Origin of the sequence: Paraferrimonas sp. SM1919 (assembly GCF_010993985.1) — a bacterium.
Classification (GTDB): domain Bacteria; phylum Pseudomonadota; class Gammaproteobacteria; order Enterobacterales; family Shewanellaceae; genus SM1919.
Genome location: NZ_WINH01000005.1, coordinates 1 through 57671 on the forward strand (window position 1 = coordinate 1; position 57671 = coordinate 57671).

The window sequence follows — 57671 nt, forward strand, 5'->3', positions numbered from 1 at the left end:
CAAGTAAACGCTCTAACAAGCGCAGGCACATGGACAAAATTTCCGCTGCGCTCCAATTTTTCCTGTGCTGCGAGCGTAAGGAAAGTCTTATTATTTATAAGGGTAGGGAATCTTAATGGAGCTTAAGAACCAACAGCATAGTCATTTATTGAAAGAAAGCGCTTTTGAGGGCTCAATCTTAAAAGCTTTCTATGTGCTATTTCTATTCATTATGTCTGGTTTGGTTTATTTTTTTGGATTCTTTAAATATGAATTTGAGGAAGTAACTGAATCGTTACTGCAGCAAAAGTCTTCTGAAGTATTCATCTGTGATAGGAAAATTGACAAAGACACGTTCTTTGTGGCTTTTGAACAAAGGACAAAGTTTAAGACTTCAGGTAGTCATCCAACTAGCGCTTATCAGGCAAGGTTAGAAACTAATTCAGAAGAGTTTATATTCTATTTACATCAAGATTCACGCAAAACTGAACTATTCTGGGTGTATCAACATGATAATAATTACCAGAGTTCAGCACATTATTATATTAAATCTAAAGCCCTTGCAGCTTTGGCAGAAGCTTTCTGCAGCTAAAGGTCACCCCCCTCCAGTTTATTTTCCCTTCGAATGAGATAGGTCTGTTGAGCCTAAAAAGCAGCGTACCTCTTTACGGAAATTTAACTAGTTTTATAGAGAAAAATTTAAACCTTTCTCTGAAATAAATTTATACTTTATTTCAACAGTTTAAAATGACATATTATTTGTAAGTTAAATTTTGTGCGGAAGTTTATCGAGCTTCCGCTTAATAAGCTGTTAAGTTTCCGTGTGACAAGGAGGAAATAGAGTGGAGCAAGCAGAAATAAATCAATGCGAATGGGGGAATCCTGAAAACTGGAGTGGCCCAAAATGGTTGGGTGTTTATTTTAGTAAGAAAGATTCCCGTATCTGGGTGCCCAAGCCAGTTGCATACACTGGGTGGACATTAAATTTAGCGCATTCCTCCGGCGTAGCCTGTTTATTTACTATGTTCGGGTTAGCGCTACTGGCAGCGGTTGCTGCTGGAAGGTATTTTTGAGGCGTTATACGCACCAGCATTGTTGCTAACCCCTAGTCGTAAGGAATACACGCTTGACTAAAAAAGAAAGAGAAAAAGCATGATTAGTAAAAAAGCTACTAGATGCTATTGAGAATAGAAATTTAGCTGTATTTGCTGGGGCAGGATTGTCTATACCTGCAGGGTACGTAAATTGGAAGCAGTTATTGCAGCCCATCGCTGACGAGTTCACTGCTGTAGGACAAATTTTCCGCTGCGCTCAAAATTTGCCACAGTGCAAGGCCTTACCTTTCAAACCGTAAATTACTTTTGCTCATAAATTAGCTGGTCACTTTGTTCAAAGAATCAAAGGCCGTGCTGCTTTGAGGAAGAACACGGCGAATAACAATTTATCAGTGATTATTACTCAACCACCAGCTGTTGTCTTTCCACGAGAAAATCAAAGGTTAATTCGAATAACCCTTTGCCATCGACTTGAGCGTGCCAGGCACCATGGCCGTAACCTTCTAGAGTTGCCAGTGTACTATGCACCCCTAAGTCGTTATAGATGTCTTGCAGTTCAAGGGCCTCTGCATAAGGAGTGACAGGGTCCTCGGCAGTACCGTGGGCCATAAACAGTTCAGGATCGTTACTGTCATAACGGTTGATGCCATAAACCCCTTCAAAGACATCCAATTTGATGTTTGAACCCCAAAAATACACCATAGAGTTCACTTTGTAGCTTTGATCTGTATTGGCTGTTGCTAGGGTAGGGTCGTCATTAATCGATATTTCATCTCTAAAATCTTCAAGTTCAGAAATACCTAAGGCGATGGTAGTAATCGAGCCTGCTGAGGCACCACCTACGGTGATGTAATCGGTATTGATATTGTAATCAGTGCTATTGGCCACTAGCCAACGCAGGGCGGCTTTGGCATCTCGTTGGGCGGTGTACATGGCCGTGGCTTGCATCACTTCATCTGCACTTTGGGCAGCCTGTAAAGCATGTTCAATCCACTCGGTAGGCGCAATACCTTGATAGTAGTTGAGTAATTGCTCTGGGCTCATGCCTTGAATCACACCTAAATCTTCTGCCGTTCGGTAATCAATGGAGGCAAACACCCAGCCTCTTGCAGCAAAATAATTGCCCATTTCAACAATTTCAGGCTTGGTTTTAGTGCCACCTTTAAAGCCACCACCATGGATAAACATAAAGAGTGGCCGATTAGTACTGTCATTGTTAGGGTAATACACATCAAGCAACTGCGGCATCGCAACAGGGCTGGTGCTGCTGGTGTTATGGGTTAAGCCTTCGGCATAGGTAATGTCATATTGGGTTAGTACTGAGTAAGTCGAGTCGGCCTTAATGACAGGAATGCCGTTGTCTGTCACTGGTGGAACTGGAGTGGGTGTTGTATCGGTTTGCTGTTCTTGTTCACCGCAGCCAAGGGTGAATAATGAAAACCCAAGAATGAGGGCTGCCGTTAAAGTATTGTTTTTCATGGAGGATGTTCTTCTTATTTTACTGCAAGGTCGTAACAAATAAAACGACTTACTTTTGAATTGGTTGACTAAGGAGACCAATTTTATTTACATGTTAGACGCTAATGATTACCAGATACGCTTTATAGAAAATAGTCTTTTTAGGGACAATGTAATTTTTATCTAAAAATAATTGCGCTATCTTGGTTTATATCATAATAAATTACGCGATTGATTACCCAGTTAAGGGACAGGATCACCTACAATGTCTTTGAATGTAGCTTTCTAAGGAATGCTTTAGCTTTTGGCTTGATAAAGATATCTCTTTGTTGAAACTATCAATAGGGATCACTAATTCATCATCTTCTGCAAGGAAGATGACGGCATTTACTGATTCAATACACAAGCAGCTATGGCCATTAATTTCAGACATGGTATTGGCTAATGCAAGAATATCTTTAGTCAAAAGCATCTTAGCCTCTCCAAGATTAGAAAATATACCCTCTATTTCAAACATAGCAGAGGCTAGCTTGCTAGCAATGTAAAGGTGTCAGGTAGGAGCAGTATTACCTTGTGGTGATATCTGCTCCGTTAAAATTAATGCCATTAGTTACAAAAACTGGCATTATTTTTATTACCTTAGGTGATGTTATTTTCTATAACTAACACTGACTATTGCTGTATGTTGTATGCAGGGTCGTGTTCTTCCATTATTGAGCTTGCAATGGCCTTAAGGTTTGTTTGATAGCCGCTGTCATAAGGATAACTTTCAAGATCAACCCCATATATAGCGTTTAACCATATTAATTCTGATAAATCTTTAATCATATTACCTGCATGGCCTTTGCTATCTACAAACAATGAGGTTTCTTCTGGGCCTGTTAACGCAGTTATATCCGGTAAGTCACCTGTTTCAAACAAGGTTCGTAGCTCGAAGGCCGCCTGACCGTATGGTATAGAAAAAATATCGACATCAGGATAAAGCGCGCGCAATGAATCAATAAAAGGAAGCCATTCACCCTCATAGTCCCAAACGTTGGCATAACTATCTGCATCGGCATAGTCTGCTGGAAAGTCAGGCCAGGGTAGACCGATAAAGAACTTGGTATTGGGGTTTTTCGATAATGCATAATCAAACCATAGTTGGTAGCCTTCAGTTGTTGGGTAGCTGCCTTCGTACGTCATGCCGAACAGCTCAATATTACCAGTGTCGAGCACTGCTTGAATATTGCTGCGATGTTCTTCATCTTGCCACAATGCCATTGGCGCTCCAGTCTCTCCTCCTGAAAACTCAACGACTTGAGTATGCCCCAGAATACCCGCGTTACTGGCGTGGAAGGGCAGTTGCTCAGCAATAGGGCGAAAGAAACTGTGCCCCATTAGCATAGTGTTAAAGCCTTGAGCAGTTTCTGGTACAAAAGGATGGGGAGGAGTTGTGGCTAAAACAGTGTTTAAGAAATTATCTACTCTGTCATTAACAGGGTTATTTCTATTGGTTTCAACATGGTCCCCAGTTGGTGATAGGTCGAACAGGTGGGGACTATTGATTTGGTTATCAATTGCTTTACGAAGATCATCATACATCCACGCACAATTACTTAAACCAGCGGCTTGGGCTTGAGCTATTGTGGAATTACCGCCGCCACAGGCAGGATCAAGCTCGCCGATAATGAACATGCTTGGCACTTCGGTTAAACCATTGTTGATTTTTGCTTCTGGGTAAATACCGAGACCTTCATAGTCAAAACCTATTTTTGCCATGCCATCATTACGAAGATCACCGCCATTAAATACATAGGGCTCTTGACCGACTAGTGCATCGAACATGTCAAATACTCGAGGTGGAACAAAAGTCCAAGAGTCAGCAATGATACCAGTTAATGCTACACCTTCTTCTAAATAGGCCTGAGCCATATTAAAAACACCAATTGAGCCGGCACTGGTTCCGTGGGCAAATACATGGCTAGTAGGGAAGTGGTTAACTGTATAATCCACAGCTGCCATGTTTGCTTGTAAACCATTAACTTGGCCTCCATTAGGGTTATTCAAGTAAGGCGCGCCCCTACCGGAATACAAATCATGGTCACATAGAGAGCCAAATACGATTCGGTAGCCCTCCTGAATTCGTCTGGTTAGGGTGGAGCGCACAATCGTGCCATCAACCGAGTGGGTATTAGCAACTAAATGCAGATCAATAAAATCGTCGAAGGTTTCTTCATGATTCCAGGTATGCTTGGTTAGGTTTTTGACTGCTTGGTAATAACCATCCTCTTCAAACCAACCATAACCGCCGCCATGTAAATAGATCCATAACGGCGCTTGTGCTCCAGGATTGTTGGCGGGTTCCATGACCATAAAGGTATAGTTACCTGATAGACCGCAACTATAAGCCTGGTTTCTGTAAAAATTAAGTTCAAAAGAGTCGTTATTGAAATTTAGTACTCTAGACTCAACAAGTGCAATTTGTTCTGTAGTTCGATCAACAACTAAATCTTGGGGTTCAGATGGGTCTAAAGATGCAACGAACTCGGCAAAGTAATGCATAATTTCACCGTCATTCGTCCAATTATGTTTTTCATCTTTGAAATCGCCCCACATATCCACATAACGGACAATATTGTCATCGATTCCTAATTCTTGGTACTTAACAATCACAGGATCAACATAGACAGGGTTGTGGTTATCATCATCGTCAAAATCTGGCCCATAGACCAAATAGGTCATAGGGCTATTAACGGTAACGTCATTGACAGGATCCCAAGTGTCTATGTTTTCCCATGCAGGCTCAGGCAAAGCGTTGTACATATAAATCCCTTGAATGGAAGGGTGATTACTGTGGGCAAGTCGCCAGCTAACAATCGAACCTCGGGAACGTCCACCAATCACAATATGATTGGGATCTAAGTTATAGGCAGCCGCATTGGCTCTGATCCAATCAAAAGCAAGTTGAGCGTCGGCAGCCCCAATAGTTACCTGTTCAGGAGTACCAATGTTTTCAAACGATTCCCAACTCACAGCTGCATAACCGGATTGAGCAATAGTATCTAGCTGCTTTTCAGACATATCATTAGCAGTAGAGCCATTACTGTGAGCAAATAAATAGATAGGGGCAGGCTTACTTTGATCATAGGGCATATGAATGTTAAGCCACTGTCTATTAGGGTCATCTGCGCCATAGACGATGCCAGTGTAATCCCACTGCTCGTTAAGTTCGGTTGCAGGGGAAGTAATAACGACTTCTACACTTGCTGAAGTTTCGCCGCCCGTACCTGAACAAGAAAGGCTATAGATTTTAGAACCAGACTCTGCTGCAGCAATTTGCTCATTACCTGATGAGCTTTTACTGCCATTCCAATCTCCCGAAGCGGTACATGAATCTGCATCACTTGCGGACCAGCTAAGAGTAAATTCTGAATTAGCTGTGCTCACAGATGTTGAAGCTGTGAAAGAGATGACTGGTGCGACAGTGTTACTGGTGGGCGCTGAGGGGGTGTTATTTCCACAAGCCGCTAATAAGAAAGTTATGGTTAATGATGCAAAGCATTGTTGTTTGCTGCGTCCCTTCATTGAAATACCTTTTGAAATACATACGCCTTAATACCTATTGAAACGCAAGACACATGCTTTGGTTGACAGGGATTTAGAAATTAAATTAGTTAATCGATTTAAAGTCTTTGAAAGATGATTGTTCAGCTACTTGATTGATGATTGTCGACAATGAATTCATTTTAAGGTTGTTATTTGCTCAAAAGTTGATAAATTGTCGACAATGTTTAATTTTTGTTATCGATAATTATGATTAAAGGTGACACGTCTTCCATGGCTGAACTCTGCTTTGTTTCTTTGCGAGACGCCATCGTAGAGGGCAAAGTAAAGCAGGGCAGTAAGCTCAGTGAGACTAAAATTGCTGAGCAGTATCAAGTCTCGAGAGCGGTAGTGCGCGATGCCATTGCTAAATTGGAAGTGTGCCGTTTGGTCGAACGTAAACCTAACATTGGCGCAAAAGTGATCAGTTTAAATGAGGCTTCTTTGAACGAGCTTTATCAAGTACGCAGTGCCTTAGAAGCTTTAGCGGCTCGATTAGCGGCAAATAATATGACCAAGCAGCAGCGCCAGCAATTAATCTCATTACTTGATTCACAGAAGTCGGTTGTTCGTTCTAATAATTATTACCAAGAAGCGGGTGATGTGGACTTTCATTATCATATTATCACTGGTAGTAATAACCAATCACTGGTCGACCTGTTATTAGGCAGTATTTATTACTTAGTTCGTATGTATCGAGTGCAATTGGGCATGACAGGACCAAGGGTTTCCAATGCCTATTTTGAACACCAGCAAATTGCCATGGCCATTGAGCGTCAAGATGGCGAACTGGCAGAAATGCTGATGCGTAGACACATTCAATATTCGATGCAAACCATCATAGATAAGTTTGCTGCTAATTCTATTAGCCAACTTCAGCTTTAGCGCTAATACAAGTATCCAAAATTTAAGGAAAAATGATGACTCCAGGTAAGAAGTTTCGTGAAGCATTAAAGGCCAATAGCCCATTAAAAGTGGTGGGTACCATTAATGCCTACAGCGCCATTATGGCGAAAAAGATTGGTCACCAAGCCATATATTTGTCAGGTGGTGGGGTTGCCAATGCCTCTTACGGTTTACCTGATTTGGGTATGACTAGCTTGAATGACGTTATTGCGGATGTGCAGCGTATTACCAGTGCCTGTGACTTACCATTAATGGTGGACATTGATACTGGTTGGGGTGGCGCGTTTAACATTGCTAAAACCATTAAAGATATGGAAAAAGCCGGTGCTGCAGCAGTACACATTGAAGATCAGGTTGCGCAAAAGCGTTGTGGCCATCGCCCCAATAAAGAAATTGTTTCAACGGCGGAAATGGTTGACCGCATTACTGCGGCAGTGGATGCCAGAACGGACAGTGATTTTTTCATTATGGCCCGTACCGATGCTTTTTCTAACGAGGGTTTAGCGGCGGCGATCAGCCGTGCTCAAGCTTATGTGGCGGCCGGTGCCGATGGTATTTTTGCCGAAGCCATTCAAACCAAACAAGATTACCAAGAGTTTTGCAGCGCGCTAGATGTGCCTGTTTTAGCAAACATCACCGAGTTTGGTAAGACCGAACTGCATAACTGTAAAGATTTAGCCCAGTGGGGAGTAGCTATGGTGCTGTACCCACTCAGTGCGTTCCGTGCCATGAATAAAGCGGCGGAGCTGGTGTATCGCTCGATTTTAGAAAATGGCGATCAAAAGGCCGTCATTGACACCATGCAAACCCGTATGGAGCTATACGATTACCTGGGCTACCACGAATACGAACAAAAGCTAGATGCACTGTTTGCTGCTGGCAAAAACAAATAAAAACAAAGGGATTAACAATGGTTGATAAAAAACTCGGTGGCGCAGGCTTACGTGGCCAAAGCGCAGGTGAAACCAAACTATGTACCGTAGGAAAATCAGGCTCTGGCCTGACTTACTGTGGCTATGATGTGTCAGATCTTGCTGACAACGCAACATTTGAAGAAGTGGCCTACTTACTGTTTAATGGTGAACTGCCAAACGCACAGCAACTGAGCGAGTATAAGCAAACACTAAATAGTCTGCGTGATTTACCACAACCACTAAAAGAAGTACTTAAGCTTATTCCTAAAGATGCCCACCCGATGGATGTGATGCGCACCGGTTGTTCATTCCTAGGGAACCTTGAGCCAGAGAATCATTTTGATGACCAACAACTGGCTGCTAACCGTTTACTGGCAGCGTTTCCTGCGATCATGTGTTACTGGTACCGTTACAGCCATGAAGGGCTAGAGATTGACTGCATTAGCGATGAGGATTCCATCGCCGGTCATTTCCTATTTATGCTAACGGGTAACGTGCCTTCAGAGCTGCACCGTAAGGTAATGGACGTATCGTTAATTCTGTACGCCGAGCACGAGTTTAATGCCTCTACCTTTACCGCGCGTGTGTGTGCCTCAACCCTATCTGACATGTTCTCTTGTATTACCGGTGCTATTGGTTCGTTACGTGGGCCGCTGCACGGTGGTGCCAACGAAGCCGCCATGGATATGATCCAAAAGTTTACCTCGCCAGAAGATGCCAAAACCCAAATGGCAGGCATGTTAGAGCGTAAAGAGAAGATCATGGGCTTTGGCCATGCCATTTACCGTGAGTCGGATCCGCGCAATGTGATCATTAAAAAGTGGTCGAAATTATTGTCTGAAGAGTTTGGCGATTCATCACTGTACGACATTTCAGTGGCTTGTGAGCAATACATGTGGGACACCAAAAAGCTGTTCTGTAATGCTGACTTCTTCCATGCATCGGCTTATCACTTTATGGGCATTCCAACTAAGTTGTTCACGCCAATTTTCGTGTGTTCACGCTTAACGGGCTGGTCTGCACATGTGATGGAGCAACGCAGCAACAACCGTATTATCCGTCCAAGTGCCGATTACATTGGCAGTGAGCCCCGTAAGGTTCAGCCAATCGAGAATCGTTAAACATCAGCTTTGATATAGGGGCAGCATAGGCTGCCTATAATCGTTTTAAGGAAGTATCAAAAGGTTGTGAAAGTTATGGATAATCAACAATTTTTAAAAACACTGCCAAACTCGGGTAAGCAATACTTTGATGTTGCTGCGGCAGTGGATTCTATTGAAGCGGGCGCCTTTGCCAAAATGCCCTATAGCCTGCGTGTATTTGCCGAGAACCTAGTCCGTAAAGCACCAAAAGATGAATTACAGGTTTGCCTGCAACAGCTTATTGGTCAAAAAACCGAGCGCGATTTTCCATGGTTTCCAGCCCGCGTGGTATGTCACGATATCCTTGGGCAGACCGCGTTAGTTGATCTTGCCGGCCTACGTGATGCCATTGCTGCCGAAGGAGGCGATCCATCTAAAGTAAACCCAGTAGTCCCTACCCAGCTTATTGTGGATCATTCTTTAGCGGTTGAACACGGCGGTGATGAAGCCGATGCCTTTGATAAAAACCGTGCCATTGAAGAGCGCCGTAATAAAGACAGATTTGATTTTATTAACTGGTGTAAAACCGCCTTTGATAACGTGGATGTGATCCCACCGGGCAATGGTATTTTGCATCAAATTAACCTTGAGAAAATGTCGCCGGTAGTACAGCTGCAAAATGATATTGCCTTTGCTGATACCTTAGTAGGTACGGATTCCCATACACCAATGGTGGATGCCCTGGGGGTGATCTCCATTGGTGTTGGTGGCCTAGAAGCAGAAAGCGTGATGCTGGGGCGTGCCAGTTATATGCGCGTACCAGAAATTATTGGTGTTGAAGTAGTAGGTAAAGCCAAGCCGGGTATTACTGCGACTGACATTGTGCTGCAGTTAACCGAATACCTGCGTAATCAAAAAGTAGTCGGCAGTTATATAGAGTTCTTTGGTGAAGGGGTAGCCAACCTAACACTGGGCGACCGTGCCACTATTTCTAACATGACACCAGAATACGGCGCGACTGCTGCCATGTTCTCTATTGATAGCAATACTTTGGATTACCTTGCATTGACCGGTCGCGCGCCTGAGCAAATTAAACTGGTGGAAGAATACGCCAAAGCCAATGGTTTATGGTCTGATACCTTAACGCAAGTGAACTACCAACGTACATTAAAGTTTGATTTATCGATAGTTGAGCGCAATCTTGCTGGCCCTTCAACACCGCATAACCGTTTACCTGTCAAGGACTTAGTAAAACGAGGTATCGCTAAGGAGCAAGCTGAAATAGGTGATGGCATGCCAGATGGGGCGGTGATCATTGCGGCTATTACCAGCTGTACCAATACTTCAAACCCTCGCAATATGATCGCGGCGGGTTTATTCGCACGGCATGCGGTGGCCAAAGGTTTAATCAAAAAAGATTGGGTGAAAACCTCTTTAGCGCCAGGTTCTAAGGCGGTAGAACATTATCTGAAACAGGCTAACTTACTAGAGCCGCTTGAAAAACTCGGCTTTGGTATTGTTGCCTTTGCTTGTACATCCTGTAACGGTATGAGCGGCGCCATTAAGCCAGAGATCAAACAAGAGATCGAAGCCAAAGATCTGTACACCACTGCAGTATTATCGGGTAACCGTAACTTTGATGGCCGCATTCACCCCCATGCTTCCCAAGCGTTTTTAGCCTCGCCGCCACTGGTGATCGCCTATGCCTTAGCCGGCTCGATTCGTATTGATATTGAGTCGCAGCCATTGGGGCTTGATAAAGACGGTAAACCTGTATACCTAAAAGAGTTATGGCCAGCGGATGCCGAGATTGATGCCATTATTAAATCCAGTGTGCTGCCGGAACACTTTAACAAGGTGTACCAACCCATGTTTGATATCAAGGTAGATTACGGCAATAGCGATTCTAACCTCTACAACTGGCGCGAGATGAGTACTTATATTCGGCGCCCGCCATATTGGCAAGGTGCGCTTGCCAATAGACCTGCACTAAAAGGTATGCGCCCATTGGCAATATTGGGTGACAACATTACTACGGATCACTTATCGCCATCGAACGCCATTCAAGCTCACTCTGCTGCAGGTGAATACCTGGCCAAAATGGGCTTACCAGAAGAAGACTTTAACAGTTATGCCACCCACAGGGGCGATCACTTAACGGCCCAACGTGCCACTTTTGCCAACCCTAAATTAATCAATGAAATGGTTAGGGATGAGTTCGGTGATATGGTGCAAGGTTCGCTTACCATGATTCAGCCTGAGGCAATAAAAGCACGGATGTGGGAAGCCATTGAAACCTACATGCAGCGCAAACAACCGTTAATTGTGGTGGCCGGTAAAGACTATGGCCAGGGCTCGAGCCGCGACTGGGCCGCCAAAGGTGTGCGCCTTGCGGGTGTCGAAGTGGTGTTGGCCGAAGGCTTTGAGCGCATTCACCGTACCAACCTTATTGGTATGGGGGTATTGCCGCTAGAGTTTATTAATGATGACCGATTATCTCTAGGGTTAAACGGCACCGAGACCTACAGCGTTGAAGGTGAAGTCTCCCCTGGTGCTATTTTACAGGTAAACATTACTAGAGCTGACGGCACCACAGTAACCATTGATGCCAAGTGTCGTGTTGATACCTTTGAAGAAGCTGATACCTACTGTGCAGGCGGTGTACTGCAACGTTTTGCCAAGGAGTTTTTGGCTAATAATACTGACAATTTGGAGGTTACTGATGGCTAATATTGTCAGCACATTAAAGGTAAAGGCCACCTATATGCGCGGCGGCACCAGCAAAGGGGTATTTTTCAATATTGATGATTTACCCCATCAAGCCGCGGTAGCAGGGGCGTACCGTGATAACTTTTTATTACGTGTAGTAGGCAGTCCAGACAGCTATGGTAAACATACCGATGGCATGGGCGGCGCCACATCAAGCACATCCAAAGCGGTATTGGTAGCCAAGTCGGCATCGCCCGAGCACGATGTTGATTACTACTTTGGCCAAGTTGCTATTGATAAAGCCTTTGTCGATTGGACTGGTAACTGCGGCAACTTAACCGCTGCAGTCGGCGCGTTTGCAATTCATGAGGGCTTAGTGGCAGATGTGCCTGAAAATGGCATCGCTACCGTGCGTATTTGGCAGCGTAATATTGATAAAACCTTGGTGGTGCATGTGCCTATGCAAAACGGCGAGGTGCTCGAGCAGGGGGATTACACCATTGCGGGGGTGGATCATTGCTACGCCCGCATTAATGTCGATTTTATCGATCCTGCTGAAGGTGCAGTGCTACCGACGGCTAACCTAACTGACACCATTGAGGTTGAAGGTGTAGGCAGCCTTGAAGTCAGCTTAATTAACGCTGGTATTGCTACCGTATTCTTTAATGCCCAATGCCTTGGCTTAACGGCGACCGAACTGCAAGATGCGGTGAATAATAATCCTCAGCTATTAACCAAACTGGAAGCCATTCGCGCTGCTGGGGCGGTTAAAATGGGCTTGATTAATGATGTAAGTGAGGCGGCAACCCGCGCACACACCCCTAAGGTGGCATGGGTGTCATCACCGTGTGATTACACCGCATCTAGTGGTGAAACCATTAAAGGCAACAGCATTAATTTAAATGTGCGTGCAATGTCTATGGGTAAACTGCACCACGCCATGATGGGCACCTGTGCGGTAGCCATTGCCTCTGCCGCGTCCATTAAAGGGACTTTAGTTGAACAGGCCTGTGCTGCCAACCAAACCGAGTTCACCTTTGGTCACCCCTCAGGCACCATGGTGCTGGATGCAGCATCTCAATGCATTGAGGGTACTTGGCAGGTGCAACGGGTCACCATGGGCCGCTCCGCTAGGGTGCTTATGGAAGGGCGGGTGCATTGTCCGGCGGATATTTAGCTTAGATCCTAATAAAGCAGGAAATCCTGCTTTATTTTGCTTTATGAAAAATCATAAACCCATTGCAGGTTAATATTTGTTCGTAAGAATTGATGCTTACAAGAATTGCAACTGGTTGAAACTTGAGCGATATTGGTAGGGTATTTATATTATTTATGGGTTGTTTAATTTTAGTTGAATAAGGAGAATTCATGGGTGTTATTGAACTTATGGTGTTTTTACTCTTGTGGTTAATGCCATTAGTGCTTATCGGGCGATCAAAAAAAACGCAAGGGGTTGAGAAAGTAGGTTGGATGCTTGCAATGGTGTTTGTTTCTTGGTTTGCTTGGGTACTGTATATGTTTGTTGCACCTATATATATTCCCAAATCCGAAACAAGCTCTTCTAATTAATCGCATTAGCTCTTTAGGCGCATTTTTAAGGGCTGCAGTTTCCCTTAAGCCCTTGCAACTTTTTCAATAGCCACAGAATAGCTAACATCCAATAGCGATATATAGACGTAACCCACTATTACAATAATTACACGGACGTGCTCATGAAGTCACCTAATACCCACATTACAAAATCGTTATCCAAAACAATGACCGCCGCTGTCATTGGTGCCAGTCTACTTACCTCAATGCTACCTACCTATGCGGCTGACCGAATTACCGGCCATCACTTTGCGACCCGTTCTGAGGTGATTGCTCAACATGGCATGGCGGCCACCTCGCAGCCTTTGGCCACACAAGTAGCGCTGGATATTTTAAAGCAGGGTGGCAGCGCAGTAGATGCGGCCATTGCCGCCAATGCCATGTTAGGGCTGGTGGAGCCTACCGGTTGTGGCATTGGTGGCGACTTATACGCCATTGTGTGGGATGCCAAAACGCAACAGCTGCATGGATTAAATGCCTCAGGGCGCTCGCCGGCATCGTTAACTAAAGAATATTTTACCAAACAGGGAATGGATAAGATCCCTGCCTATGGGCCATTACCTGTATCGGTTCCCGGCGCGGTAGATGGTTGGTTTGAGCTGCATAATAAATTTGGCAAGTTGCCAATGGAAAAGCTGTTAAACCCTGCCATTGAATATGCCGAGAATGGCTTTGGGGTGACTGAGCTTATTAGCTATTACATGAATAAAAGCGTTAATGTCCGTGGCCAGTATCCTAACTTTATCGATACTTTTATGCCAAATGGACAAATGCCACAAAAAGGTGAAATATTTAAAAACCCTGATTTAGCCAATACTTACCGAAAAATTGCCCAAGGTGGCCGGGATGCGTTTTATAAAGGCGAGATGGCACAAACCATGGCCAAGTATATGCAAGACAACGGCGGCTTTTTAACGGTAGAGGACTTAGCTAATCATAGCTCGGATTGGGTCGAACCTGTTTCAAGCAATTACCGTGGTTATGATGTATGGGAACTGCCACCGAATGGCCAAGGTATTGCCGCACTGCAAATTCTGAATGTGATGGAACAATTTGATGTTGCAGACATGGACCGCGACAGCAGCGAGTACATTCATTTATTTGTTGAGGCGAAAAAGCTGGCATTCGAAGACAGGGCTAAGTTTTACGCCGATATGGACTTTAATAATATCCCTGTCGCCGGACTAATTTCTAAGGAGTATGCAAAACAGCGTACTAAATTAATTGATTTTCGAAAGGCCGCCAAAAGCTATGAAGCGGGCAACCCTGCATTAAACGAAGGGGACACCATCTACCTAACCACGGCCGATAAAGACGGTAATATGGTGTCATTGATCCAAAGTAATTACCGCGGCATGGGTTCAGGCATGACACCTACCGGCTTGGGCTTTGTTCTGCAAAATCGTGGTGAACTGTTTACCCTTGAAGATAATCACTTTAATAGTTACCAGCCCAATAAGCGCCCATTCCATACCATTATTCCAGCGTTTGTGACTAAAGACGGTAAACCATGGCTGAGCTTTGGGGTAATGGGCGGCGCAACACAGCCGCAAATGCATGCCCAAATCGTTATGAACCTGATTGATTTTAATATGAATCTGCAAGAAGCCGGCGATGCGCCTCGTATTTTACACACCGGCTCATCGCAGCCGACCGGCGAAAAGATGACGACAGGTGGTGTTGTCAGCCTAGAAAATGGTTTCTCCGCTAAAACTAGACGTGATCTGGTACAAATGGGCCATAAGTTGCAACAGGCATCAGGACCCTACGGCGGTTATCAAGCCATCATGTATGACAGTAAAAATAAGGTTTACTTAGGTGCATCAGAAAGCCGTAAGGACGGCCAAGCAGCGGGTTATTAAGGTGCTAGTGTGCCCTGATAATAGGGCACAATATTTGGTTGAATTAAGCTACTTGCGCCAAATGTTTTCTTAAGTCATTAAATTCATTATCTTGATTAACAGTAAAAAGCGGATCTGTTTTCATTAGTGTTAAGCTTTGCTGTTTCGCTCGTTGCCAATCGTTATCGCTAAAGTGCTTTTTGAGTAAAGGAAAAATATGTTCTTCTTCATTTTTAAGATGTTGTAATTGTGAAGTAATAAATGCTTCTAATTGTTGAACGAGCACTTTTCTCTCAACGATTATATCAGCCATGATTTGCTTTAATGTCACCAATAGTTGTTGGGTTTGAGTTGCAAGTTTTTTATGTTGTTCAGCCAAAATATTGATTTCAGGAAAAGGATTTTTATCTAAATATAGTTGATAAAGTATGTCTTCCATGGGGTGGTGGCAGTGGTCACTATATGTATGCAAATATTCAATCGCATCAAGAATAACCCATAGTTTTACAGGTTCTTCTGCGGCTATCTTATCCAACTTGGTTGCAATTAAGTCCAACAATGTACGCATATTACGGTGGTCTAGATGTAAACGTTCTAACATGACTCCCTCCTTAATGCTTGGCTAACTTAAGTATAAGTATTGTAACTAGGAGCTGCTAGTGAAAGCTGGCTGTGATAAGTGCTTTATTGATTTGGAATAAGTTTGTGGTAAATATATCCAATGGAATGAACGTTAACCTGCTAAAGCGTCATATTTATCTGAACCTCAAAGCTTAAGTACTTTTGGGGTTACTGTTAAAGTTGCGACAAACATATTAAAATAGCGTCATGTTTCCCGACTGGCAATCTTGTGCACTATATTAAGACTTATCCCATATTTTTTATCGCTATTGTATTGTGTTTAACCCCTTTGATTACAGCCCCAATGGCACTGGTGTTAGGTATTGCTCTGGCGAGTTTTAATCAGATCCCTACTGACATTAATATTGGCAAATATACTAAGACATTACTGAGCTACTCTATTGTTGGCTTAGGCTTTGGTATTTCTGTAGAGCAAGCTATTACAGCCACCAGCGATAATTTTATGTTGATCGCGGGCTTTATTGTGATCTCGCTGGTGTTAGGGGTTGCTCTAGCACGGTTATTTGCCATTAATACCGAGCAGGGCTATTTAATAAGCGTGGGTAATGCCATATGTGGTGGTAGCGCCATTGCCGCGGTTGCGCCAGCGATGCGGGCTAAAGAAGATAATATTGCCATTGCCCTTGGGGTAGTGTTTGCCCTTAATTCGGTGGCTTTGTTTATCTTCCCGTTTATCGGCCACTTATTAGAATTAGACCAGGTCACCTTTGGCAAATGGGCAGCAATAGCAATCCATGATACTTCTTCTGTGGTGGCCGCAGGTGCCAGCTATGGTGAGCAAGCGCTATTAACGGCAACCACATTAAAACTCACCCGAGCATTGTGGATTGTGCCTTTGGTGCTGGTTAGCGCATTGATTTTCAATCGCCATGGCAACAATAAAGTCAGCATTCCTAGCTTTATTCTGCTGTTTATCCTAGCCATTATTGCAGCTGAGTATTTAACGGCGTTAAAGCCAGTTTTTGATGGGGTATTCTTAGTGGCCAAACAAACCTTAGTGGTGTGTTTACTGCTAATTGGTACCAGCCTTAGTTGGGGCAAACTCAAACAGGCCGGCCCTAGACCATTATTGTTTGGCACTACTTTGTGGTTGCTGATCTCTGTGACTTCTTTACTTTGGTTGTTGTATTTCTAATTTGGTGACCCAGTAATAACACCACTGCAAACGCCAATAAATGCACCACAGATTCTGCTAAGCCCTCTAGGTAGAAGCTGAGTCCCACCAGCTTTGCCAGCAAAATAATGAAAAATAGTTTTACCACTTAGTTATTCCATAAAGTTACTTTTAACCTTATTTTCTATGCTTTTTGTTATAAGTGTTAGTTCAAAAACTTATAACAAATAAAAAAGCCAGTTAAGAAACTGGCTTAATAATTTGAACAGTAAATTAACCTAAGGTCTTAATGTCTTTGCCAATGGGGGCAATCGCTAGTTTCGCTAACCGAATATGGGCCAGGGCAAAAGGAAGACCGATGACAGTAATGGCATAGCAAAAAGCATGAAATATATGTGCGATGAATAACCAAAACCCAGCGAAGATAAACCAAAGTACATTACCTAAGAAGCCTAAGGGACCGGTACCGATATCCCCGCGGCCATATAATAATTCCCTGGATTCACTGGTATGGCCAAAAGGCAGTAAAGCCTGATGTGCAATAGTAAAACATGCTCGGCCCCATGGAATGAAAATAATACTAATAAAGCATAATAAGCCGATAATCGCCCATGTAAACGCCATGACTAAACCACCGAATATCAACCAGATAATATTTGCAATTAATGCCATTAAAACAATCCGTTAATAATAGAAAACTTTATTTTGGCATAACCATGACGATTTAAATAGAGTAAAAGTGACATCAATATCTAAATATCAAAAGCTCAGGGTTGGCCTGAGCTTGAGAACGCTATCGAGACTCTTGCTTGTAAACTTTGCCATCGACCATAACAAAGTTAACTTTTTCTATGCGGCTAATGTCTTGTAGAGGATCACCCTCTAGGGCAATAATGTCAGCTAAAAAACCAGATTTAACTTGACCTAAATTATCCTGTTTCAACAATTGGGCTGAATTAATGGTTGCTGCTTGAATCGCTTGCAATGGCGTCATGCCAAATTTAACCATTCGACTAAATTGTTTAGGGTTATCGCCGTGGGGATAGATGGCGGCATCTGAACCAAACACCATTTTAACTCCGGCATTTACGGCACGATTGAAACTTAGACGTTGTGCTTCAGACACTTGTTTTTCTTTATCGATATTTTCTTTGGGGACGCCATTGGCAATACCAAATGCAAGGGTATATTCGGTATTATAAATATCACAGGAGAAAAATGTTCCGTTGGCGACAGCCAGCTGCAAAATTTCGTCATCAACAAACGAACAATGTTCAATTGAGTCAACCCCAGCTTTTATCGCAGCTTTCATCCCAGCAGCTCCATGGGCGTGGGCAGCAACGGGGAGGCCACGGAGTTTTCCCTCTGCGACGATGGCTTGCATTTCTTCGAAGGCTAATTGTTGTGCACCGACTTTGGTGCCCTTAGAAAATACGCCACCGGTAGCACACATCTTCAAAGAATTAGCACCGTATTTAATATTTTCACGAGCTTTGGCCCTTAATTCCCAAGGGCCATTGCCTACACCAGCGGCTTCTATATCAAGTTCAGGCGCATTAAAATTATCATCGCAATGGCCTCCGGTGATCCCTAGGGCATAACCAGAAGCCCAGATCCTTGGGCCTACAATAGTGCCGGCATAAATAGCATCTCTCAAACCAATTACACTGTAACCGCTGGCGCCAAGATCACGTACCGTGGTAAAGCCTGCGGCTAGGGTTTTTTGGGCGTTGGCTAGCGCAATGACCGTTTGCCTAGGAATGGAATAAGCCTTAGAAGCAAAAAAGTTATCCTCAGCGTTGCTTGATAGATGCACATGCATATCCATCAATCCTGGCAAAATAGTCTTAGTCGATAAATCAATGTATTGATCTGCTTGTGTAGCCGTAATAGAGGGGGTTGTGGTGACGGCTTCGATGATATTATCTTTAATCACAATACTGTGATCATGTAAGTAGTGGCCAGAGGTAACATCAAGAATTTTACCCGTTTTTATTAGGGTTGTTTGGGCAGAAGCAAAAGGTGCCAATAAAGCAAAATACAGTAGGGATTTTTTCATTATAAACTTAGGCATATTTATTATTAGGAACGAATTTTATCGTAAACAGTTTCTTAATATGCCTAAGTTTTCAAGGTAATGAAAGTTATTTCACTTTCCAGCTAACGGTCTGACCAGCATGGAAAGGTACAATAGGACGACCATTGGGTAAAATTATTTGTTCTGGTAATTGCCAGCTTTCTTTAACTAAAGTGATCTTTTGGCTATTACGCTCTAGACCATAAAAATCAGCACCATAGTGGGAAGCAAAACCTTCTAATTTATCAAGAGCACCAATTTCATCGAATATTTGCGCATACAGCTCAATGGCCCCCCAAGCAGAATAACAACCCGCACAACCACAGGCTGACTCTTTAGCCGATTTCTCATGGGGTGCAGAATCTGTACCTAAGAAAAATTTACTAGAGCCGGTTTTTACCGCTTGTTGTAGTGCCTGTTGATGGATATTTCTTTTTAAAACGGGCAGACAGAAGTTATGGGGGCGAACGCCGCCGACTAACAAATCATTTCTGTTTAATAACAAATGCTGGGGGGTGATAGTCGCCGCAATATTGGCTGGTGCAGCCATGACAAATTCAGCCGCGTCTTTAGTAGTGATATGTTCAAACACAATTTTTAAAGTAGGAAAATCTTTTACTACTTTTGACATATAACGATCAATAAAGACTTTTTCGCGGTCGAAAATATCGATATGTGACTCAGTGACTTCACCATGGACCAGTAATAACAGACCAACGTCTGCCATGGTTGCAAAAATAGGATAGAGTGCCTCAAGCGCTTTAACGGCGGCATCTGAGTTAGTTGTGGCGCCAGCAGGGTACAGCTTAGCAGCAACAACACCGGCAGCTTTAGCATCAATAATATCTTGCTTAGTGGTGTCATTGGTAAGGTAAATGGTCATTAATGGTTCAAAATCATTACCTTGGGGACGCGCTGCTAAAATACGTTGACGATACTGACTGGCAAGCTCAGCATTGGTTACCGGTGGCACCAAATTTGGCATAATAATACCACGCTTAAAAATTCGAGCTGTGGCAGGTACCGTTTCTCCAAGCATATCAGAGTCACGTAAGTGTAAGTGCCAGTCATCAGGTGCGGTAATGGTGATTTCGGTCATTATTGTTATCCTAGTTCTGATTTTGCGCTATTTTGCCTGAACTAGAGCGTTTCTGACAGCCCAAATCAATATTTTTGTTTTAGCTGGTCAAAATTTGACGGCATCGATAGTGCTTTGATAAGTGGCGATTAACTGCTGCTCATCTTTACCGAAGTTTTCTGGAGCGTTAATACCATCAAATAAAATAATTTCAGTATTGAGTCCAATAAACTCAAAGCTTTGGGAAACGGCTTCGAAAGCGGTAGCGGGACCACTGGGTAACATTGCTTTGGGAGAACCACTGGTGGCTACAATATAGACTTTTTTGTTTTTAAATTCTTCTCTTAGCAGTGCGTTGGGGCCTTGCTCGTTGTAAGAAAAGGTGATGCCGTTAACAATAATCTTATTTAAAAAAGCCACCATAACCGGGGAGGCATGATAATTGATTAGGGATGTGGCACAGATGATGATATCTGAATCTTTGAGCACATCGATATAATCTTGAGCATCACTCCAAAAATCCCCCATGTTATTACTATTAAGAATTTCACCTTCTAATTCGTCGTTCAGATCAATTTCGATGATCTGCTCTACACTGTGTCCTTGACTTTCTTTATCATTGACGAGTTTTTCAATGAGTACTTCGGCAAAAGCAGCACTATTCCCAGTCATCGATGCATTTAAAAAAGCCACATTGATCTTAGCCATTTTGTCCTCTAAGCATTTATTTAATGATATTTATAAATGTAGACCAGTGAAAAAATTAAACAAAGTTAGAATTAAAATGTAGAATATTAAGGATGTAATGGAATAACGGTTATTAAAATGATCCCAATTGAACAACAAATTGAAAGGTCAACACGGTCGCTCAGTGGATTAGGCCCACTGTTAATGCGCCTTTATCTTGCGCCGATTATGATCCAAGCAGGATGGAATAAGATCAGTAACTATGATTCAACAATCGCTTGGTTTGCCGAGGGCTTAGAAATCCCATTTGCAGAAGTTTTAGGACCAATAGCAATGGCAACAGAGTTTCTAGGTGGCATTTTGCTCCTTTTGGGGCTAGCAATCAGACTGATCACTCCACCTCTAATGATAACAATGTTAGTCGCAGCGGTTACGGTTCATTGGCAAAATGGATGGTTAGCCATTGCTGATGCCAGTTCTTGGTTGGCTAATGAACAGGTTCTGCAAGCCGCGGAAAAACTCGATAAAGCAAAATATCTTTTACAAGAACATGGTAATTATTCATGGCTCACAAGCTCAGGTAACTTTGTGGTGTTAAATAATGGTATAGAGTTTGCCATTACTTATTTTGTCATGCTGCTGAGCTTGTTTTTTACAGGTGGTGGGCGTTACTTCAGCATCGACCATTATCGTTTTTTAAAGCGCTAACCATGGAGGACTATGTCCTCCATTTGTTATTGTGATATCCAGCTATGACGAAGCAATGGCTTGTCATGTTGCTTAAGTTCAACCGTGTATTGTTTACCAATCTCAACTTCACCAACTCCTGCAGGAGTGCCAGTCATAATAATGTCGCCATCTTCTAGGGTCATAAAAGTTTTGATTTCAGAAACTATTTGTGACGGAGTTAGCATCATCATATGGCTGTGACCCTGCTGTTTTACAACATTATCGACAGTAAGGGTAAAACTAAAATCACTAAGGCTTGAAATTTCCACAAAGTCAGTAAAAAGAGCACTGCCATTGAAAGCTTTAGCACGCTCCCAAGGAAGTCCTTTCGATTTTAAACTCGCTTGTGTCTGTCTTAAGGTCAGATCTAATCCTAAGCCAGCTTGGGTAATTTCACCGTCTGATATTTTAAAACAAAGTTCTGTTTCATAATGGCATGCTTCTCCATTAAATTGACTGATTAAAGTGTCAGCAGCCGAACTCATGGGTTTACAAAATATCACCGTTTGTTCGGGCACTAAATTGTTCAGTTCTTTAATGTGCTCAAGGTAGTTACGGCCAATACAGATTATTTTAGGCATTTGCATTTCCCCAAAAAAAAGGCCAAGTGATACTTGGCCTTATAATCATTAATGTCAGCTTAAGCTTGCTCTTTTTCAGCCTTACTTAAAAAGTACTTAACTGATTTTTCAATGATTTCCAGAGCGGTCTTATCACAAGCTGGTAACTCTTCATCACACTCATTAATTGGCGTCACACGCTCGCCCCATTTAATCATCATTGCAGCAGAAGTTAATCCAGCACCAAAGGCACAAGTAAGAATGTTCTGGCCAGGCTTGATACGACCTTGCTCAAGGGCATCACATAATGCAATCGGCACGGTGGCTGCTGAGGTATTGCCGTAGTTTTCAATATTTTTGAATGCTTTTTCAGCTGGGATCTTCATCTTACTGATTAGGGTATCAATAATACGCACATTGGCTTGGTGTGGAATAACAATGTCAATGTCATCACTGGTCATATCCAGTTTAGTAAGCACCTTTTGTGAAAGGCCACCCATACCAGCAATCGCTCTTTTGAAGATCTCTCGGCCATCAAACTGTAAGAAGAAATCAAGAGACTCTGCATCTAAGCGATCCATTTGAGTACCGAAAGTGGTTTTCAGGATTTCACGACCTTCTGGATCATTATTAAGCTCATAAGCTTTTACCCCTACGTCTTGTTCAGTTGCTTCAACCACAACCGCACCAGCACCATCACCGAATAAAACTGCAGTATCGCGTCGTGACCAATCTAGGTAGAACGCAAGGCGTTCTGCACCAATTACCAGAATACGTTTATACTGGCCTGAGCGAATTTGCGCGGTGGCTAAACCCAGACCGTACAAAAAGCCAGAGCAGGCGGCATTAATGTCTAAAGCGGCACATTCTGCACCAATTTCAGCTTGAACTGTTGCGGCAATGTTAGGCACTAAAGTGTCTGGAGTGGCGGTGCCTAAAATAATCATGTCGATATCAGAACCTTTTAAGCCAGCACAGGCTAGGGCACGTTTGGCTGCTAGGGTAGCTAACGCAGATGTATCAACATGGGAAATATAACGTTGTTTAATACCAGTACGAGAGTATATCCACTCGTCATTAGTATCCATGAATGTGGCGAGGTCATGGTTGGTTAATGCGGCAGGCGGTAGGCATTTACCCCAACCAGTGATCATTGCATTTGGCATATTACTTCTCATTGTTAATTTTGCTGATCTCGCATCAATTTAATGATGGAATCTGCAGCATGTAAAATATGATTCTTTAAAAATTGTTTTGCTTCGGGGATATTTTTATCCTTACAAAGCTTGAATAATTCTCTGTGCTCTAACTCTGCTTGGGGCACGCCACCGGCTAACCCAAGTTGCAGTCGTATGTAACGATCACAACTGGTATTTAAGCCTTGAACCACCTCTAAAGTATAAGGCTGTTTTGCTGGTCTATACAAACAGGTGTGAAATTGAGTATTAAGTTCACTCCAAGTTGCGATGTCTTCACCTTCTTTAAAGGATTTTTCTAATCTCTCTAAACTAAGTTCAGCATCCGCGATATGTTCTTCACTAAAATAAGGTATGGCCTTTTCTAGTAAATCCGGTTCAATCATTGCTCTGAGGTTGAACAGCTCAGTAACTTGACCGATTGAAAGTAGAGATGTCGTCGCACCTTTATGAGCTTCGAAATCAACTAAACCTTCTGCTTCTAGTTGAACTAATGCCTCACGGATTGGAATACGACTTACATTTAATGCTTCAGCTAATGCTGATTGTCGTAAAGGCGTGCCAGCTGCAATCTCACCTGACAAAATTTGTTCGCGTAAAATGCTGGTAACCTGCTCCGTGCGGGTTTTATATACAATCGCTTTAGAAACATCCATAAAAGTATTACCAATAATTTTTAGCGGTATAGATTAGCCTTTATTTAATGATATTTAAAGGGTGAAACTGCGCTTACCAGTCAAAATTGTAAACTCGTATCCATATGCAGCTTGATACGACGACGCCAATATAACCAAAGCGACAAAATTGCAGCATTAATAAAAGCTAAAATCCACAAAAATTGGCTTAGGTCGAGGGCTAAAACTGACAATATAGCAATGGCAAAGATGCCGCTTAACAGCATCAAAACTGCATTAAACCAGTTTACCTGGGCAATAATAAATAGTCGCCTTTGCTTAGGGTTATAGGTTTGGATTAATGTCATCAGTTTAATTACAAAGATCCCGGCAAAGCCACTACAAAAAGCCAATGCAGTCAAAGTTAAAACTGCATTAGAGTTTGATTGTACAGCAACGGCTAGGGCAAATAAGGACAATATCTTGCCGGCAATACTGTAATTGAGTAATTGATGATGCTCGGGAATTAGATGACAGACCAATGCCGCCACAATAATGCCAAATGTAAAAATAATTAAGATTAAACTGACATCGCTTGGCCCTTGGCCGAATAACCAATGACTTAATAATGGCAGTTGGGTTAAAAGTGAAGCTCCAATGAACCAAAACCAGCTGGAACCTAGAATAAGCCACAGATTAATCGGCTTTATTTGCTGTGAGTGAGTCGTTTGTTGCAATTCTACTAAAGGCGCTGAGGGGGTTAATTGACGCGCATAAGTTAACCCAATTAATGCCGTCAGCACACAACAAAGGCCAACAATGACGCTAAAGAAAGCAAAATCCACTAATAAAGCCGCAGTTAAAGACCCAAGCAAAATTGCAATAAAAGTCGCCATTTCAACGTTAGCATTGGCTTGTAACAGTTTTTGTTCTGTGACTAGTTCTGGTAACCAAGCAAATTTTATCGGGCCAAATAAGGTTGATTGAACGCCCATAAAAAACAACAACAATAAGAGAACTTCTAATTGTTGGAATATCAAAAAAAATAAAGCAAGCGACATTATCCAAACCTCTAGCACTTTACAGATAACGATCACCCTATCTGGGGCCATTGGGGCTGCCCAGCGAGCCGCCCAATGGGAGAACAATAAGAAAGGTAATATAAAACTTATCGCTGCAATATTAAGGTAAAGTGCTGCTGTTTGGGGGGATGAAGTTAACTCCAAGGCAATGAGTAGCAACAGCGCATTTTTAAACAAATTGTCATTAAATGCACCTAAAAACATGACGTTAAAGTAGTGCTTAAAGTTTGCTGTTGTTACCGATTGGTTCATTTAATTACCTGTTAAGATTTGCCAATGTTGAGCACTAATTGGCATAATTGATAGTCTGCTGCCTTTTTTGACCAAAGGCATATCATTTAGTCTTGGGTCGGCTTTAATACTTGACAGTGGGATAATTTGTGTAAATTTTTTAACCAATTTAAAGTCTACCAATTGCCATCGAGGATTATCTTTAGTGCTTTTAGCATCATAATATTTACTATTTGGATCAAATTGACTTGGATCAGCATAGGCTTGGCTTACCACTTCAACGATACCAACGATTGCGGGCACTTTACAGCTAGAGTGATAGAAAAAAGCTTGATCACCAATTTGCATTTGGTCTCGCATCATATTTCTAGCTTGATAATTTCTCACCCCATCCCAAGCTTCTGTTTGATTTGGGCGGTTGCTAAGGTCATCGATGCTAAATGCATCAGGTTCAGATTTAATTAACCAATAATTCATGTTTTAACTCATTTGTTGATTTTATGTTTTATTTTAGCCAAAAAAAAGAATCGTTTTATGCGCAGTTCCTTTCAATCATTGAAAAATTTTAACTAATTAAAATAAAGGATTAAACTTCAACTTTCATTAAGGTAGGTCGTATTATTAATGAAATATTACCTTAATCTGTTTGTTGTAAGTGAAGTAAATATGAAAAAAAATAAAATTATCCTGTCAGCCCTTATTGGAACCAGTTTATTGGTTTCTGGTTGTTCTACCATCAACCCTTATACCGGTGAAGAGCAGCAATCTAAAGCTACCACCGGCAGCATTATTGGTGGCGTTGCTGGCGCGGTTATCGGGGTCGCATCATCAAGTAAGAAAGATCGTACTAAAGGGGCGCTTATTGGTGCAATCGCGGGTGCCGGTATTGGTGGTGGTATCGGTTATCAAATGGATGTGCAAGAAGCAAAATTACGTCAGGAATTAAAAGGAACGGGTGTCAGTGTTAGCCGTGTGGGTGAACAAATTATTTTAAATATGCCTAACAGTTTAACCTTTGCTGTTAATGGTAAAGAGTTGAATAGTTTTGCTTATAAAACCTTAGATAGTGTTGTTAAAGTTGCTACTGAATTCAAACAAACCAAGTTAAATATCATAGGTCATACAGATTCAACCGGGTCAAAGTCTTATAACCAAAGCCTATCTGAAGTTAGGGCGTACAAAGTTATGCAATATTTAGGACGTTCTTTACCAGGCAACCGTTTACATGCTGTTGGTATGGGCCCTCAGCAACCCCTTGCTTCTAATGATACAAAAGCAGGTCGAGCTCAAAACCGTCGCGTAGAGATCATCTTAAGTCCACTTTCATAAAGTCATTTTCTCATCGACTCATTTATGTCCCATTGGTTCGTCCAATGGGATTATTTATTTTATTCCCCCACCTAATAGACAATCGTCAATGCTCTCAATTTGTTTTTAATGTTTAGTAAGTAATAAGCTAATAAACTTCTATTTTAGCTTTGAATTCAGACCTATTTATTGGCTTGATAGCTTGAGAAGAGAGAGAACAATGAAAGTCTTAGTGCCTATTAAACGAGTCATTGATTATAACGTGAGTGTCAGGATCAAACCTGACCATAGTGATGTCGATTTAACAAACCTTAAAATGGCTATCAATCCATTTTGCGAGATAGCAGTAGAAGAAGCCGTGCGCTTAAAAGAGCAAGCTAAAGCCACCGAAATTATTGTCGTGTCTATCGGTAACAAAGCCTGCCAAGAACAATTGCGTGCCGCCCTAGCATTAGGTGCAGATCGGGCAATACATATTGAATCCGATTATCAACTCGAACCTTTGCATGTTGCAAAGCTACTAAAAACGGTGGTCGAGCAAGAGTCCCCTGGACTGGTGATTTTAGGTAAACAGGCCATCGATAATGATAATAATCAAACAGGCCAAATGTTAGCGGCTTTATTAGGTTATGGCCAAGGTACGTTTGCTTCTAAAGTCGATATTGTCGATGATGTGGTTCATGTTACCCGTGAAGTTGACGGTGGCTTGCAAACATTAGCGTTACCGCTGCCTGCAATTATTACCACTGACCTACGGTTAAACGAGCCGCGCTACGCTTCGTTACCAAACATTATGAAAGCCAAGCGTAAACCTATGGAAGTGGTGACTGCTGAAAGCTTTGGCGTTGACCTTGCACCTAGAGTCAAATTATTAAAGGTAACCCCACCAGCGAAAAGACAAGCGGGTATTATGGTTGAAAATGTTGCCCAATTAGTTGAAAAATTAAAAACGGAAGCAAAGGTGATCGCATGAGTGTTTTAGTTTATGCCGAACATGATAATCAACAATTAAAAGATGAAACATTGAAGCTTGTCGCCGCTGCCGTGCAGCTAGATGAGCAAGTACACGTTTTAGTTGCTGGTAGTGATTGTGAAGTTGTGGCGGCGAGTGCTGCCAAAATCAGTGGCGTTTCCAAAGTATTGCTGGCTGATGATATCAATTATAAACATCAACTTGCTGAAAATGTGTCTACATTAGTGCTAGAACTGGCCAGCGACTATCAGTATATCTTGGCAGCGGCCCTAACTACTGGTAAAAACTTTTTGCCTAGGGTGGCGGCTTTGTTGGATGTTTCAATGATTGCCGACATATCGGCAATTGAATCTACTGATACCTTTGTTCGTCCAATCTATGCAGGTAATGCATTTGCAACGGTTCAATCCATTGATCCCATCAAAGTATTAACGGTTCGAACTACTGCATTTGACAAAGCTGAACTCGGCAATAATGCACCCGTAGAAGCCATACAGATGAGTTGTGACGCTGGCTTATCGAGTCATATTGAAGATCAATTTACAAAGTCAGAACGTCCAGAGCTAGGTGCCGCTAAGATCATTATATCTGGTGGTCGTGGTATGCAAAATGGTGAAAATTTTGCCCTGCTTGAGGGCATAGCCGATAAACTTGGCGCCGCTATCGGTGCTTCTCGTGCGGCTGTTGATGCTGGTTTTGTCGCTAATGATATGCAGGTTGGGCAAACGGGAAAAATTGTCGCTCCCGATCTGTATATTGCGGTAGGAATTTCTGGTGCAATTCAACACCTAGCAGGTATGAAGGATTCTAAGGTCATTGTCGCGATTAATAAAGATCCTGATGCGCCCATATTCCAAATTGCTGATTATGGACTTGAAGCGGATCTTTTTAGTGCTTTACCTGAACTCGAAGCGGCCTTATAGCGGCATTGAAATAAAATAAGCGAGCGCCATTGGGCTCGCTTTATTTGTATCTAGACTTAATTGTTAAAATCATCGAAGGTAATGACATCAAATGTGTTAGCCACTGCGCCATCTACTGCGGCAATACTATAACGCATGTTGGCTTGCAGAGTAATCATTAAGGGGCCAATTGCGGCGGTTTTAGTGCCCGTTGGCGTCACGGTCACATAGTATTCGCCGGCATTAACTTCAATAAAACCAGATTGAGCTCTAAAAGGAACATCGGCTAGAGCAGGGCTTGCTTCACTGATATCCATAGATGGAGTGAGGTAAATATCTGCATTTCCTGCACTATAAGAGGCATGGATAATATTTAAAATCGCTGCCGTTGCGCGGGTTCGACCTTTATCGCTTACCAATACAGCAGCAATGTCGTTATTTGTAAAGCTACCCGTTGCCAGCACGGTATATGACATGCCATTTTCGACTTTAAGTGGCACGTCATCCAGTGCCAGAATTGAGTTATCAGAGGTTGCGGCGACATCCAAAGTGTATTCGCCAGCCGCTAACTCTGCGTATGCTGAGACAGCTTTAAAAGGGACATTATTGAAGGCTTTGATACTATTATTGACAATAATATCCACCTCAGGTGCGTCGGCCACGGCGTGTACAGCTCTCACGCCGGCCATCGCCATCTTATCAAATAGCTTCAGTGAAGTTCCGGCAACATGCGCATTCAGCACAACCGGGGAATCGCCACGATAGATATTTGGCACTGCCGCCAAGAAGTAGTCAAAATCAGCTGTCAGTTCAACCTCGGTGTCAAACAGTACGGTTTTATCTCCGGTTGCCGTGATGCGAATTTGATATGTGCCTGCCGTTAACTCCATTTGGCCTGTTGCATCTAAATAACCGGCGGTCACCGTTGGGGTCAGTACCGCAATGTCATCTCCTGGAGCAGAAACGTAAATATCAACAGTTGGAGCCCCTTCAGTGGCATGCAGAACTTGAACCCGGGCATAACCGCTGGCAATGTCTGTGATTGGGTTTTCAATAACTTTAAGGTTGAGAGTATCATTATTCACTGAGCCAACCGCGGCGACAATATAATGAGTGTCATCCTCAAGGGTCATATTTGTTGATAATACATTCGCCGTCGACATGTCTGCTAGCCTAGCATCAACGCCAATGTTATAGCTGCGTGCAGCAACATTAAGATTTCCTGATGTCATGGCAAAATCAAGGGCTTCGACTAAATTACCACCATCGGCGGTGATATTAACAGCTGGTGCGTCAGCACCGAGATGGATAACTTGAAGATTTGTAAAAGTGGTAGGGGGTGAAGTAGGGCTTGCGATATCGTCATTATCACTATGGTTGCAAGCTGCGATAGCGACTATCATAGTTGCAACTAGAATGGCCTGCTGAATGTTCATACTGACTCCTAAATCTATTTCGTCGTCAGCTTTGATACTGCCCATAGTGGCTAATAGATCACTTTATATCCTCTCTATCAGCCATTGACGACAGAACCTTTGCCCCTTATCTTTGAATTCGTGCTATTCTTGTGCAAATTTTTTGTTTACTTGCAATATGACTGTTTTAAGCAATTACCTGTTCCCACTTGGTTACAATGCCAGCGATTTACCACAAAAATTTACTTATCCATTTTATTACCAGCCTCACCCTAGCAGCATTTTAGCCAGTGAACAGTTAATGCAACATTTGCTGATTGACCCAATCTTGAGTCAGGAATTTACCAGTGGCAGCCCCCAATCTATTGGCAAGATGTTTGGGGTGTTGGTGGTTCAAGATAGCCAACAGCGTTTATATTACCTTAGGGCATATTCTGGCAAGCTGGCAGGCTCCAATCATCTCGCTGGGTTTGTGCCGCCAGTGTTTGATATGTTGACTCAAGGCAGTTTTTTCATAGAAGGTCAGCAATACTTACAGCAGTTGTCTGCACAAATTTCACAGGCTACTTTATGCCCATCATACATTGCAGCAACAAAGGCTTATGCCCAAGCCGTGGAACAATACGAACAACATCTGCAACAAAAAAGAGAACAGATGATTGCCGCTAAAAAGATCAGAAAGCTTAAACGTCAACAGGTGCAACAACTAGGAGATCCAAAGCAAATAAAAGACGTTGGCATACAAATGAGTCGCGAGTCTGTGGAAGCTAAGAAAGCATTCCAGCTTTGGCAGCAGGCTCAACAACAACAAATCGCACAACAAGAAAAACAACTTAGCCAGTTCAGCAATCAAATTAATCAGTTAAAAACCCAAAGAAAAGCGTTTTCTAATCAACTTCAGCAGCGCTTGTTTGATAATTACAAATTTGTGGATGCCAACGGTAACTATGCCGCTATTGATACACTATTCAAAGACAGCTTAACCGGTAAACCACCTGCAGGTGCTGGGGAGTGCGCTGCCGTAAAGTTACTGCAGTTTGCTTATCTAAACCAACTTAAGCCAATTGCTTTGGCTGAGTTTTGGTGGGGACAGTCACCCAAGTCGGAAATACGTCGTCATAAACAATATTATCCTGCGTGTATTGGCAAGTGTAAGCCTATTTTGGGTCATATGCTGCAAGGGCTAGCCGTTGATGAAGATCCGCTATTAACGAATCCTGCAGAAAAAAAGGTTTTAGAATACATCTATGAAGATGACCACCTCGTGGTGGTGAATAAACCTGCGGGTTTGTTATCGGTACCTGGCAAGCATATTAAAGACTCGGTATTTAATCGAGTGTTGGCTAAGTTCCCAAATGCCGAGGGGGCGGTATTACTGCATCGCCTTGATATGGCGACTTCCGGTATCATGATTTTGGCATTAACAAAGTCAGCGCATTTACACTTGCAAAAGCAATTTTTAGATCGAACCATCAAGAAAAGTTATCTTGCGATAGTTGAAGGGCAGGTGCCAACCAAATCTGGAGAGGTAAATTTGCCTTTAAGGGGAGATCCTGATGACCGTCCTAGACAACTGGTCTGTTTTGACTATGGTAAACCGGCTCGAAGCCTTTACCGAGTGATCGAATATCAACAGCAAAATACCAAGCTATGGTTAGAGCCATATACTGGTAGAACCCATCAATTGCGTATGCATTGTGCTCATAAATTAGGTCTAAATACCCCCATTAAAGGGGATAGTCTGTATGGGCTTAAGTCTGACAGATTGTATTTGCATGCACATACATTAACCATTACCCATCCTGATTCAAAGCAAAGGATTACTTTTGAGGCAAAATGTGAATTTTAATTGGCATTTATGTTAATTAACTCTCTGATATAAGGCATGATTTCAGAGGCAAGTAAGCCAATTTGTCCTTGTTGGTTGGCTGCTTTATCAGCAGCCATAGAATGCAGACAGACACCAATTTGGGCTGCTAATTCTGGTGGGTATCCTTGGGCACTTAACGCTGCTATCACCCCTGTTAGTACATCCCCCATGCCCCCTGAAGCCATTCCAGGGTTGCCAGCATGACAGACAAAATGTTTAAAACCATCAAATATAACGGTGCCAGGTCCCTTTAGGATAACGGTGCAGCCGTATTTTTGCTGTATTCGTTTACAAGCAAGAAAGCGATTTTTATCAATTTCATCTAAGCTACAGTTTAATAAGCGGGCGGCTTCTCCAGGATGGGGGGTGATAATGACATTATGGCTAAAGCGAATGTTTTCTCGCTTGGCAATTAGGTTAAGTGCATCAGCATCTATGATTAATGTTTGCTCAGGTTTTATTGATGAAATGACTAAATCAAGACTCTGCTGAGCCCATTCATCTTGATCAAGTCCAGGGCCGATAACAATAGCATTGGCTTTGGTTAACAATTTATTTATTCGATGATTTGAGTCCGAATTGAACAGTAATGAGTGACACATTGATTCAATATTATTACTGGCGACGATGGCGACAGAATCCGGGTGCACACAACAGCTGACTAGCCCCGCACCACAAAAGCTGGCAGCCTTGGTTGCTAAACTAGCGGCTCCTGCATAAGACCGATTACCGCCAATAATTACTGCGCGACCATTACTGCCTTTATGGGCAGTTTCATCCCTTTGTTTTAATAACCCTAATACCTTGTCTGTGGCCAGATCTGCATCACTTGGGTAAAGCAGTTCAAATTGTAATCTTAAGTCCAAATCAGCAAGGATGATATCACCACAATAATCCCTGGCTTTGCCCGTAAATAACCCCTGTTTATAGACAATAAAGGTAATCGTATGTTTCGCTTTAACGCAAACAGCTTGGGGATAACCTGTATCTGGATTTAAGCCCGAAGGAACATCAACGGCAAGGGTAGGGGCGCGATGGTTATTCATTGCGGCGATTAATTGTTGAAAAGGGCTATCAGCACGTAACTCAAAGCCGGTCCCTATAAGTGCATCAATAATAAGGTCAGTTTGATGGGGTAATGTCGCCTGATAACTAAAGTGGGGAGGGGATAGCGCATCAAGATTACTTTTTGCTGTCGCAGCATCTGAACCTGACTTAGGCTCACCTGTATTCACAATAACAACGGTTTTACCGGCATTGACGGCAAGTCTGGCCAGTACATAGCCATCTCCGGCATTATTTCCTTTGCCGCAAACGATGGTTAAATGTTTAATCTCTGGATAAAGCTCAGTTATATTTTGCCATAACTGAGTACCAGCTTTTTCCATTAAAGCATAGCTTGGAATGTTTAGATCATTGATTAAACTTAATTCACCACGCCTAACGGTGTCGGCAAAGTAAAGTGCGTTGACAGACATAGTTTTATCCAAAAGTGATTCTAGTGATTAAGTATGGCCTATTTTAGGTTTTTAAAAAGCCATACTTAATTAAGAATTCCTGCAATTTCGGCATGATTAAATGGATTGAAGCTTCAGACAAATTATCCATATGATTGCGTTTATTTTGATGGTTTGTTTCGAGTAAGTGACCACGGTTTTCAAATATCTCTAGGTGACAACTATTTTTCAATAACAACATTTGATGACAAAAATCTTGGCTCTGGGCAAGTGGTGTAATTTCATCAACTTGACCCTGAAGTATCAAAGTTGGAGGCATATTGCTCCTTAAATAACTAAAAGGTGAATTGAGCATCTGTGCGCCAATGCTCGGTAAAAATTCCTTAAACCTCTGATCTTGAGTTATTTTTAACGCCGGAGAGAGTAAAACCATTAAATTTGGTCCACCATTATTGGCGCTATGATATTGTTTACCGCAACCTTTAGAGCCTGCTAAGCTAGCAAGTTGAGCGCTTGCATCAATGCCAAATAAGGCAACTTTTTCTTTACTAAAATTGAACTGATCACTGTGCTCTTTAAGCCAGCTTAAACCAAAACAAATATCCACAAAAGAATCAGCAGGACTGATCTTGTTATGATGGCTGGAAAGTCGATAATTCATAGTAACAACTAATAAACCACTCTCAGCCAAGTTTTGCGCTAAGGTTTTGATGTCTTTAGTAGAACCATTCTGCCAATCGCCTCCATGAAGCATTAATACGGCAGATTTGAGCGGATTTTGTTGTGGCTCAAAGATTGAAAAGGTCAACTTTGCATTTTGTTCAGTGTACATCAGCAAGGTTGATAAAGAGACTGCAGCACTTGTGGGGTGGACAACAAAATAAAAAATTAATAAAAGTAAATACTTTTTCACCTACAATCCTTGGTAACTATTTAAAGCAACTTTATATTAACAATTTGTAATTAAAAGGCTAGAAAAATTTAGATAGAAATCAAACAGATCCGAAGATCTGTCTGATGTAAACATCAACCTAAAGCTTGATCCGCATATTTCTTTTCAATGAGTTCGATCTTATAGCCATCGGGATCCTCAACAAAAGCGATCACGGTTTTACCACCAGCTACGGGACCAGCAGCACGAGTAACCTTGCCACCATTAGCTGCAATATCTTCACAAGCTTTATAGGCATCAGCAACGCTAATAGCCAGATGACCAAAACCTGTGCCTAATTCATATTCGCTTACCCCCCAGTTGTAGGTTAACTCAATAACTGCAGCACCGTCTTTTTCTTCACCGTAACCAACAAAAGCCAGTGTATATTGATATTCAGTGTTTTCACTTTTCCTGAGTAAATTCATGCCTAGCACTTGGGTATAAAAATCAATTGAACGTTGCAGATCACCTACGCGAATCATGGTGTGAAGTAATTGTGCCATGAAAAATCCTTTAATTATCAGAAGTATTAATATCGAAGTTGTAGTACATGTCTACTGAGCTTTCAATTGATTTTGAAATGACTTCGAGGTACCAGTTTTTAAGTAGAAAATATCGAGCGCTAAGCTGATTTTCACTCTTAAAAACGCCCATACCGTATTTAACCATAAGATTTTCACCTATGTAACCCGATACCGCAACTCTACCATCATCATTTGAATCTAATTCAACATTTGAAAAGCCGATACTTTCGACTAATTGTGAAGCGGTATTACCTATTCCTGACATAAGTGAACTTTGTTGACCAAAAGAAAGTGCCGCTCCTGCTAACATAGAGTTGTCAGATTTGTTGGCATTCAACCCTCGACCATTGACTATGTAGGATAATATTTCCGCTTGCTCCATGGCTGGATCACTGAAAAAGATGACATTTGGAGTTTGGGGAGTGCCACTTATCCTAACCCCAACAATAATATCGCTTTTGAGGATCTTTTTACTTGCTTCAATGTTAAGTGATGGTAGCTCTAAAGGGCCTGAGAACTGGATTTCCCCTCGGGGGATATTAAGGGTTTGGCCTAATATTTGATAATTACCTTTTGCGACTCGTATGTCACCAAACAGTAAAGGTACATTAGATTGCTCTTGCCTGTATGTCAGCTTACCTAACAGTTCTCCGTTTAAACCAAAACCTTCGATTTTGATGTCAGGACCTACATTTATATTGACGTCGGCAAATATTGGTATCATCAAATTAGCTTGGTCGACCTCAACATTATCGAGATAAATCACATCACCACTGACAGCAACGCCACCTTCAGGGAGACTGACTAGTTGAATAATGCCTGTATGGGCATCAATGGTACCTGTTGCTGAAATGCCATTTTCCACTATGTCAAATCTGAGCTTAGGATCAATTTTAAAAGCAGCTATTGGCGGGCTGGACACTTCTAGATTGTTGCCCTCTAGTTTTATGTAGCCATCAATCTTTTGATTAGGCCAGATAATCTCCCCAATAATATTGAGTTTGCCTTCCCCCATATTGGCGCTACCTTTTAAGCCTGCTGCTTCTTCAATGAAGTTAAGATCTAAATTGATATTAGCCATTTGACTTGGGTTATCGAGCAGTGTTAACTCTCCATTTCTAAGGGTGATATTACCGGTGATTACTGGGTTATTAAGCGGCCCGCTAAATTGACTACTGGCATTAAGTGTCCCTTTTAAACTCTGCAATTGACTGCTTAAGGCTAGCATTGGTTCAAGTTCAATATTTTCGGCATGGAAACTACCATTGATCTGCCTTTGTTGGTCATCCGAGACAGTGAATTTTGATGTAATTAATTGTTCCGCTTTTTTTATGGATAGCGCAGTGCTGATAACTTTGTGTCCATGGGCTACTAATTCTAATTGGTCAAAAGCTATCGATTTATCGATGACGGTGTTTTTAATGCTGCCATCAAGGATGGTTAATTTCAGGTCGGTTTCTGGGGATTGGCCTTTTAACCATTGTGCCTTTAAATGGCCATTAACGTTACCAGTGAGTTGATAAGGCTGATTAGGAAGGTTGTTGTTTAATTCCTCTATATCACCGTTAATACTGACAACCATGTTCCTCTGTTCAGCCCATTGCAGAGGTTGTTGTAAACACAATTGAATTTTTTCATGGTTCAGACAATTCTTATTGGCATAAAAATTATAATTTTTTAGATTAAATCGTGTCTCTAAGGGCGCTTGTAATTTGAAGGGCTTTTGGGCTGTGTTGATTGTCAGTTGATTAAACTGAGCATGGATCTCATCATTGTCATAACGTGTCTGGATGTTGGTGTCTAGGGTGATTTGCCCACTGGTAGTGATACTGGAATGTTGTTGATTTAAATTACCGCGGCTGATCAAACCAAATTGCTGTTGTGATACTTCAAATAAGCGGTAATCAACGGCATTTACATCCAGATAATAATCATTTTTATTTAGATCAAGTTTTGCAGTTAGAGATAGTTTGTTAATCAAAAGGTCGGGATAGCTGATGCCATTTAAATCACCGTTAACGGTGACTAGGGGTAAGGGTTGTTCACCTAATAAAGAGGCGCTAATTTGACCTTGTCCGGCACTAAGTGGCAGGCCTAAAGGTCTTAATGAATCCACATTTAACAATTGCGCATCAACCAGCAAGTCCCATTTATTGCGCTTTTCACCCACCACGCTTACAAGATTGCCACCGTAACTAAAATCAAATTGATTCACCTTGAACTGGGATAAATCATTATTAATATCGACACTGATTTGGCTTTGCCATGGCACTGAGCGATAGCTCGAATTTACAAACTGTGCATTGAATGTTAGAGCGCCAGGGCTGGCTAATTGACTGATGTCGGCTTGGCCATTGATAACCTCAGGCAACCATGGCGCGAACTCCTGTAAATTAGCCTCTTTAAAAAGAACAGCGATGACCGCGCTGTTGTCTTTTAAACTGTAATTGCCACTAAAATCAAGCTTGCCCTGATCCAGCGTTAATTGTGCTTGCGATAAGCTAAGCATGTCTTGATTGTGAGTGAGTATGCCACTGATTCTGATAGGCTTTGATTGTGTTTGGAACAAAACACTATCCCCGATAAACTGCACACTTTGGCTGTTCAGATCGCCATTTATTGATAAATCAATCTCACTGAAGGTAATATCTTGTGGTTGTGATAGCGTTAATTTAGGTAAGGTGACTTTAGCATTAAAGGGAAGATCTGCAGTGATTAAACTGAGCGCACCAGTGGCCTTAGCTGTGATTTTACCGACAGAGTCAACATCGACAAAAAGTGTTGAAAAGTCACCTTTATTACTTATATCGATACTTTCGAACCATTGGCCATAATTGGGGGAAGATAAAGAGAGTGTACCGACTAATGGATAGTCCCGATCAAATATCAAGCGCTGCTGTGCGGCTATTTCAATGCCATTCCAGTTAAAATTGAGTTTATGAGCATCCAGTTGATAGCCCTGCCAATGGGCCATCAAATCAACATTACTGAAAGTTAACTTGTTATCGAGAATTAAATCAAATTGTTCAATACGGGCTTGTTCAACATCAAGGGCAAATTCTAGTTCAACCCCATTAAGAGCTATCGTTTGTTGTAATTGTTGCTCAAGGTTTGCATTGATCGTCTTTGGTGTTGGCGTTTGGGCAATTTGTAAGCTAAAGAATTGGCTGTGTAAATGTTTGACGATTAGCCCATCAGGAGTGATGTTAATCCCCCCTTGTAGCCCTTTAATATGGTATTGGTCTTGATAAATAGTCAGCTGCGCTTGTGCCAGTTGAATATATTCAGCAGTCAAATTAAAACCAAAAAATGCGTCATTGGCATGATTTGCATCAATGCTAGATTGCTCAGAGTTGATGTCCGCTTGGTTTTGGTTATCTTCTAAAGTAAGCAGCAATTGCTGAGCTTGAATTGAATTAACACAAATTTTGAATCGGTACAGGCAACTTAGTTGTAGGTCTAAATCAATATTATCAATGATGATGGCCAGTTCTTCATCAGCATAATGAAACCTAGTTAATTTTAAATCTTGATTGAGGGTACCAGATTGATATTCAATTGCGATCCCCAAGGGTAAGGCGTTGATGGTCTTTAGTAGTATTTGATTACCGATATTGGTGTATATCAACAACGTGATTGCCACTAAGCTTGTGAACAGTAACAGTACAATTGCTTTGAGTAGTTTTATCATTATAGTTCGGAACCAATTACAAGATGGACGCGCCAAGGGCGTTGACTTCGTTCGCTTACCCCAACGACACCGACACCGAGATCTAATTTGATTGGGCCAATGGGGGAAATCCAGTGAATACCACTGCCAACGGAAACAATAGGATCAAACTCATGGCTGTTAAAAGCATTACCACCATCAACAAACCCCGCTACTCGCCATTCAGAATTTAAATAGTACTGGTATTCGGCACTTGCCACTAATTTATAACGGCCACCAATGATCTCCCGATAGACAGTGCCATCTGATGGGTCAATGCGGCCAATACTTGGTCCAAGTTCATTTCGCTCGAAGCCCCGAATGGAGTTATCGCCACCCGCATAAAATCGTAGCGAAGGGATCACTTGATTGACTTCTTGATCATTAACCAAATTAATTCCAGCTTCTCCTTTTAATACAACACGGTGCCTGCGATTAAAGGTGTTTATCCATTTGCCACTCACATCAAGTCTGATGAGCCTAGTTTTTGAGCCCCAAAAGGGATCCGCGTAATCAACACGGTAATGTTGTCGATAACCAGAGGCAGGATCGAGACTTGCATCGCCACGATATACCTTTGAAAAAGTTAATCCAGGATAAGCATAAAAAGGTGAATAATTGATATTGTCTTCTGTGTAATTCTCTTTTGCAGCCTCGATGTAATAGGAAAAAAGCCACTCATTATCTAATTGGTATTGCCTAGAACTGCCAATCTTGAATAGATCTGATTGACGGCGAGTGTTGCCATCAAATTCACCATTATCGTTAAGTGTCTGAATTAGGCCGTATTTATTATTTGTATAACTGGCATAAAAATTAAGTAGGTCATCATTGGCGTGTGTTAATGGAATAGTATAGATGCTCTGCACTTTAGGTCTTTGAGATAATTCTAAAGTCGTTTGTTGGCGGTGACCTTGCTCATTAATCGATGGTGTTCGCCAGGTCGTGGTAAAACGAGGACCGTCATCAGTTGAGGCACCGAGACCTAGCTCCAATGAATGATCGGGCTTGTCCTGCAGATCTACTTTAATGGGTATACGACCTTGGTTTTGTTCATCTATAAGTGGTAACACTTTAATAGAGCTGAAGTAATTGGTTTTGACTAATGCTTGATTGAGTTTTGAAACGGCACGACTCGAATAGGGACTATCAAACTTGAAGGGGACAAGATTATTTAACAGCTGCTCATCCAAGCTACTCCCAAAGAAGCTTACTCGACCAATACGGGCCCGTTTGCCACTGTCGTAATGAAGGAGTATTTGTGCTTGTTGGGTCAAGCGATTCACTCTTAGTTGTTGTTCAATGAATTTACCATTGAAATATCCCTTGGTTAACCCTAGTGACTGTATTTTAGATTTCAGCGTTTCATAGCTGCCATGGTTAAGCCCCATTCCTGGTTTGATGTTGACTTTATCGAGTAATTTATCAAAATCCGGATCAGACTCAGCTTCACCTTCAATTGATATTTTAACCCACTCAATGGTGGTTCGAGGGCCTGTGGATATGATGATATGAAGTTTCCATAACTCATTACTTTGGTCTAACTCGGTTTTAAATTCTCCTTGATAATAACCGAGAGATTGGAATGCTTCTGGCATTTTTTTTTCAACAGAGAATATGAAATTGTTTCTTTGGTTTACATTAGTGGGTAGAGCGCCTAAATGGGCTTTGATGTTATTGGCGAGAGTTTGATCTGCACCTGCTATCGTGAATTCTAAATTAGGTGCGGCAGTTTTGTTCTCGACTGTGAATCCAGCAAAGGCGTGAAGTAGCAACAAAACTGTCAAAGCAAGTCTAAATTTCATCACGGTCCAGAAAATTTATTTCGTAGATTTATAAATGAGTTAAGATAAATAGTAATCGATTATTTTCAAAAGTAACAGGAGTTGTCCTTGGCTAATCGTGTTTTATTGCTGTTTGCTCATCCAAACCAGAAACATTCACGTCTTAACGTTAAAATGTTTCAGCATGCACAGGCTGTACAAGGGATAACCTGTGTCGATCTATACGCGTTATACCCTGATCACCGCATCGATGTAGATGCCCAACAAACACTGTTACTTGAACATGACATCGTGTTGCTTCAATTTCCTTTTTACTGGTATTCCACTCCATCAATATTAAAAGAGTGGCAGGATCTGGTACTTGAATACGGTTTTGCCTATGGCCATGAGGGTAAAGCATTATTAGACAAAAAGTTTGTATGTGCTCTGACAGCTGGTGGTAAAGATTCTGCTTACATTGCTGATGGCATTAACCAACATCCGATAAGCGATTTTTTACTGCCATTAAAACAAACCAGTAAACTGTGCTCTATGGTTTGGCTGCCACACTTTCAAATTACAAATGCCCGTAGCTTTGATGCAAAACACAAAGTAGCAGAGGTGATTGCTCAATGGCAGCAATTCTTAGAATATTTAGTCAATACAGAAGATTTTAGCCCGCTTGATAACAGTACCCCGATTAATGGGCAGATCATTAAGGAGCATAATAATGACTGAGTTGTTTTTAAATGTGCTGTTGTATATGGTCGCGGCAGTTATTGCCGTTCCCCTAGCTAATAGACTTGGTCTTGGCTCAGTTTTAGGTTACCTAATTGCAGGCTTGGCCATTGGCCCTATGATTGAAATGTTTGGTAATGACACCACCTCTATTCAACATTTCGCTGAATTTGGTGTGGTGATGATGCTGTTCTTAGTGGGATTAGAACTTGAGCCGCAAAAGTTGTGGCAAATGCGTGGTCGTTTATTCGGACTGGGTGGATTACAGTTAGGTTTATCAGCCGCGGTGATTACAGGACTATGTGTAATTGTTGGTGTTGCCTGGCAAAGTGCAATAGCGGTTGGCTTATTACTGGCATTATCTTCCACCGCTATTGTCTTGCAATCTCTGGCGGAAAAAGGCCTGAATAAGGTGGAAGGTGGGCAAGGGGCCTTTAGTGTTTTGCTGTTCCAAGATATTGCTGTGATTCCCATGTTGGCGCTATTACCGTTGTTGGCCATCCCTGAATTAATGCAAGCGGGCAACAATCTTAAGGAGGCTGCCGAACACCATCAAAGTTTGTCGTTAGTCGCCCATTTACCTAGTTGGGGGCATGCACTGGTGGTGATTGCCGCGATTGGGGGGGTGATTGTGGCCGGTCATTATTTATCTAGGCCACTATTTCGATTCATTGCTAACTGGGGCAGCCGTGAGATCTTCACTGCTGCCAGTTTAATGTTAGTGATTGGTATTGCGGCGTTAATGAACCTAGTTGGGTTGTCGGCTGCACTGGGGACTTTTTTAGCTGGGGTTGTATTAGCGAACTCAGAATTTCGCCATGAACTTGAAGCTAACCTAGAGCCGTTTAAGGGCTTATTGCTTGGTTTATTCTTTATTACCGTTGGTGCAGGTATTGCCATTGATAGCCTGCTGGCTGACTTTGGCTTAATTATTGGGTTAACCCTTGGGTTGATGGCCATTAAGGGGCTGGTAATTTGGTTCCTAGCCCCCGTGTTTGCGATTAAGGGCAGCGATCGCTGGTTGATTTCACTGTGTTTGGCTCAAGCAGGTGAATTTGGTTTTGTGTTAATCAGTTATACCTTAACTAATTCAATTATTAGTCATGAGCTTGGGCAGACCTTATCTTTGGTAGTGGCCATGTCTATGTTATTGACGCCGCTATTGTTTATTTTCTACCAGAAAGTCATCGTGCCTAGGTATGTGGCCAAAGAAGAAGCGCGAGAGGCGGATACCATTACTGAAAAAGGCACAGTGATCATCGCCGGTGTCGGTCGTTTTGGACAGATTGTCAATCGGTTATTGGTGGCTAATGAGGTGCCCTGTGTCGCGATTGATTCTCAGGTGAGTTTAATCGAACGGATGCGTACAGTGGGGATTCGCAGTTACTATGGCGATGCCACCGATCCTAATCTTTTACATACCGCGGGTATCGACCAAGCCGCGGCGATTGTGATTGCCCTTGATGATCCCCATAAAACGGTCGAATTGACTCAATATGTCAAACGAACCCATCCTAAGGTTAAGGTGATTGCCCGAAGTTTTGATAGAGGTCACGGTTATCAATTAGAGCGCAGTGGCGCTGATACTATTATTTCCGAAACTTATTATTCAGCCTTGGAGGCTGGGAAACAAACTTTAGAACAAGTGGGATACCATCCTTACCATGCTTATACTCAAGCGTCTTTGTTTAAAGAAGTCGAAGCGGAGCATCACGATGAATTGTTTACATTATGGCTAGGGGATGGTGACGAACCACAATACGGTAATAATTATCGAGAACTGTTCGTACAACTTAATAAAACCCTTGAAAAACATATGGGTAAGGGCAGGCACCACAGTCAATCGGGTATGGATCGCAATTGGAACCCACCGCCGATCGGGTACGCAGATACGATTGATAAAGAATGAGTGAATTCGGTTAGATTTTATACCTTTGGTTTTTTCTACATATTTTAGGTAAAACTATCTTGGCCTAGCTACACTTAAAATGATTATCATTTAGGGGGAAATACGTTTATGGATTCAATTAAAGTAAGAGATCATATGAATCGTCATCCTTTATTGCTAAAGGCTGATACTCCTTTATCCGAAATTGTTGCAAAATTGGTCGAAGCTAAGCAAATGGGTGCTCCGGTAGTTAATCTCAATGGAGCACTTATTGGCTTTGTTTCAGAGCAGGATTGTTTAGCTAAAATGGTCAGTGCCACTTATCACTGTGAGGTGATTGCTAATGCCGAAGATATCATGCGTACTGATGTGTTAACGGTAGATATAGAAGATTCCATTTTGCAAGTAGCAAGTCTGATGCAAGAAGGCAAACCAAAGATTTACCCAGTACTTGAAAACGGCCAACTTGTTGGTGTCATCACTCGTAATCATGTGCTCAAAACCCTCTCTGAACATATCCATGAGTGTTACTCTAAAGCGGTGTAGTCATCGAACTACTTATCCTGCCGCCCATTTGGGCGGCTTTTTTGTGGCTAACGTCGGCTATGGTGCTGGTTTTTTACTCGAATAGTCGGTATCCATAGGCACTTTATATTCAACAGGAGTGAGCAGTGGTATTATTAGTACTAAGTTTTAGGTTTTACATTGGGTTAGGGCATTGAAGCCATTTTCTAAAGGATCACTTGCTGCATGTACTTTAAGTGATGCCAGCGCCATTCGTCGCCGCTTTTCTGGTTTAAAGAAGATTAAAGACGAAACCAAAGCACAAAAGATTTATCAGCAACTGCAGAAACTGCAGCAAAGCTCAAGCATTAAGGTGGCTAATAAGGCTGGCCGTAGTTTGAGCATTGATTATCCCGCGGCGCTGCCCGTAAGCCAAAAGAAGCAAGCTATCCTCGAAGCCATTAGGGATAACCAAGTGACCATTGTGGCGGGTGAAACCGGCTCAGGTAAAACCACCCAGCTGCCTAAAATTTGTTTAGAGCTTGGCCTTGGGGTTAGGGGCTTTATTGGTCATACTCAGCCAAGACGACTGGCTGCCCGCTCGGTGGCAGACCGTATTGCTAAGGAGCTTAACACCCCGTTAGGCGATTTAGTTGGTTATAAGGTGCGTTTTAACGATCAGCTTTCTGATAAGTCATCGGTCAAATTGATGACCGATGGTATTTTGTTGGCTGAATTAGCCTCAGACAAAATGCTGTGGCAATACGACACCATCATTATTGATGAGGCCCATGAGCGTTCGTTAAACATTGATTTTATCTTAGGTTACCTAAAACAACTCTTACCTAAGCGCCCTGATCTCAAGGTGATCATTACTTCTGCCACCATTGATGTAAATCGTTTCTCAAAACACTTTAATGACGCACCAGTGATTGAAGTGTCTGGCCGTACTTTTCCGGTTGAAACCCGCTATCGCCCGCTTATCCAAGAGGACGGTCCCGACTTAGACATGATTGATGGCATTTGTGAAGCGGTAAAAGAGCTTTACTCAGAGCCCATGGGTGACATCTTAGTGTTCCTAAGCGGTGAGCGTGAAATTAGGGATGTGGCTGATGCGCTGTCTAAGCTGAAACTGCGCGATACTGAAGTGTTGCCCCTTTATGCAAGGTTATCTTATTCTGAGCAGTCGCGGATTTTTGCCAGTCATACCGGCAGACGCATTGTACTGTCGACCAATGTGGCAGAAACCTCGTTAACTGTGCCAGGCATTCGCTATGTGGTTGATCCAGGTTTAGCCCGTATCAGCCGTTACAGTTACCGCACCAAAGTACAACGCCTACCAATTGAGCCGATTTCACAGGCCAGTGCTAACCAAAGACAAGGCCGTTGTGGTCGTGTCGCTGAAGGTATCTGTATTCGTTTATACAGCGAAGATGATTTTGAATCGCGCCCAGAATTTACCGATCCTGAAATTCTGCGTACCAACCTCGCATCTGTGATTTTGCAGATGTTGTCTATTGGCTTAGGTGCCATTGAAGACTTCCCATTTGTGCAAAGCCCAGATAACCGCCACATTCGAGACGGTATGTTGTTACTGGAAGAGTTACAGGCGATTGAACTTCACAACCGTCTTCCCAAAATGACTAAACTAGGACGTAGTTTAAGCCGTTTACCGATAGACCCTCGCTTAGCCCGAATGGTGTTGCAATCCCAAGCCCATGGGGTAGTAAAAGAAGTGATGATCATTGCCGCGGGTTTATCGATTCAAGATCCCCGCGAGCGTCCTGCAGATAAACAAGCACAAGCGGATCAGGCCCATGCCAGATTTAAAGATAAATCTTCCGACTTTTTAAGCTTTGTCAATCTGTGGAATTATATTGAAGAGTTGCGGGAAGTGTCATCGAACCATGTGCGTAAAACCTGTAAATCTGAATATCTGGCGTTCCTGCGTATTCGCGAGTGGCAAGATTTATATAACCAATTAAAAGGGGCTGCTGAAGAGGTAGGCATCGAAGTCACCTCAAACAGTGAAGATGCCGACAGTATTCACAAGTCGATTGCAGCGGGTATGCTGAGCCATATTGGTTTTAAGGACAAAGATAACCAATATCTAGGGGCTCGCAACCGTAAGTTCTTTGTCTTCCCAGGGTCTTCTTTAGCCAAAAAAGGCCCTAAGTGGTTGATGGCAGCGGAGCTGGTGGAAACCTCTCGATTATTTGGCCGCATGTGTGGTCAGATTAAGCCTGAATGGTTAGAACCATTAGCCAGCCACTTGGTGAAACGCAATTATGCCGAACCCTACTTTGATAAAAAGTCGGCGCAGGTGATGGCCTTTGAAACTCAAACCCTTTACGGTTTGGCGATTGTTAACCGTCGTCGGGTGGGCTATGCCCAAGTTGATCCTAAAACCTCACGTGAGATATTTATTAGACAAGGATTAGTCGAGGGTCACTGGCGCAATAACGAAAGTTTTTACCAGGCTAACCGTCAGCTATTAACCGAAGTAGAAAACCTTGAGCATAAGAGCCGTCGCCGCGATATTGTTGCCGATGAAGATGCTTTGTTTGCTTTCTATGATGAGCGATTGCCTGCCAATATTTATAGCGGTGCAAACTTACAAAGCTGGTGGAAAAAGCATAAGAAAACTGAGCCAAAACTGCTGCACATTAGCCGCGAAGAGCTAATGAAGCACGATGCGGCCAACGTTACCGAGCACAATTACCCCAATCATTTTGTGCAAGAGGGCTTGGCGCTGCCATTATCCTATCAATTTGAACCTGGGCATGACGATGACGGCGTGTCTTTAATGATCCCATTGGGTTTATTAAACCAAATTACCGATTCAGGTACGGATTGGCTGGTACCAGGCTTACTTGAAGACAAGTTGATTGCACTGATTAAATCTCTGCCTAAAACTTTGCGTCGTAACTTTGTACCGGCGCCAAACTATGCCCAATATGCGCTGGATAATATGGAGTTTGGTGAAGGTAAATTACTGGAATCCCTGTGTAAGCAGTTATTGCGCAAAAGTGGCGTAAGAATTACCCCAGATGATTTTGATATCAGCCAACTGCCTGCTCACCTTAATATGAACTTTAAGGTTATGGGGGATAAAAATAAGTTGCTGGCCCAATCTAGGCAGATTGAACCCTTAAAAGAGCAACTTAAAGATAAAGTCGCTGCTGCTATGACCAATCTGGCAGAGGATGATATTGAGCAGCAAAACTTAACTGAGTGGACTTTTGGTACGCTAAAAAGCGAATACGAACGTAAGCAGGGTGGTTTTAATTTGAAAGCTTTCCCAGCCCTTGCGCCTCAAAAGGATAGTGTTGAAATTAAGTTGTTTGATGATGCTAAGCTAGCGGCACAAAGCCATCAGGCAGGTTTACGTAAGTTATTGTTATTAAATATTCCATCACCAATTAAGCACCTGCAGCAAAACTTGCCAAATAAGGCGAAATTGGCCTTGTATTTTAACCCATTTGGTAAAGTACAACTGCTGATTGACGATATTATTGATGCGGCGATAGATCAATTACTGGCCGAACACGGCAAAGATGTGCGAGATCCGCAGGCGTTTGAATCTATGAAAGATATTGTACGCAGTGACTTAAACGATTACGCTGAAAAAATTGCCCTTAACGTTGAGCAGGTGCTGACCATCAGTAATCAGGTGAAAAAGAAACTCAAAGGGAAAATCTCTTTCGAGTTGGCGTTTGCGATGTCAGACATCGGCGGTCACCATGATGCCTTGGTTTATCCTGGCTTTGTCAGTAAAACCGGTGCCGAGCGCTTACCTGATTTAATCCGTTATATGAATGCCATGATTAAGCGATTAGAAAAACTGGCGGTTGATCCTAACCGCGACCGTCTGCATATGCTAAAGATACAGGCGGTTGAAAAAGACTACCAAGCATTAAAAAATAAGCTAGGTAATAAAGCGGAGCAGGATTTAAATGAAATTGTATGGATGCTGGAAGAATTAAAAGTATCGAGCTTTGCGCAAACCCTAGGGACTAAGTACCCCATTTCAGATAAGCGTATCAAGCAAGCGATGAATGACATTAAGGCGAAATATTAATGAGCGATATTAAAGACTTACGCAGAGAGTACAAACAAGGTGGTTTGCGCTCGAAAGACTTACCAGAAAACCCTCTTAAACTGTTCGAACTCTGGTTAGAGCAAGCACAAAATGCGGGTTTGATGGACCCAACCGCAATGGTGGTGGCCACTGTTGACGAACGCGGCATGCCATTTCAACGTACGGTACTTCTGAAAAAGTTTGATGAACAAGGCTTTGTGTTCTTTACCAATACCGGTTCACGCAAGGCGAGCCATATTAAACAGAATAATAAGGTAAGTTTATTGTTTCCATGGACAGATTTAGACCGCCAAGTGGCGATTTGTGGTATCGCTAAACCATTACCCACAGCCGATGTCATGCGTTACTTTGCTTCGCGCCCGAAAGATAGCCAAATTGGTGCTTGGGTATCTGAGCAGTCGTCACGCATTAGTGCCCGTGGAGTACTTGAAGCCAAGTTTTTAGAAATGAAAAACAAATTCTCAAAGGGTGAAGTACCATTACCCACATTTTGGGGCGGTTATGTGATTGAACCTGAAAGCATAGAATTCTGGCAAGGGGGCGATCGCCGTTTACATGACCGATTTATTTTCGACAAAGATGATAATGGTCATTGGCAAAACGAACGTTTAGCGCCATAACTAAGCAAAATTAACCCGTTCGTTCATAAATATGGATATTTTACTCACGGGCTTTTTAGGATCACATAATAATACTAGGTTAAGGATTTTTGATGTTAAACATTTATGCAGGCGAGGGAGCCCTTAAACAAATACAACAGCAGGGCATACAGCAACAAATGTTTCGTCACTTTTTGGGTGCCAGTGGCGGCCCTAAGTGGTTTACCTTATTTGGCTTAGATAAATATCTATTCGGTGAGTTTTTTAAAGACAGAACCGAAACCTTAAACCTAATTGGCTCAAGCGCCGGTGCGTTCCGTTCCGCCTGCTTTGCTCAAAATGATCCTGTGCTAGCCATTTCTACTTTGGCTGAACACTACCATAAAACCGTTTATGAAGGCCGACCAAGCCCTGCTGAAATTACCCAAAGCGCAGTCGATATGCTGGAGCCTATGTTTGGTGAAACCGGCGTTAGGCAAATTTTAGATAATAAAATCTTTAAAGCGCACTTTATCGTGGCCAAGTGCAATGGCTTTGTGGCGAGTGAAAACCGCCTAGTTCAGGGGTTAGGTATTGCTAAAAGTTTATTATTAAACAAACATGCACGCTCAAACTTAAACAATCAATATCAGCGCTTTATTTTCAGCGCCCCGGGTAGTGATCTAACCATCAGCGATCACGCCAATATTCATACTCAAAAGGTAACGCTAACCCACGACAACTTGAGACAAGCACTAGTGGCTTCGGGCTCGATACCTTTGGTAATGAGCGGCATTGAAAATATTTTAGGCGCGCCAACGGGCATGTACCGTGATGGTGGCATTATTGATTACCACTTTGATTTTGAAATTGAACAACCGGGTTTAACCCTATACCCACACTTTAGTGAAACCATTAAACCAGGCTGGTTTGATAAAAACTCCAACCGCAGCTTCTTACCAGAAAACTATCACAATACCGTAGTGGTTTGCCCTTCGGAAGAATTTGTGGCTTCTTTGCCGTATCAGAAAATTCCTGATCGTAAAGACTTTGAAACCATGACCCCAGAGCAGCGTATTCCTTATTGGTCACTGGTACTGAAAGAAACCGAACGGTTAGCGGCAAGCTTTGATGAATTAGTACAGAAACAACAGCTCGATAGAGTCAAACCAATACAGAGTATTGCCGTGGTTTAATTAGCTGTGCTTTAGTATCATTCAAGTAAGTAAAATGCTGAGGTTGATAGTGGCACAATGACTTGCCTTATATCCGCGCTAGATTGGTTTGGAACTGGCTTAATAGTGTTAAATGGGCTGCTGTTTTATGGGTACAGCAGACCTTTTACGAAATAGCATGAGCTTGTGGTTTATAGTTTGCTGCTTCACGACTTTCAGCGTGAAGCAGCACTTTAGTCAAGTTTTTTAGTTGGGTTTTTAATCACACCTTTTTGTAGGATTAAAATATTGGGATAGGTTATCACTTCTTCGCCTCTTTTTATGAGGACATGGAATAAGGTAATTTCTTCAATAACACCCGAAATATCATCATCTTTATCAAGCACTTTAATTTTATCCCCCACACGGTAAGGAAAACCAAAGAAAATAATTAAACTGGCGGTTATGTTGCTAAGAATGGACCACTGTGCAAATAGGGCCACGCCAATCACCGCGAAAACAGATGATAAGAATATCGAAATTTGTGAATATTCCACTCCTGAAATGTTTGCCATCAAAATTAGAAAAAAAGCCAGAATGGCAAATGTTATCGTCTTTGAGATATATTTAATCCGATACGGGCTTACGCCTTTACCTTGTCCATACTTATTAATTGCGATACGAGAAAATCGCACGCAAAAATACATTATTACTAAAGTTAAGATAACTAAGGACATCTTCATTGTTTATTGAGCTCTTTTTTTAGTTCATCAAATTTGTCATGTAACCTCATTAACTCAAGCTCTAACTTTAAATTTACTTCAAAGGTTGCTTTTTGTTCTAATCTGTCTTTGGCAACTTGACGGTTTTGCGACATCATTATGATAGGAGCCTGAAATGCCGCCAGACTGGAAAGGCCTAAATTTAGTAAAATAAATGGGTAGGGATCAAATGCCGCGTCGCCAATTAACCATAGGGTATTGACCACCATCCAACATACAATGAAGGTAAAAAATATCCCTATGAATGCCCATGAACCACCAAATGCAGCTATTTTGTCTGCCACTAATTGACCAAATGTGAGTGTTTCATGGAAGCTTTCATTGATATTTTTAGTTAGCGTTTTGTTTTCAGCAATACTGTCAATTACGTTCTTTTCGCCACTACTGAGACTGCCATAGGGTTGACCTAGCAAGGCTTTGGCTAAATTTTCAAAATACTTTTTCATTTTTAAAACCTTAAGAATTATCTAGGATTAACTTTTAACATAAAAAGCACCGCATTATGATCTTTAGTTTACTTTTGATCAATAATTTAGCAGCACTTTGCAAAAGGACATCACCTCAAGTGATACCTTGTAAGTTTAGTTTCTTATTAGGTTAATTATTGTAAACCCACTTATATGCTAATTAGTCGCAGTGCCAACATAAGTGAGCGATTCAAACCTAATTAATACAGCACCGCAAAATCAGTAAGCATGGCAGTTGCTGATCGGGTTGTTTTAGCGTTTCTTATGCTGGTACATTTTCTCATCGGTGATCTTAAGCAGTTCATCTAATGTTTGTGGGTTATCTAAATCAAATTCGGTCATGCCAAAAGAAAACTCTATGTCATAACCTTTGCCAGCTTGTTGGTTGTGGGCTGCAACCGTATTGGCAAATCGTTTAATGAAGTCATTGGCTGAGTTTTCATTGGTGTTCATTAGCAGTACTACAAATTCATCCCCACCTATTCGAGCAACAATGTCAGATTCACGTAAGTTAGTCTTAATATCATTGGCAAAAGTTTTTAGAACATAATCACCTTCATCATGACCATGGGTATCATTAATGGGTTTGAATTTGTCTAGGTCTAAATACACCAGCGTAGCAGCTAGTTGCTCTCTTAAACAAAAGTTTAGCGCTTGTGGTGCAATGGCGTTCAGTCCACGACGGTTGTGGATCTGAGTTAATTCATCCATTATCGCTAGCTCTATCGCTGCTAACTCATTTTCAGCTGTTTGTCCTAATGCTTTTAGATCCTGAATATCTTCATCAGTTAGGGTACGAGGTTGATAATCCACCAGACATAATGAACCCAAGGCGCTGCCATCAATACATCTGATAGGGCAGCCAGCATAGAAGCGGATATAAGGTTCCCCTTCGACAAATGGGTTGTCTACAAAGCGCTCATCTTTAAATGTATCTGCAACCATTAGAATCTCAGGCTGTAAAATGGTGTGGCCACAAAATGAAATATCACGGGGGACTTCTGCACGTTCTAGTCCATCGGCAGACTTCATCCATTGACGGTCACTATCAATGATACTAAAAACGGCAACAGGGACGTTAAACATCCTTTTGGCCATTCGAGTAATACGATCAAATCGTTCTTCACTAGGCGTATCTAGGATATTCAAGGCCGCGACGGCTGCTAGGCGTGCTTCTTCATTTTTGGGTATAGCTGCTGCGATCATATTATTAATCCTAGTTATTGGTTATAAGTTAATAATAGCCATAATTAACTTGGGTCGAGATGAATTATTACTTCAGCCTTAGGAAGTAAAGTTAGAACCCTTAATCGGGCTTGCTCACCAATTTCATGGGCATCAATGAGTGGCGTTGTAGCCTCTATCACTAAATGAACTTGGATAAATTGAATATCCGCACTTTGTCTGGTTTTAAGGTCGTGTATTTCAATAATTTTGGCGTCTTGGCGAATTAATTTGGTCACTTGCTTAAGCAATGTTGCATCAAGTTGAGTATCCATGAGTTCTGCAATGGCTTGCTTGATTAATTGCTGCGATTGTATCGCTAGCCAAATGCCAATAGCTATCGCAAAAAAACCATCTAGCCAATAACCTAAATATTGGCTACTGACTAAGGTCATAATCACGCCTAAATTAAGCAGTAAATCAGAACGATAATGTAGACTGTCAGCCTTGATGATGATACTCGCTGTTTTGTTAATGGCGATTCTCTGGACAAGCAATAAAGCAAGGGTCAAGATGATCGCGACAATACTCACCGTTATAGCCATAGTACTGCTTTGAATTATTTGTGGATCAACAATTTGTCTACCACCATTGACTAACAAAATAATGGCGGAACCCGCGAAAAATAGCGCTTGTAATAAAATCGCTAGGGAACCGGCTTTGCCATGACCGAAAGGATGGCCATCATCAGCAGGAGTCAATATGTAGCGAATAGCAGCAAAGTTAACAATAGCGATTAAGGCATCAACACTTGAGTCCATTAATGAAGCGAGCATCGCAGAGGAATCGGATATTAGCCAAGCAATCAATTTTATTACCACCAAAGTTAAGGCGGTAAGCACACTAAATATTGAGGCAAATTTTAGCCAAAATTGCTGTGATTGTTGTTTGTTGTAGGACATACATTAGCTTTGTAATGGTTAACTTAATTAACTTACCATCTTTCAATAATTGTTCACTAATTTTTAATCATTTCTATATTAACACCGTGATAATTCCCCAACACTGCATTATGACTTTGATCACTTCGAGCCTGTCTAGTTATGGGTTTTAATTGGTTTAATGGATAAATCTGGCAGTGCTGATCACTTATGATCACCATGGGTAAGGCCGCAGTTTTGGTTAAACGACTTTTATCTGCAAACCAAATATTACTCACCGGCTGGATACTGACAGGGCGGCGATATCTTAATTTTGATTCTTTAACGGATACAACCTTGTTGAGCAATTGCTTTATATAAAGTTGCTCTGAAGTTTGTGCCTCTGCGTTTAGTTTTGCAACTAATTGCTGTTTATTGACTTTTTGTAAATTGGCTTTATTTACCCAATGGAATCTAACTTTCTGTACATCTTTTTCAATTAAGTGTATTTGTCGATATAGGTGCAAAGTCATTACCCCGGGAAGGGCATCATGGAGGGCGTCAAAACGAGTGAATCTGTCATGATAATTATCGGTAACAAACACTTTTATTTGATTTTTAACAGCATTGATTCCCTCGACTAATGCGTCAAGTTGATATTTTCTTGCTTGTTGATGTGAAAATCTAATGCAACCAGGATATCTTCTGGCGTACTTACCTGATAGCCCATCAATCAATGTTAAATCTTGATAAGCCTGACTGATTTTTTTATCTGCACCTTGGTCGAGATAACTTTGTTTTATGGCGGTTTGTGACTCTATATTTGTGATTAGGTCATTTTCCTTATGTTTAAAAAACAGCTCCGTAAACTGACTCTGATGGGGTTGAGCCTGTTCAATGATATCGCCAAATTGCTTGAGATCAGAAGTTAATTGATTGATTAATTTGACGAGTTTAGTCATTTTTCTTACCTTGAATGAACTGCTGTATAAGTTGTTGGTTTTGTTCATTTTGTTGACTTAGGCTGGTAATCAATAATTGTTGGGCCTGGTTTTCATTTTTGAGTGATGATATTTGTTGGTTTTCGATACGAAGTGATGCATCAGCTTGTTTAAGTTGCTGCGTAAGGTCTTGTAATTTCTCATTAGCTATTGAATGGTTTAGCGTTAAGTCTTGGATGACTTGCTGTTGTTGAGTTAATTGTTCTTCGAGCTGGTTAACTTTGTCATTAAGATTGTCATTGGTTAATTGCAGTTGATGATTATTTTGGTTACTTAAGGATTGTTGCTGTTGCATTTGTTCTATCTTCTGCGATGCCAGATTCAGTTGTTGCAAGTGGTTTTGTTGTTGCTGTTCAGCATAAGCTTGCAATTGTTGCCTTTCCCGTAAACTTTGCTCGCTAAGGTGTTGCAATTGCCCTTGCATTTGTACGTTGTCTTGCTGCAATTGTTTATTATGTTGCTGCTGTTGTTGTTGCTTGTCTTGGTGATGCTCCAATTTCAGTTGGAGCTCTTTCAGTTGTGTCTTTAAGTGTTGATTCTGTTCATTTAAATCTTCAACTTTGGCAGTGGTATGTTCCAAAGCAATCCTTTTCTGTTCGAGTTCAAGTTCACACCCTGCGAGTTTAGCGGTTGTTTTTGTCACTTCGTCTTGTAAATGCAGTTGTAACTGATGGGCCTCTTGCTCTAATCGTTGCCATTTGAACTGTGCATCTTTTTGTAATTGTTGGTACAAAGATTCAATCACTTGAATTAGCCCATGGGGTAGGCTAGTGGGTTGTTCATGTTGGTGACGCCACTGCTTAAGCATTGGCGCGATAGTGCTTTTGCTGCCACCGCCCAACGCATCTCTAACCTTATCTACTGTAGGATTTTCTCCCTTAGCAGCCAGTTCTTCAGCAGCCTGTTTTACCTGTTCGTAAACAATCCCTATTCTTGCCATGGTAATTAACTCACTATTTGTAACGTATTATGTAATATGTAATTATTTTAATTTAAGTGGTCTAATTATACAAATATTTATCATTTATTAGTTTCGATAATGTATATTATCGAAATTTAATGAGTTAAAATATGCCGATATAGCTGTACTGTTCGGTACAGTGACGAATAGGGATTTTGGCACTCAAATGGCGAAACAATCACAACCAGCAATCATGTCTGTTTTTACACAATCACAGCAGCAACTGCCGCAAGCCAGCGCTGTATATCCTGAAGAGCAACAATTGTCAGTAGCCGCAAAGGAATTGATGAGTCATGGAACTTCTGCAAACACTCGTAAGAGTTACCAAAGTGCTATTAAGCAATTTATTGCTTGGGGTGGCCGTTTACCCAGCAACAAAATCCAAATTCTTAATTACATTTCAGAGCAATCTCAAAGTTTGAATACTCGCAGTTTAGATCTCCATCTAACGGCTATCAGTCAGTGGCATTATTTGCAGGAATTCTCCGACCCTGTCCGTTCACCTGAAGTAAAAAAAATAATGCAAGGACTCAGACGGGTTCACGGTAAGCCAAAGCAACAAGCTAAAGCCCTTAGCGTGGCCGAATTAAAATTGATCTGTGGTTCCTTAGATAATGAAAATTTATCTGCGATCAGAGATAGGGCGATGATTTTAGTTGGCTTCGTTGGCGCGTTTAGACGAAGTGAGTTAACCGCTATTGATTTTAACGATCTGACGTTCACTGAAGAAGGTTTGCTGATCAAAATCAAAAGAAGCAAAACCGATCAATTTTCCCAAGGAAGCACTAAAGCTATCCCATATTCTCCTTTTGAGGATTTATGCCCTGTTCGAGCTATGCAAGGGTGGCTAGAGCACGGGAATATTGTCAGTGGAGCGGTGTTTAGAGGGATAAACCGTTGGCAGCAGCTTTCTGCCAATGCCATCTCAGACACGAGCGTTAACCAAATCTTAAAAAATCGTGCCAAAGCGGCTGGCATAAAAGATCATCAATTGCTCAGTGGTCATAGCCTACGTCGTGGCATGGCTACAGAATCTTCAAAAGTCGGAGTGGAATTCAATTTAATTAAGAAGCAGGGTGGTTGGCGTAGTGATCAGACCCTGTGGCAATACATTGATGAGGGTAAAGCCTTTACTGATAATGCTGCTCACTTGCTATATCAAGCATTTAAGTAAAGTCAGTGCGATTAATCATGCTGTTTTAGGTATCTAGCGCCGGGACATTTGTTGTTAATAATCGTAAACGTTTGCTGGTGAAGTGGTTATTCAGTTATTTGGGGCATAAAAAAAGCATCGATACTGGTGTAATCGATGCTTTTTAACTGCAAAGCTTAGGGCTAAGCCTTCATGGCGCGCTCACCACGGGCAATGCCAACGATGCCAGTACTGGCAGTCTCGATAATTTCGGCACTATCGTCAATCGTTTTAACAAAAGCATCGACTTTATCTGAATCACCAACCACTTGGATGGTGTAATGCTTCGCGGTCATATCAACGATTTGGCCACGGAAAATATCAGCAATCCGTTTCAATTCGTCTTTAAGCTGTGGGGTGGTTGCTTTTACCTTAACTAATACCACTTCACGCTCAATATGCTCACACTCGGTAATGTTCATCACTTTTAGAACATCAATCAATTTATGCAATTGCTTTTCAATTTGCTCAAGGCTTTTCTCATCAACACTGGTGGTAATGTTCAGACGGGACAAGGTTGGGTCATCCGTCGGCGATACCGTTAATGATTCAATGTTGTAACCACGCTGTGAAAACAAACCCACCACACGAGATAGGGCACCTGGTTGGTTTTCTAGTAATAATGATAAGATCCTTTTCATTATGTACGCTCCGTCTTACTTAGGTACATTTCACTCATATCACCGCCACGAACTTGCATTGGGTAAACGTGCTCAGTTTCATCTACGCTAACATCAACAAAGACTAACTTGTCCTTAATGCTGAATGCTTTTCTGAGGCCTTCATCCAATTCATCCGGGTGGTTAATGTTAATACCAACATGACCATAAGCTTCTGCAATTTTAACGAAATTAGGGACTGAATCCATATAAGAATGAGAATGGCGTCCTGAGTAGATCATGTCTTGCCACTGCTTAACCATACCTAAGAAACGGTTATTCAAGTTTACAATCACCACCGGTGTATCGTATTGCAGTGCTGTCGATAACTCTTGAATATTCATTTGAATTGAACCATCACCGGTAATACAAACCACGGTGTCATTAGGGAAGGCCATTTTAACACCCATAGCAGCTGGTAAACCAAAGCCCATGGTGCCAAGACCGCCAGAGTTAATCCAACGACGTGGTTTATCAAATGGGTAATACAGCGCGGCAAACATTTGGTGCTGGCCTACGTCAGAAGTCACATAAGCATCGCCATTGGTAATCTCATATACTTTTTCAATAACCGCCTGAGGTTTAATTCGATCGCCAGAGGTGTCGTATTTTAAACATTGTTTAGCACGCCATGCACCGACATCATCCCACCATGCGCTTAAATCATTGCCGGTTAACTTTTCTTTAGCAATCATATGCAACATACGTTCGAGAACTTTATCCGCACTACCAACAATTGGAATATCCGCATTCACTGTTTTTGAAATAGACGATGGATCGACATCGATATGCAAAATCGTCGCGTTGGGGCAGTATTTCTCCAGATTATTGGTGGTACGATCATCAAAACGGACACCAATACCAAAAATCAAATCACTATTATGCATTGCCATGTTGGCTTCGTAAGTACCATGCATACCTAGCATCCCTAAACTTTGCTCATGAGTCGCTGGGAAAGCACCCAGTCCCATTAGGGTACTAACCACTGGGATATTCAACGTTTCAGCGAGTTTAATCAGATGTTCAGAACACTCTGCCATAACCGCACCACCGCCGACATAAAGCACAGGCTTTTTAGCCTGAAGCAGAGCCGTTAACCCTTTTTGAATTTGGCCTTTATGCCCTTGAGTGGTCGGGCTATAAGAACGCATTTTAATTTTTTCTGGATACAAATAGTCATGCAGTAATGCAGGATTTAATACATCTTTCGGAATATCAATGACCACAGGGCCAGGACGACCACTTGCAGCTAGATAAAATGCTTTTTTAATAATAGTTGGAATTTCAATGGCTTCTTTTACTAAGAAACTGTGTTTTACAACAGGGCGAGAAATACCCACCATGTCACACTCTTGGAAAGCATCGTTACCAATAAGATTACTTGGTACCTGACCAGATAAAACCACTAACGGTATAGAGTCCATATACGCCGTTGCAATACCCGTAATTGCATTGGTGGCACCTGGACCTGAAGTCACTAATACAACCCCGACCTCGCCGGTTGCGCGGGCATAGCCATCAGCCATATGCACAGCGGCTTGCTCATGGCGAACAAGAATATGCTCAACGCCACCTTG

General features: G+C 42.0%; 49 protein-coding genes (1 of these 49 running past the window's edge). 22 read left to right on the plus strand and 27 right to left on the minus strand.

Annotation, left to right across the window (positions count from 1 at the left end):
* Nucleotides 1-115: 115 nt before the first annotated feature.
* The gene (locus GFB48_RS04025; protein ID WP_163931487.1) at nucleotides 116-571 is read left to right on the plus strand and encodes a hypothetical protein; all 456 of its coding nucleotides are present in this window, start codon (nucleotides 116-118) and stop codon (nucleotides 569-571) included.
* A gap of 250 nt (nucleotides 572-821) precedes the next feature.
* A complete protein-coding gene (locus tag GFB48_RS17745; protein WP_256377982.1) occupies nucleotides 822-1052 on the plus strand; it encodes a DUF5808 domain-containing protein in 231 nt (76 codons plus the stop codon).
* A gap of 381 nt (nucleotides 1053-1433) precedes the next feature.
* Here GFB48_RS17745 and GFB48_RS04030 read toward each other — a convergent pair whose 3' ends face one another.
* From GFB48_RS04030 to GFB48_RS04040, 3 genes are all read right to left on the minus strand, one after another.
* A complete protein-coding gene (locus GFB48_RS04030; protein WP_205597676.1) occupies nucleotides 1434-2513 on the minus strand; it encodes a prolyl oligopeptidase family serine peptidase in 1080 nt (359 codons plus the stop codon).
* A gap of 235 nt (nucleotides 2514-2748) precedes the next feature.
* On the minus strand, nucleotides 2749-2964 hold the full coding sequence (locus GFB48_RS04035) for a hypothetical protein (protein ID WP_205597677.1): 216 nt from the start codon (nucleotides 2962-2964) through the stop codon (nucleotides 2749-2751).
* A gap of 200 nt (nucleotides 2965-3164) precedes the next feature.
* Complete coding sequence (locus tag GFB48_RS04040) at nucleotides 3165-6059, minus strand: alpha/beta hydrolase (protein WP_163931493.1); 2895 nt, start codon at nucleotides 6057-6059, stop codon at nucleotides 3165-3167.
* 252 nt (nucleotides 6060-6311) lie between these two features.
* On the opposite strand from GFB48_RS04040, the gene GFB48_RS04045 reads away from it, so the two are divergent.
* The 7 genes from GFB48_RS04045 (at nucleotide 6312) to ggt (ending at nucleotide 15140) form a co-directional block, all read left to right on the plus strand.
* Nucleotides 6312-6962, plus strand: coding sequence for a GntR family transcriptional regulator (locus GFB48_RS04045; RefSeq protein ID WP_240464823.1), 651 nt, complete (start codon nucleotides 6312-6314; stop codon nucleotides 6960-6962).
* A gap of 35 nt (nucleotides 6963-6997) precedes the next feature.
* Nucleotides 6998-7876: a methylisocitrate lyase gene (gene prpB, locus GFB48_RS04050; RefSeq protein ID WP_163931948.1), complete on the plus strand. Its 879-nt coding sequence runs from the start codon at nucleotides 6998-7000 to the stop codon at nucleotides 7874-7876.
* A gap of 17 nt (nucleotides 7877-7893) precedes the next feature.
* Nucleotides 7894-9018, plus strand: coding sequence for a 2-methylcitrate synthase (prpC, locus tag GFB48_RS04055; RefSeq protein WP_163931499.1), 1125 nt, complete (start codon nucleotides 7894-7896; stop codon nucleotides 9016-9018).
* Between the two features lie 75 nt (nucleotides 9019-9093).
* Nucleotides 9094-11709, plus strand: a complete 2616-nt coding sequence (acnD, locus tag GFB48_RS04060; protein ID WP_163931502.1) for a Fe/S-dependent 2-methylisocitrate dehydratase AcnD — start codon at nucleotides 9094-9096, stop codon at nucleotides 11707-11709.
* Nucleotides 11702-12865 (plus strand): 2-methylaconitate cis-trans isomerase PrpF, encoded by a 1164-nt coding sequence (gene prpF / locus GFB48_RS04065; RefSeq protein WP_163931505.1) that lies wholly within the window; start codon nucleotides 11702-11704, stop codon nucleotides 12863-12865. Before acnD ends, prpF begins: the two co-directional genes overlap by 8 nt.
* Before the next feature lie 191 nt (nucleotides 12866-13056).
* Nucleotides 13057-13257, plus strand: coding sequence for a hypothetical protein (locus tag GFB48_RS04070; RefSeq protein WP_163931484.1), 201 nt, complete (start codon nucleotides 13057-13059; stop codon nucleotides 13255-13257).
* A gap of 188 nt (nucleotides 13258-13445) precedes the next feature.
* Entirely contained in the window at nucleotides 13446-15140 is a 1695-nt protein-coding gene (ggt, locus tag GFB48_RS04075; protein ID WP_163931951.1) for a gamma-glutamyltransferase, read from the plus strand.
* Nucleotides 15141-15183: 43 nt separating this feature from the next.
* Here ggt and GFB48_RS04080 read toward each other — a convergent pair whose 3' ends face one another.
* On the minus strand, nucleotides 15184-15720 hold the full coding sequence (locus GFB48_RS04080) for a hemerythrin domain-containing protein (protein WP_163931508.1): 537 nt from the start codon (nucleotides 15718-15720) through the stop codon (nucleotides 15184-15186).
* 324 nt (nucleotides 15721-16044) lie between these two features.
* Between GFB48_RS04080 and GFB48_RS04085 the strand changes: the two genes are divergently transcribed.
* On the plus strand, nucleotides 16045-16896 hold the full coding sequence (locus GFB48_RS04085; protein WP_163931511.1) for a YeiH family protein: 852 nt from the start codon (nucleotides 16045-16047) through the stop codon (nucleotides 16894-16896).
* Between the two features lie 252 nt (nucleotides 16897-17148).
* Here the strand turns inward: GFB48_RS04085 and GFB48_RS04090 are convergent, their stop codons facing one another.
* The 4 genes from GFB48_RS04090 to GFB48_RS04105 all read right to left on the minus strand — a co-directional run bounded on the left by GFB48_RS04090 (nucleotide 17149) and on the right by GFB48_RS04105 (nucleotide 20738).
* Complete coding sequence (locus GFB48_RS04090) at nucleotides 17149-17547, minus strand: YccF domain-containing protein (protein WP_368669040.1); 399 nt, start codon at nucleotides 17545-17547, stop codon at nucleotides 17149-17151.
* Nucleotides 17548-17668: 121 nt separating this feature from the next.
* Nucleotides 17669-18934 (minus strand): amidohydrolase family protein, encoded by a 1266-nt coding sequence (locus GFB48_RS04095; protein WP_205597678.1) that lies wholly within the window; start codon nucleotides 18932-18934, stop codon nucleotides 17669-17671.
* An 85-nt stretch (nucleotides 18935-19019) separates the two neighbouring features.
* Entirely contained in the window at nucleotides 19020-20051 is a 1032-nt protein-coding gene (gene pyrC, locus GFB48_RS04100; protein ID WP_163931517.1) for a dihydroorotase, read from the minus strand.
* A gap of 87 nt (nucleotides 20052-20138) precedes the next feature.
* Complete coding sequence (locus GFB48_RS04105) at nucleotides 20139-20738, minus strand: NAD(P)H-dependent oxidoreductase (RefSeq protein WP_163931520.1); 600 nt, start codon at nucleotides 20736-20738, stop codon at nucleotides 20139-20141.
* Between the two features lie 117 nt (nucleotides 20739-20855).
* Here GFB48_RS04105 and GFB48_RS04110 point away from each other — a divergent pair, with 117 nt between their 5' ends.
* Entirely contained in the window at nucleotides 20856-21425 is a 570-nt protein-coding gene (locus GFB48_RS04110) for a DoxX family protein (RefSeq protein ID WP_163931523.1), read from the plus strand.
* A 26-nt stretch (nucleotides 21426-21451) separates the two neighbouring features.
* Here the strand turns inward: GFB48_RS04110 and GFB48_RS04115 are convergent, their stop codons facing one another.
* The 5 genes from GFB48_RS04115 to GFB48_RS04135 all read right to left on the minus strand — a co-directional run bounded on the left by GFB48_RS04115 (nucleotide 21452) and on the right by GFB48_RS04135 (nucleotide 25606).
* Nucleotides 21452-22027 (minus strand): fumarylacetoacetate hydrolase family protein, encoded by a 576-nt coding sequence (locus GFB48_RS04115; RefSeq protein WP_240464824.1) that lies wholly within the window; start codon nucleotides 22025-22027, stop codon nucleotides 21452-21454.
* 59 nt (nucleotides 22028-22086) lie between these two features.
* The gene (locus GFB48_RS04120) at nucleotides 22087-23172 is read right to left on the minus strand and encodes a ketoacyl-ACP synthase III (protein WP_163931528.1); all 1086 of its coding nucleotides are present in this window, start codon (nucleotides 23170-23172) and stop codon (nucleotides 22087-22089) included.
* Nucleotides 23173-23186: 14 nt separating this feature from the next.
* Nucleotides 23187-23858: a GntR family transcriptional regulator gene (locus GFB48_RS04125; protein WP_163931531.1), complete on the minus strand. Its 672-nt coding sequence runs from the start codon at nucleotides 23856-23858 to the stop codon at nucleotides 23187-23189.
* Between the two features lie 80 nt (nucleotides 23859-23938).
* Nucleotides 23939-25150 (minus strand): MFS transporter, encoded by a 1212-nt coding sequence (locus tag GFB48_RS04130; RefSeq protein WP_163931534.1) that lies wholly within the window; start codon nucleotides 25148-25150, stop codon nucleotides 23939-23941.
* Nucleotides 25151-25606, minus strand: a complete 456-nt coding sequence (locus GFB48_RS04135) for an EVE domain-containing protein (protein ID WP_163931536.1) — start codon at nucleotides 25604-25606, stop codon at nucleotides 25151-25153.
* 189 nt (nucleotides 25607-25795) lie between these two features.
* Here GFB48_RS04135 and GFB48_RS04140 point away from each other — a divergent pair, with 189 nt between their 5' ends.
* The 3 genes from GFB48_RS04140 (at nucleotide 25796) to GFB48_RS04150 (ending at nucleotide 28333) form a co-directional block, all read left to right on the plus strand.
* Nucleotides 25796-26458, plus strand: coding sequence for an OmpA family protein (locus tag GFB48_RS04140; protein WP_205597679.1), 663 nt, complete (start codon nucleotides 25796-25798; stop codon nucleotides 26456-26458).
* A gap of 199 nt (nucleotides 26459-26657) precedes the next feature.
* On the plus strand, nucleotides 26658-27410 hold the full coding sequence (locus GFB48_RS04145; protein WP_163931542.1) for an electron transfer flavoprotein subunit beta/FixA family protein: 753 nt from the start codon (nucleotides 26658-26660) through the stop codon (nucleotides 27408-27410).
* Entirely contained in the window at nucleotides 27407-28333 is a 927-nt protein-coding gene (locus GFB48_RS04150; RefSeq protein WP_163931544.1) for an electron transfer flavoprotein subunit alpha/FixB family protein, read from the plus strand. Before GFB48_RS04145 ends, GFB48_RS04150 begins: the two co-directional genes overlap by 4 nt.
* Nucleotides 28334-28389: 56 nt before the next feature.
* Here the strand turns inward: GFB48_RS04150 and GFB48_RS04155 are convergent, their stop codons facing one another.
* Entirely contained in the window at nucleotides 28390-29748 is a 1359-nt protein-coding gene (locus GFB48_RS04155) for a DUF4397 domain-containing protein (RefSeq protein WP_163931547.1), read from the minus strand.
* Between the two features lie 157 nt (nucleotides 29749-29905).
* On the opposite strand from GFB48_RS04155, the gene GFB48_RS04160 reads away from it, so the two are divergent.
* Nucleotides 29906-31576: an RluA family pseudouridine synthase gene (locus tag GFB48_RS04160; RefSeq protein ID WP_163931550.1), complete on the plus strand. Its 1671-nt coding sequence runs from the start codon at nucleotides 29906-29908 to the stop codon at nucleotides 31574-31576.
* Here the strand turns inward: GFB48_RS04160 and GFB48_RS04165 are convergent.
* The 5 genes from GFB48_RS04165 to GFB48_RS04185 all read right to left on the minus strand — a co-directional run bounded on the left by GFB48_RS04165 (nucleotide 31573) and on the right by GFB48_RS04185 (nucleotide 40026).
* Nucleotides 31573-33075: an NAD(P)H-hydrate dehydratase gene (locus GFB48_RS04165; RefSeq protein ID WP_163931553.1), complete on the minus strand. Its 1503-nt coding sequence runs from the start codon at nucleotides 33073-33075 to the stop codon at nucleotides 31573-31575. The two genes, GFB48_RS04160 and GFB48_RS04165, sit on opposite strands and share 4 nt — an antisense overlap.
* 43 nt (nucleotides 33076-33118) lie before the next feature.
* The gene (locus GFB48_RS04170; RefSeq protein ID WP_163931556.1) at nucleotides 33119-33967 is read right to left on the minus strand and encodes an alpha/beta hydrolase; all 849 of its coding nucleotides are present in this window, start codon (nucleotides 33965-33967) and stop codon (nucleotides 33119-33121) included.
* Between the two features lie 113 nt (nucleotides 33968-34080).
* On the minus strand, nucleotides 34081-34491 hold the full coding sequence (gloA, locus tag GFB48_RS04175) for a lactoylglutathione lyase (RefSeq protein WP_163931559.1): 411 nt from the start codon (nucleotides 34489-34491) through the stop codon (nucleotides 34081-34083).
* A 10-nt stretch (nucleotides 34492-34501) separates the two neighbouring features.
* Nucleotides 34502-38203 (minus strand): translocation/assembly module TamB domain-containing protein, encoded by a 3702-nt coding sequence (locus tag GFB48_RS04180; protein WP_163931562.1) that lies wholly within the window; start codon nucleotides 38201-38203, stop codon nucleotides 34502-34504.
* Entirely contained in the window at nucleotides 38203-40026 is a 1824-nt protein-coding gene (locus tag GFB48_RS04185; RefSeq protein WP_163931565.1) for an autotransporter assembly complex family protein, read from the minus strand. The genes GFB48_RS04180 and GFB48_RS04185 overlap by 1 nt, the downstream gene beginning before the upstream one ends.
* An 87-nt stretch (nucleotides 40027-40113) precedes the next feature.
* Between GFB48_RS04185 and GFB48_RS04190 the strand changes: the two genes are divergently transcribed.
* From GFB48_RS04190 to GFB48_RS04215, 6 genes are all read left to right on the plus strand, one after another.
* Nucleotides 40114-40722 carry an NAD(P)H-dependent oxidoreductase gene (locus GFB48_RS04190; RefSeq protein WP_163931568.1) on the plus strand — a complete coding sequence of 203 codons (609 nt, stop codon included), beginning with the start codon at nucleotides 40114-40116 and terminating at the stop codon, nucleotides 40720-40722.
* A complete protein-coding gene (locus GFB48_RS04195; RefSeq protein WP_163931571.1) occupies nucleotides 40715-42631 on the plus strand; it encodes a monovalent cation:proton antiporter-2 (CPA2) family protein in 1917 nt (638 codons plus the stop codon). Before GFB48_RS04190 ends, GFB48_RS04195 begins: the two co-directional genes overlap by 8 nt.
* Nucleotides 42632-42739: 108 nt before the next feature.
* Nucleotides 42740-43156 (plus strand): CBS domain-containing protein, encoded by a 417-nt coding sequence (locus GFB48_RS04200; RefSeq protein WP_163931574.1) that lies wholly within the window; start codon nucleotides 42740-42742, stop codon nucleotides 43154-43156.
* Nucleotides 43157-43328: 172 nt separating this feature from the next.
* Nucleotides 43329-47195: an ATP-dependent RNA helicase HrpA gene (gene hrpA / locus GFB48_RS04205; RefSeq protein ID WP_163931577.1), complete on the plus strand. Its 3867-nt coding sequence runs from the start codon at nucleotides 43329-43331 to the stop codon at nucleotides 47193-47195.
* Entirely contained in the window at nucleotides 47195-47836 is a 642-nt protein-coding gene (pdxH, locus tag GFB48_RS04210) for a pyridoxamine 5'-phosphate oxidase (protein WP_163931580.1), read from the plus strand. The genes hrpA and pdxH overlap by 1 nt, the downstream gene beginning before the upstream one ends.
* Before the next feature lie 92 nt (nucleotides 47837-47928).
* On the plus strand, nucleotides 47929-48990 hold the full coding sequence (locus GFB48_RS04215) for a patatin-like phospholipase family protein (RefSeq protein ID WP_163931583.1): 1062 nt from the start codon (nucleotides 47929-47931) through the stop codon (nucleotides 48988-48990).
* 212 nt (nucleotides 48991-49202) lie between these two features.
* Here the strand turns inward: GFB48_RS04215 and GFB48_RS04220 are convergent, their stop codons facing one another.
* The 6 genes from GFB48_RS04220 to GFB48_RS04245 all read right to left on the minus strand — a co-directional run bounded on the left by GFB48_RS04220 (nucleotide 49203) and on the right by GFB48_RS04245 (nucleotide 54222).
* Nucleotides 49203-49691, minus strand: coding sequence for a mechanosensitive ion channel family protein (locus tag GFB48_RS04220; RefSeq protein ID WP_163931586.1), 489 nt, complete (start codon nucleotides 49689-49691; stop codon nucleotides 49203-49205).
* Nucleotides 49688-50176 carry a DUF1003 domain-containing protein gene (locus GFB48_RS04225; RefSeq protein WP_163931589.1) on the minus strand — a complete coding sequence of 163 codons (489 nt, stop codon included), beginning with the start codon at nucleotides 50174-50176 and terminating at the stop codon, nucleotides 49688-49690. Before GFB48_RS04225 ends, GFB48_RS04220 begins: the two co-directional genes overlap by 4 nt.
* Nucleotides 50177-50449: 273 nt before the next feature.
* Complete coding sequence (locus GFB48_RS04230) at nucleotides 50450-51403, minus strand: diguanylate cyclase (RefSeq protein ID WP_163931592.1); 954 nt, start codon at nucleotides 51401-51403, stop codon at nucleotides 50450-50452.
* 44 nt (nucleotides 51404-51447) lie between these two features.
* Nucleotides 51448-52323, minus strand: a complete 876-nt coding sequence (locus GFB48_RS04235) for a cation diffusion facilitator family transporter (RefSeq protein WP_163931597.1) — start codon at nucleotides 52321-52323, stop codon at nucleotides 51448-51450.
* 56 nt (nucleotides 52324-52379) lie between these two features.
* Nucleotides 52380-53243 carry a DNA replication terminus site-binding protein gene (locus GFB48_RS04240; protein WP_163931600.1) on the minus strand — a complete coding sequence of 288 codons (864 nt, stop codon included), beginning with the start codon at nucleotides 53241-53243 and terminating at the stop codon, nucleotides 52380-52382.
* Nucleotides 53236-54222 (minus strand): DNA-binding protein, encoded by a 987-nt coding sequence (locus GFB48_RS04245; protein ID WP_163931603.1) that lies wholly within the window; start codon nucleotides 54220-54222, stop codon nucleotides 53236-53238. Before GFB48_RS04245 ends, GFB48_RS04240 begins: the two co-directional genes overlap by 8 nt.
* Nucleotides 54223-54409: 187 nt before the next feature.
* Between GFB48_RS04245 and GFB48_RS04250 the strand changes: the two genes are divergently transcribed.
* Nucleotides 54410-55417, plus strand: coding sequence for a site-specific integrase (locus tag GFB48_RS04250; protein ID WP_163931605.1), 1008 nt, complete (start codon nucleotides 54410-54412; stop codon nucleotides 55415-55417).
* 161 nt (nucleotides 55418-55578) lie between these two features.
* Here the strand turns inward: GFB48_RS04250 and ilvN are convergent, their stop codons facing one another.
* Together ilvN and GFB48_RS04260 are read right to left on the minus strand one after the other, a co-directional pair.
* Nucleotides 55579-56076 carry an acetolactate synthase small subunit gene (gene ilvN / locus GFB48_RS04255; RefSeq protein WP_163931608.1) on the minus strand — a complete coding sequence of 166 codons (498 nt, stop codon included), beginning with the start codon at nucleotides 56074-56076 and terminating at the stop codon, nucleotides 55579-55581.
* Nucleotides 56076-57671, minus strand: partial view of an acetolactate synthase 3 large subunit gene (locus GFB48_RS04260; RefSeq protein WP_163931611.1) — the 3' portion only. The gene runs 117 nt beyond the window's last position; only the last 1596 of its 1713 coding nucleotides appear in the window; its start codon lies beyond the right edge, outside the window — the gene reads right to left on this strand; its stop codon occupies nucleotides 56076-56078. The genes ilvN and GFB48_RS04260 overlap by 1 nt, the downstream gene beginning before the upstream one ends.

Excerpts from the sequence above, each read along its gene's own strand:
- GFB48_RS04150 (WP_163931544.1), top strand. The coding sequence starts at position 27,407 with ATGAGTGTTTTAGTTTATGCCGAACATGATAATCAACAATTAAAAGAT.
- prpB (WP_163931948.1), top strand. The coding sequence starts at position 6,998 with ATGACTCCAGGTAAGAAGTTTCGTGAAGCATTAAAGGCCAATAGCCCA.
- GFB48_RS04220 (WP_163931586.1), bottom strand. The coding sequence starts at position 49,691 with ATGAAGATGTCCTTAGTTATCTTAACTTTAGTAATAATGTATTTTTGC.
- GFB48_RS04095 (WP_205597678.1), bottom strand. The coding sequence starts at position 18,934 with ATGAAAAAATCCCTACTGTATTTTGCTTTATTGGCACCTTTTGCTTCT.
- GFB48_RS04165 (WP_163931553.1), bottom strand. The coding sequence starts at position 33,075 with ATGTCTGTCAACGCACTTTACTTTGCCGACACCGTTAGGCGTGGTGAA.
- GFB48_RS04120 (WP_163931528.1), bottom strand. The coding sequence starts at position 23,172 with ATGCCAAATGCAATGATCACTGGTTGGGGTAAATGCCTACCGCCTGCC.
- GFB48_RS04080 (WP_163931508.1), bottom strand. The coding sequence starts at position 15,720 with ATGTTAGAACGTTTACATCTAGACCACCGTAATATGCGTACATTGTTG.
- GFB48_RS04195 (WP_163931571.1), top strand. The coding sequence starts at position 40,715 with ATGACTGAGTTGTTTTTAAATGTGCTGTTGTATATGGTCGCGGCAGTT.
- GFB48_RS04215 (WP_163931583.1), top strand. The coding sequence starts at position 47,929 with ATGTTAAACATTTATGCAGGCGAGGGAGCCCTTAAACAAATACAACAG.
- GFB48_RS04235 (WP_163931597.1), bottom strand. The coding sequence starts at position 52,323 with ATGTCCTACAACAAACAACAATCACAGCAATTTTGGCTAAAATTTGCC.
- GFB48_RS04200 (WP_163931574.1), top strand. The coding sequence starts at position 42,740 with ATGGATTCAATTAAAGTAAGAGATCATATGAATCGTCATCCTTTATTG.
- GFB48_RS04025 (WP_163931487.1), top strand. The coding sequence starts at position 116 with ATGGAGCTTAAGAACCAACAGCATAGTCATTTATTGAAAGAAAGCGCT.
- GFB48_RS04110 (WP_163931523.1), top strand. The coding sequence starts at position 20,856 with ATGATCCCAATTGAACAACAAATTGAAAGGTCAACACGGTCGCTCAGT.
- GFB48_RS04085 (WP_163931511.1), top strand. The coding sequence starts at position 16,045 with ATGGCACTGGTGTTAGGTATTGCTCTGGCGAGTTTTAATCAGATCCCT.
- GFB48_RS04115 (WP_240464824.1), bottom strand. The coding sequence starts at position 22,027 with ATGCCTAAAATAATCTGTATTGGCCGTAACTACCTTGAGCACATTAAA.
- GFB48_RS04040 (WP_163931493.1), bottom strand. The coding sequence starts at position 6,059 with ATGAAGGGACGCAGCAAACAACAATGCTTTGCATCATTAACCATAACT.
- GFB48_RS04145 (WP_163931542.1), top strand. The coding sequence starts at position 26,658 with ATGAAAGTCTTAGTGCCTATTAAACGAGTCATTGATTATAACGTGAGT.
- GFB48_RS04140 (WP_205597679.1), top strand. The coding sequence starts at position 25,796 with ATGAAAAAAAATAAAATTATCCTGTCAGCCCTTATTGGAACCAGTTTA.
- GFB48_RS04240 (WP_163931600.1), bottom strand. The coding sequence starts at position 53,243 with ATGACTAAACTCGTCAAATTAATCAATCAATTAACTTCTGATCTCAAG.
- pyrC (WP_163931517.1), bottom strand. The coding sequence starts at position 20,051 with ATGACCGAAATCACCATTACCGCACCTGATGACTGGCACTTACACTTA.
- GFB48_RS04245 (WP_163931603.1), bottom strand. The coding sequence starts at position 54,222 with ATGGCAAGAATAGGGATTGTTTACGAACAGGTAAAACAGGCTGCTGAA.
- GFB48_RS04135 (WP_163931536.1), bottom strand. The coding sequence starts at position 25,606 with ATGAATTATTGGTTAATTAAATCTGAACCTGATGCATTTAGCATCGAT.
- prpF (WP_163931505.1), top strand. The coding sequence starts at position 11,702 with ATGGCTAATATTGTCAGCACATTAAAGGTAAAGGCCACCTATATGCGC.
- GFB48_RS04130 (WP_163931534.1), bottom strand. The coding sequence starts at position 25,150 with ATGAACCAATCGGTAACAACAGCAAACTTTAAGCACTACTTTAACGTC.
- GFB48_RS04225 (WP_163931589.1), bottom strand. The coding sequence starts at position 50,176 with ATGAAAAAGTATTTTGAAAATTTAGCCAAAGCCTTGCTAGGTCAACCC.
- GFB48_RS04230 (WP_163931592.1), bottom strand. The coding sequence starts at position 51,403 with ATGATCGCAGCAGCTATACCCAAAAATGAAGAAGCACGCCTAGCAGCC.
- GFB48_RS04125 (WP_163931531.1), bottom strand. The coding sequence starts at position 23,858 with ATGGATGTTTCTAAAGCGATTGTATATAAAACCCGCACGGAGCAGGTT.
- GFB48_RS04250 (WP_163931605.1), top strand. The coding sequence starts at position 54,410 with ATGGCGAAACAATCACAACCAGCAATCATGTCTGTTTTTACACAATCA.
- gloA (WP_163931559.1), bottom strand. The coding sequence starts at position 34,491 with ATGGCACAATTACTTCACACCATGATTCGCGTAGGTGATCTGCAACGT.
- ilvN (WP_163931608.1), bottom strand. The coding sequence starts at position 56,076 with ATGAAAAGGATCTTATCATTATTACTAGAAAACCAACCAGGTGCCCTA.
- pdxH (WP_163931580.1), top strand. The coding sequence starts at position 47,195 with ATGAGCGATATTAAAGACTTACGCAGAGAGTACAAACAAGGTGGTTTG.
- GFB48_RS04105 (WP_163931520.1), bottom strand. The coding sequence starts at position 20,738 with ATGGCTAAGATCAATGTGGCTTTTTTAAATGCATCGATGACTGGGAAT.
- GFB48_RS04045 (WP_240464823.1), top strand. The coding sequence starts at position 6,312 with ATGGCTGAACTCTGCTTTGTTTCTTTGCGAGACGCCATCGTAGAGGGC.
- GFB48_RS04030 (WP_205597676.1), bottom strand. The coding sequence starts at position 2,513 with ATGAAAAACAATACTTTAACGGCAGCCCTCATTCTTGGGTTTTCATTA.
- prpC (WP_163931499.1), top strand. The coding sequence starts at position 7,894 with ATGGTTGATAAAAAACTCGGTGGCGCAGGCTTACGTGGCCAAAGCGCA.
- GFB48_RS04090 (WP_368669040.1), bottom strand. The coding sequence starts at position 17,547 with ATGGCATTAATTGCAAATATTATCTGGTTGATATTCGGTGGTTTAGTC.
- GFB48_RS04070 (WP_163931484.1), top strand. The coding sequence starts at position 13,057 with ATGGGTGTTATTGAACTTATGGTGTTTTTACTCTTGTGGTTAATGCCA.
- GFB48_RS04035 (WP_205597677.1), bottom strand. The coding sequence starts at position 2,964 with ATGCTTTTGACTAAAGATATTCTTGCATTAGCCAATACCATGTCTGAA.
- GFB48_RS04180 (WP_163931562.1), bottom strand. The coding sequence starts at position 38,203 with ATGATAAAACTACTCAAAGCAATTGTACTGTTACTGTTCACAAGCTTA.
- acnD (WP_163931502.1), top strand. The coding sequence starts at position 9,094 with ATGGATAATCAACAATTTTTAAAAACACTGCCAAACTCGGGTAAGCAA.
- GFB48_RS04160 (WP_163931550.1), top strand. The coding sequence starts at position 29,906 with ATGACTGTTTTAAGCAATTACCTGTTCCCACTTGGTTACAATGCCAGC.
- GFB48_RS04185 (WP_163931565.1), bottom strand. The coding sequence starts at position 40,026 with ATGAAATTTAGACTTGCTTTGACAGTTTTGTTGCTACTTCACGCCTTT.
- GFB48_RS04155 (WP_163931547.1), bottom strand. The coding sequence starts at position 29,748 with ATGAACATTCAGCAGGCCATTCTAGTTGCAACTATGATAGTCGCTATC.
- ggt (WP_163931951.1), top strand. The coding sequence starts at position 13,446 with ATGACCGCCGCTGTCATTGGTGCCAGTCTACTTACCTCAATGCTACCT.